We start from the raw sequence: 57,317 nt of genomic DNA on the forward strand, positions 1-57,317 counted from the left end.
GTAAACATAGATCAATCTGCCTTCTGCCGCTCATAACTGCGGCAGCGCAGATCGGTTGCTCGCCCCCAAGGACAGGGGAGGCCGGGTTCAGCTTTTGGCGATCAGCTTCATTTCGAGCTCGTCGACGCGCTTCTTGAGCGCCTCGGTCTCATCACGCGCCTTGACGGCGAGGTCCTTGACGGTCTCGAACTCCTCGCGGCTGACGAAGTCCATTTCGCCCAGCAGTTCCTTGAACCGCTCACGCGCGGAATCGCGAGCCTCGCGGCCGACACCGGCCAGAGTGCCGGCAGCACTGTTCATCAGTTTGACGAAGTCGGCGATGAAGGGGTTTTCGCTTTGCATGTGCCTTAGATGGGCAAATCGGCCCGCCGCTGCAAGAGTTCAGAACTCGATCCGCTCGACCGCGCCGGACGGATGCACGCCATCAAGGTCACGGTTGTCCTGCAGAATCGCGTAGTTGAGGTAGGTCGCGAACAAGATCCAGGCGAGATAAGGCGCCAGCAACCAGGCCGCGCTCGGCCGTATGCGCGCGAACAGCACGATCGTGAGCACAACCGCGGCATCGAGCAGCAGGATGTCGACGAGCGCGCCGGTGATGCGGTGCGCGCCGAAGAACAGCGGCGACCAGGCCAGATTGATGGCGAGCTGCACGGCAAAGACCAGCGCGGCAAGCCCCCGCCCCCTCGCCCCCGCGGCCGAAAGCACAACGGCGAGCGCCAGGCCCATCAGGATATAGAGCACGCTCCAGACCAGCCCGAACGCGGCAGGTGGCGGGTAGCCAATTGGCTTGCGCAGCGCGGCGAACCAGGCCTCATCGGCGCCGCTGCCGGATAGTACGCCCGACAGGATGCCCAGGATCAGCACCACCGGCGCGCAGACCAAAGCCCAGCGGATCACGCCGGCGCGCAACTGCCATGTGGAGGCCAGGAAGTTCATCCGTTCAGCAAACTCTCGAATCGCCCGTTTCGCCGCTGTTGTTGCGGGAACAAGACCATCGCGCAAGAATGCGGTGGACGGTCAGGTGTCCCGCGATGAGTACACCAGGAACTCGACATTGCCCTCAGGGCCGGTGATCGGGCTTTCGACGATGCCGTGAACGGTCCAGCCACTCGCCTCCAGCCAGTCGCGCACCTCGCCGCAGACGCGCGCATGCAGCGCCGGATCGCGCACAACGCCGCCCTTGCCGACCTCGCCGCGCCCGACCTCGAACTGCGGCTTGATCAGGGCGACCAGGGTGCAACGCGCAGCGGCCAGGCGCAGCGGCACCTCCAGCACTTTGGCGAGGCCGATGAAGCTGGCGTCGCAGACGACCCAGTCGCAGGCTGCGTCTATCATCTCGGGCGTCAGGATGCGGGCGCTGGTCTGTTCCAGCACGGTCACGCGCGGGTCCTGGCGCAGCTTCCAGGCGAGTTGGTTGGTGCCGGAGTCGACCGCGAAGACGCGCGCCGCGCCCTTGCTCAGCAGCACGTCGGTAAAGCCGCCGGTCGAGCTGCCGATGTCCATCGCGGTCGCGCCAGCGGGATCGAGGCCGAAGTGCTCGATGGCATGCGCGAGCTTGATGCCACCGCGCGAGACCCAAGGATGATCACGCCCACGTACGTCGAGCACAGCATCGCCGGCGATCTGCTGTCCCGGCTTCGCGATCTTGCTCTCGCCCGAGAACACCAGACCCGCCAGTACGAGCGCCTGCGCCCGCGTGCGGCTTTCCGCCAAGCCGCGGTCGACCAGCAACTGATCGACGCGCACCTTCGCCGCAAGCTTGGGCTTGGCCGCAGGCTTGCGCTTGCCAGCCGGGTCGCTGGATCGAGGCGGAGGAGCGTTGGACATGAGGTGCGCAGGGTTGTGGTGCGGGCCGTCTCATTCCATACCGGCGCGATGAAGGCAAATCTGCTCAGGCCCAGCGCCACCCTCGCCGTGCTTGCGCTCGCCGCTTGCTCGGGCCCGCGCATGATCCCCGAAACGGAATCACGATCGCCTGCCCCTGCTCCTCAGCCGGCACAAGGATCCTCGGCCCTGCCGGCCAGTCCGACGCCGAAGGGCTGGGCCGACTTCCCGGCAACGCCCGGCGACTGGCACTGGAGCAACGAGGGCGGACGATCGACTGCCCGCTTCGCCAACGGCCGCGTCGTGCTGCGCTGCGACCCTGTGCAGCGCACAGTGCGAATCGAACGGAACGAGTCCGGTGTGGCCAGCCGCGCGCCTGCGACCCTGCGCATCGTCACGCAGACGCAGACCCGCGCATTCAACGCCGTGCCGCAAGCCGGAGCATACGCGGTGGACGTGCCGGCGCGCGATCCTCTGCTCGATGCCATGGCCTTCAGCAAGGGACGTTTCGCGATCGAGACCACCGGCCTGCAGACGCTCTATGTGCCAAGCTGGACCGAGGTGAGCCGGGTGATCGAAGACTGTCGCTGAGCCCGCGACCACGCTCCTCGTCAGCCTGGGGAAAACCTGCGCGGAGCCGCAGATTTTGGCGGCAAAAAAAATCTTTGCAAGACTTGTTGTGCGCTGCGCAATGACCCACAAATGGTGCAAGGCAGGATGGTTCGGGCGGCAATAAACCCGCATCTTTCGGCCCCAGCCGCTCAGCAGCGGCGCTTATGGCTCAACAGCGCGAAAGGAGGTGATCCGATGTCTCATGGTTCAGCAGAGAGGTCGGCTTTTTCCGTCGCGAGGCATTATCGCTGAAGTTCATTCAGTAGGCGATAGAGGTTTCGCTGGCGGCACTTCCGGCCGCTGACCATGTGAAGGGCCGTACCGAGGCTTCGGTGCGGCCCTTCTCATTTGCACCGACGTTGCACTCGTCGCCGCGACGCGCAAGTGGTTCAGGCGCAGGCACAAGTTGGCTCCCATTGCCGCACGCCTCGGATTACGCCATCTGCAGAAAATTTCTCTACGCTTGCCTTTCTTGTAATTTTCGTACAAGGCGCGCCGGCACATCACAGCAAGGACCTGAAGCAATGGCGACCCTCGCCGAACCCGCCCTGCAATTCACCACCCGTGATCTCACGTCGCCCGTTAGTGCGCAGGATCGAGCGGCGGTATTGGCCAATCCGGGTTTCGGCACGAAGTTTTCCGAGCATATGGTGACAATCGAATGGTCGGAAGAACGCGGCTGGCACGATGCGGTTGTCGGCCCTCGCCAGCCGATCGCGCTCGATCCGGCCTGCGCGGTGCTCCATTACGCGCAGGAGATCTTCGAGGGGCTCAAGGCCTATCGCCACCCCGATGGCAGCGTGGCGCTGTTTCGGCCCTACGAGAACGCCCGGCGCTTCAATCGTTCCGCCGAGCGGTTGGCCATGCCCGCACTGCCCGAAGACGTCTTCGTGGAGTCGGTCCGCCGCCTGGTGGACGCGGATCGCGATTGGCTGCCGACTGTCGAAGGCGGCTCGCTATACCTTCGACCCTTCATGTTCGCGTCTGAGGTGTTCCTCGGCGTGCGGCCGGCCAAGGAGTACAAGTACGTCGTCATCGCCAGCCCAGCGGGCAACTACTTCAAGTCGGGCGCCCCGGCCGTCTCGATCTGGGTGAGCGAGGACTACACGCGCGCGGCGCCCGGCGGCACCGGCGCGGCCAAGTGCGGCGGCAACTATGCCGCCAGCCTGGTCCCCCAGGCCGAAGCGATCGCCAAGGGCCACGACCAGGTGGTGTTCCTCGACGCGGTCGAGAACAAGTGGGTTGAAGAGCTCGGCGGCATGAACCTGTACTTCGTGTTCGATGACGGGACGCTGCTGACGCCGGCACTCTCCGGCACGATCCTGCCCGGGATCACCCGAGACAGCTTGCTGGCGCTCGCACGCGATGAAGGGCTGAGCGTGCAGGAAGGCCGCTACAGCATCGATCAATGGCGCGAAGATGCGCAGTCCGGCCGCCTGGTCGAGTGCTTCGCCTGCGGCACCGCCGCGGTCGTCACACCGGTGGGCAAGGTCGCCTCGCGCTCGGGCGAGTTCACCATCGGCAGCGGCGGCCCGGGGCAGCTGACTCAGAAGCTGAAGAACCGGCTGGTCGCCATCCAGCGCGGCGAGGCGCCCGATCCGCACGGCTGGGTCATCAAGGTCAACTGAATCCAGCGGCGCCGATTGACTCAGTCGAGCGGCGCCACGTCCACCGAGAAGAACATCGTCTGCTGCGATCCGCCGCGGAAGGTGCCGCCGAGCGGCGACACGTCCGAGTAGTCCCGGCCCATGCCGATGAACACGTGGTCGGTGTCAGCCAACTTGTCGTTGGTCGGATCGAAGCCGATCCAGCCCAGTTCTTCGCCGCACCACAGGTTGACCCAGGCATGCATCGCGTCGGCACCGACCAGCCGCTGCTGCCCCGGCGGGGGCAGCGTGCGCAAGTAACCGCTGACGTAGGCCGCCGGGATGCCATGCGCGCGCGCGGCGATGATCATCACGTGGGTGAAATCCTGGCACACCCCGCGCCGCTGGTTGAACGCCTGGATCGGCGGCGTGTCGGGATACGTCGCGCGCGGATCGAAGGCGAACTGGCTGTGGATCGCGCGCATCAGCGCACGACCTGCCTCCATCACCGGCATGCCCTCATGCAGGAACCCGCTGGCCCACAAGGCGATGTCGCGCTCCGGCTGCGCGATGGGCGAGGCAAAGATGTACGATGCAGGGCCCAGCGCCGACAAGTCGGGCAAGGTCATCGCACGCTCGCGCAGGGCGGCCAGGCCGGGCCCGCCCGCCTGCAGGAGCGCCGGTGCCAGCGGCTCGCGCGTGACGGTGAAGCGGCTGTCCACCTGAAGGCGCGTGATCGGCTCACTCAAGGTGAACTTGCTTTCGTTGACGTGGTAGGCGCCCTCTCCCTCGATCAAGGCGCCGGGCCAGGGGTTCACCGTCAGCGCGAAGTCGGTCACCGACTGCCCCGGCCATTGCGCCGGTCGCAGCCGGACGTTGAAGCTGGCGAGGCGCACCGGTGCGGCATACTGGAGCGTCGTGCTGTGGCTGATCGCATAGCGAATCATTCGAGCAGGCTCGCGCTGCTGCCGTCGTCGGTCGGCTCAAACTGCAGGAAGTAGCGGACCGATATCGCATCCGAGAGCGCCAGCAGCCGGCTCTCGACGTCACCCAGTTTCACGCCCTCCATCTCGGGCGCCGTCGCCGCAGAGAGCGTGCCTAGCAGCGCCTGACTCTCGCGCAAGGGCTGCTCGGGCAAGTTGTCGGCGCGGATGGTCGGCAGCTTGCGCAAGTGCTCGACGATCTCGGCGACCTGGAACATCAGCGAGCGCGGGTTCTCCGGGTCGAGCAGCACGAGATCGAACACCGGGTTGCGCATCGCGCCCGTCAGATAGCGCGATCGGTAGACGATCTGGCTGTCGCACAAGTCGAGCAGCGTTCCCAGTTCGTCCGCGCTCCAGGCACCGCCGCCGTTGTAGATGAAGTGCCGTGCCACTCGGCAGATGCCGAGCGCCCGCTCGATCCGCTTGCCAAGGTCCAGGAACCGCCAGGCATGGCCCTGAACCATGTTCTCCGAGGCGAGGCCCGCCAGCGCGCTGAACCGTTCGATGAGGCCATTCGCCGTTGCCAGCATCGTCTGCGGCCGCTGCGCATCGACAGCTGGAAGCGGCTGGCTGACGATCCGCCACAAGTCGCGCGCAAACCGCTCACGCAGGCCCGCGCCCACTTCGTTGCGCCGCGCGATCAGTGCCGCAACACCCCCGCCGAGGCGCCGCTCGGAAAGGACGGCAGCGCAGATCGTCGGGAAGGACTGGCTCACCACCGGCCCATCGATCGCGGCCCACTTGAACAGCAGGTTGGCGAGCGTGCGACGCACGGCCTCACCGCCGCGATCGCCATCGGCTTCGATCGATCCACCCAGGATCGCGCGCGCGATACGCACCGTCAGCTCGGCGCGTTCGTTGTAGCGGCCGAACCAGAACAGGTTGTCCGCAGCCTGGCTGGCGAGGATGCCGCCGCCTCGCGAGACCGGCGGCTCGGTTGCCAGCACGCCCGGCGCCTGGGCGGCGCTGGATGCCGCATCGACGATCCAGCAGTCGGCGGACAAGTCGCCGTTGCCGATCAGCGAGGTCGGCAACGTCTCATTCGCGGCGATCCGGGCGAAGCCGCCGGGCATGACCGTCCACTCGCCATCTGCCGTGCGGGCGACGAAGGCTCGCAGCGTGAACGGGCGAGGCACCACCTCGCCGTCGATCACCGCCGGCGTGGTCGAAAGCTGCACCACTTCCTGCGCGCAATAGTCCATCGGCCGGCGTTGCAGCGCCTCCAGCAACGCGCTGCGGCGCGCGGGATCGAGGCTCGCGCCTTGGACCGGATTGTTGTCGTCCAATCCAGCGACCGGCTGACCGAACGCAGGCACCAGCGCGAGTTCGTCGAAACGGCGCTGGACGATCGCCGCCTCACGCTTCTGGCCGCACCACCACGTCGCAACGGTGGGCAGGATCGGCGCCTCGCCCAACAGCAGTCGGCACAGGCGTGGCATGAAGGCGTTGAACGCAGGCGATTCCAGCACTTCGACGCCCGGCCAGTTGGCGATCTCCAGGCCGCCCGCGACCCAGGCGTCGAACATGTTGGCGACACCGATCTGCGATTTGGCATCGAACGTCAGCGGATCGAGCGCGTTGGTGTTCACCCAGCGCCAGACCGCATCGACGCGCTTGGGCCCGGCGATGGTGCCCACGAACAGCTTGTCGTCCTGCACCGACAGGTCGCGACCTTCGACCAGCGGCAGGCCGAGGTAGCGTGCCAGGTGCGCCTGCTCGGCATAAGTCTGGTTGAAGCGGCCGGGCGTCAGCAGTGCGATGCGGGGGCGTTCACGCCGGCAGTCGGCCGCGATGCCTTCGCGCAGGCGGGCGAAGAAGTCGGCCAGGCGGCGCACGTGGTTGTCGGCCAGCAGGGCATCGGTGGTGCGCGTCATCGCGAGCCGGTTCTCGAGCGCATACCCGACGCCCGTCGCCAGCCGCACCCGATCGTTGAGCACGCGCCACTGACCCTTGGGCCCGCGGGCGAGATCGGCGGCGTAGACGTGAATGAAGTGGCCGCTGCCGGGGCCGCGGCCGAGCATCTTGCGCGCGAAGTACGGACTGCCGGCAATCACCGCGGCGGGAAGATGGCCTTGCGCCACCAGCGACTGCGAGCCGTAGATGTCCTCGGCCAGCCGCTCGAACAGGGTTGCCCGTTGAATAAGCCCGCGCTCGACACCGGCCCATTCGTCGGCGCCGATGATCAGCGGCAGCGGCGTGACCGGCCAGGCGCGCTCGTCCTCGTCGCCGGCGATGCGGAAGGTGAGGCCGAGGTCGTCGATGTGGCGGGCGGTGGTCTCGGCCAAGCTGGCCGGGTCACCCTGTGCCGACGCGGCGAGCCCGGCGACGGTGGCGTGCCACTTGGCCGCGACTTCGGGCGCGGCGCCGGAGTAGAGGTCGCGCGTGGTGGCATCGACGGGGTAGGTGTCGAGCCAGTTAGATTGTGTCAGCGTCTGTGAAGCCACCTAGCCCTCTCCCCTGAAGGGGAGAGGATCGCGTAGCTTGGCCCGCGAGGGCCTAGCGCAGCTTGGAGAGGGGTTTCCGGCGGTCGAGAGGCCGCGCACCCCTCTCCAACTCCGGCTCGGCAGCGAGCCGCCAAGCCTTCGTATCCTCTCCTCGTGCGGGGAGAGGGCTAGCGGATCAATGCCCACGCAAAGGCCGGCGCAGGTCCAGAGTATAGGGGAACTCGCCCGGTAGTTCCTCGGGCGGCGCGTCCAGCTTCCCCGGCGAGTGACCATGCTCCTGGAAGCGCGCCTTGCGCCGAGCCTCCGCCTCGTAGCCGTTGATCGGCACGTCATCGTAGTTGCGTCCGCCCGGGTGCGCGACGTGGTAGACGCAGCCGCCCAGCGAACGTGCGTTCCAGGTGTCGAAGATGTCGAAGGTCAGCGGCGCATGCGCGGGCATCAGCGGGTGGAGGCACTCGGCCGGGGCCCAGGCCTTGTAGCGTACGCCGCCCACGCCCTGCGCTTTTCCGGTCGAAGTCAGCGGCACGCGGCGGCCGTTGCAGGTAATCACGTGGCGTCCCTCGATCAGCCCGGTCGCCTTGACCTGCAGCCTCTCCGTCGAACTGTCGACGTAGCGCACCGTTCCCCCGATCGCGCCGGTTTCGCCCAGCACGTTCCAGGGTTCGAGGGCGTGGCTGATCTCCAGCGTGACGCCACCGCCAACGACCTCTCCGTGCACCGGGAAGCGGAACATGCGCTGCGCCTCGAACCAGGCCGGGTCGAAGTGATAGCCGGCACGGTCAAGGTCGGCGAGGACATCCAGGAAGTCCTCCCACACGAAATGGCCGAGCATGAAGCGATCGTGCAGCTGCGTGCCCCAGCGCACCAGCGGGCCATCTACCGGCTCCTTCCAGAACCATGCGGTCAGTGCGCGCAGCAGCAGTTGCTGGGCGAGCGACATCTTGGCGTCCGGCGGCATCTCGAAGGCGCGGAACTCGACCAAGCCGAGGCGACCGGTGGGGCCATCGGGCGAGAACATCTTGTCGATGCAGATCTCGGTGCGGTGGGTGTTGCCGGTGAGGTCGGTCAACAGATTGCGGAACAGGCGGTCGACCATCCAGGGCGCGGGCTGCTCCTGGTCTGGGCCGGGCACCTGTGCCAGCGCGATCTCCAGCTCGTAGAGGCTGTCGTGGCGCGCCTCGTCGATGCGTGGGCTCTGGCTGGTGGGGCCGATGAACAGGCCGGAGAACATGTAGCTGAGCGAAGGGTGCCGCTGCCAATATGTAACGAAGCTTTTCAGCAAGTCCGGCCGGCGGATGAACGGGCTTTCCAGCAGGCTCGGGCCACCCAGCACGATGTGGTTGCCACCGCCGGTGCCAATCGAGCGGCCATCGACCATGAACTTGTCGGCAGTCAGACCGATCTCGCGCGCGGCGTCGTAAAGGGTCTCGGTGATCTCCACCGTCTCGCGCCACGTGGCGCTGGGATGGATGTTGACCTCGACCACGCCGGGATCTGGCGTGATCTTCAGCACCTGGATGCGCGGGTCGGGCGGCGGCGGGTAGCCCTCGATCCGCACCGGCACACCGCGCTCCTTGGCGACGACTTCGATCGAGGCGACCAATTCGAGGTAGTCCTCCAATGCCTCCGTCGGCGGAATGAACACCGCGAGGAAGTCCCCGCGCGGCTCGATCGTCACGGCGGTGCGGACAGCGCCTTCGATGTGCTTCTGCTCGACGATCTCCTGGGCGTTGCCCTCAGGGCCCGCGACGCGCTCGGCGCGTTGTTCGGGCACGGCAGCCTCGCGCACCTCCTCGCCGCGCTCCATCACCTGGGTGCGGTAGTCTGCCAGCGGCTCCAGCGGCTGTGCGGTGTCACGCGGGTGGATGTATGGGTAGTCGCTCGGCGGCACGTACGGAAGCGAGCCGAGCGGCAGGCGGTAGCCGATGGCGCTGTCGCCCGGCACCGCGGTCAGCGTGCCCTTGCGGACCTTCCACTGCTCGCTCTTCCAGCGCGGGACTTGGCTCACTTCGGCGTTCCAGCGCTGCACGGGCAGGACGAAGCCCACCGGCTTGTCGAGCCCACGACGATAGGTGCGGCGGAAGCGGCGCGCCAGTTCCTCGTCGGCGATCTTGGGATCGAGCGGAGTGACGTTGACGGGCAAGTCCTCCTCCTTCTCCGCCCATTCCGCGACGTCTTCGAACACCGGCTGCACAAAGTCAGCCTCCAGGCCAAGGTTCTGCGCGGCGGCCTGCAGGATCTCACCGGCGACCTCGATGGGGATCGTCGGCACCGGCTCGGCCTCATCGCCCTTGCCCATCGGCTTCTCACCTGCGAGCAGCGAGGCATCGGTCCAGATCGGCACGCCGTCCTTGCGCCAGTAGATCGAGTAGCCCCAGCGCGGCAGGCTCTCGCCGGGATACCACTTGCCCTGCCCGTGATGGAGCAGCGATCCCGGCGCGAACTTGTCGCGCAACAAGCGGATGAGCTTGTCGGCATAGGCCCCTTTGGTCGGGCCGACGGCCTCGCCGTTCCACTCGGGCGCGTCGAAGTCGGTGGCGGCGATGAAGGTTGGCTCGCCGCCCATGGTCAGGTTGACCTCGCCTGCGGTCAGGTCGGCATCGACCTGGTCGCCCAGCGCCAGCAGCGCGGACCAGCGATCCTCGGTGAAGGGCTTGGTGATGCGCACCGCTTCGGCGATGCGGCTGACGTCCATCTCGAAGTGGAAGTCCACCTCGGCCGGCTCGGCCAGGCCCTCGATCGGGGTGGCGGAGCGGTAGTGTGGCGTCGCGCAGAGCGGAATGTGGCCCTCGCCCGCGAACATGCCCGAGGTGGCATCGAGCGCGATCCAGCCGGCGCCGGGCACGTAAGCCTCGGCCCAAGCGTGCAGGTCGGTGACGTCCTGCTGCACGCCTTGCGGCCCCTCCTTGGGGATCACGTCGGCGACCAGCTGAATCGAATATCCAGAGACGAACCGCGCCGCGAAGCCCAACCGTCGCAGCAACTGCACCAGGAGCCAGCCGGAGTCGCGACACGATCCGATGCCTTCCATCAGCGTCTGCTCGGCGGTCATGATGCCCGCTTCCATGCGGATCACGTAACCGACCCGGCTCTGCAGCGCCCGATTGATCTCGACCAGGAAGTCGACGGTGCCACCGGTGTACGAGGCATGGCTGGCTACCAGCTCGTCGAACAAGGGGCCTTGGTCCTCGACTTCGAAGTAGGCGGACAAGTCCGTCTTCAGCGGCTCGGGATAGGTGAACGGGTATTCCTGCGCGTAGGGCTCGACGAAGAAATCGAACGGGTTGATCACCGCTAGTTCGGCCAGCAAGTCCACCTCGACAGAGAAGTGGTCGACGGGCTCGGGGAAGACCACGCGCGCCAACCAGTTGCCGTGCGGGTCCTGCTGCCAGTTCAGGAAGTGCTCGGGCGGGCTGATCTTCAGGGAGTAGTTGGGCACGTTGGTGCGGCTGTGCGGCGCAGGCCGCAAGCGGATCACCTGAGGGCCTAGACGGACGCGCTTGCTATAGCTGTAGCGGGTCAGGTGATGGAGGGCGGCCTTGATCATTGGCGGCAGCTTGCGCCAATCGATGCTGCACTGCAACCGTAGCGTGCCGGGCAGGTTTAGCCTGAGTTGGACTGTGCGACTGACATTCTCACGCCCGGCTTTGCTTTTTGACAATGCCCGCTAAGCTTTGACCCGGCACCGCAATCTGACGCAAGTACGCCCGAGCCAGAGCCGTCCCGGCGGGCGATACAAGGGAAACCATGCTCGAAGCTCGCGAGACGACGACCACGCAAGTGTCGGATGAAGAGGAAACCCCCGTCGCCACCTCTCCGGCGCGTTTCTTCAATCGGGAGCTCAGCTGGCTGGCCTTCAACGAGCGCGTGCTGGCCGAGGCGGAGAACCCGCACTACCCGCTGCTGGAGCGTCTGCGCTTCCTGTCGATTTCCGGCAGCAACCTCGACGAATTCATGACCGTTCGCGTCGCGGGGATCGCCGGGCAGATCCGCCGCTCTATCGACGAGATCTCGATCGATGGGCTTACGCCGACCCAGCAGCTAGGCGCCGTGCACGAGCAGATCCTGGCGATTGAGGCCAGCCAGCAGCGGATTTGGGCCGACCTCAAGACCCAACTGGCGGACTGCGGCATCCGTGTCGTCGGCGAGCAGCACTCGGGCAGCGAAAGCGATCGCTGGCTGAAGAACTATTTTCTCGAACACATCATGCCGGTGATCACACCGCAGGCGATCGATCCCGCACACCCCTTCCCGTTCGTCGCCAGCACCGGCATCGGCGTGCTGTTCTCGCTCACGCGGGTGGCGGACAATGCGCCGGTCATGGAGATGATCCTGGTCCCGCAAGCCCTGCCCCGCTTCGTGCGGGTGCCGGGGCCGGACGCCATCTACATGTCGATCGAGGACCTGATCTGCCGGCATGCCGACGAGATCTTCCCCGGCTTCAAGCGCAACGGTCACGGTGTCTTTCGCGTCCTGCGCGACAGCGACATCGAGATTGAGGAGGATGCCGAGGATCTGGTGCGCTACTACCGCACCGCGATCCAGCGGCGCCGGCGTGGCACGGTCATCGTGCTGCAGTTGCAGGGCAAGTTCGATCCCGCGGCGGAGGAACTGCTGCGCGCGCAGCTGGCGCTCGACAAGGCACTGATTATCAAGACCGGGGGTATTATCGGCATGGCCGGCCTTTCGGCGCTGGTGGACGAGGATCGGCCCGAGCTGAAATTCGAGCCCTACTCGCCTCGCTATCCCGAGCGGATCCTGGAGCACGACGGCGATTGCTTCGCGGCCATCCGCGAGAAGGGGATCGTCATCCAGCACCCCTACGAGAGCTTCGAGGTGGTGATCGACTTCCTCAAGCAGGCGGCGCGCGATCCCGACGTGATCGCCATCAAGCAGACGCTATATCGCGCCGGCAAGCAATCGGCCGTGGTCAATGCGCTGATCGCCGCGGCCGAAGCCGGCAAGTCGGTCACCGCGGTGGTCGAGCTCAAGGCCCGCTTCGACGAAGAGCAGAACCTGCTCTGGGCGAGCCAGCTGGAGCGCGCCGGAGTCCAGGTGATCTACGGCTTCGTCGACTGGAAGACCCACGCCAAGGTCTCGATGGTAGTGCGCCGCGAGGGCGATGCCTATCGCACCTACTGCCACTTCGGCACCGGCAACTACCACCCGATCACCGCGCGCATCTACACCGACTTGTCCTACTTCACCGCGCAGCCGGCGGCCGGGCGCGACGTTGGCAAGCTGTTCAATTTCATCACTGGGTACATTGAGCCCAAAAAGACCGAGCTGCTGTCGATCTCGCCGATCAGCCTGCGCTCGACGCTCTACGAGTGCATCGATGCCGAGATCGCCAATGCGCAGAAAGGCTGCCCGGCGGCGATTTGGGCCAAGCTCAACTCGCTGACCGACCCCGGCCTGATCGACCGGCTCTACGCCGCGAGCCAGGCCGGCGTCGACATCGTGCTGGTGATCCGCGGCATCTGCTGCCTGCGCCCCGGGATCGTCGGACTCTCGGAGCACATCACCGTCAAGTCAATCATCGGCCGGTTCCTGGAGCATGCCCGCATCTGGGCTTTCGGCAACGGTGCCGAGTTGCCCAGCCGCAAGGCCAAGGTTTTCATCACCTCGGCCGATGGCATGAGCCGCAACCTCGACCGCCGGGTCGAGCTGCTGCTGCCGATCCGCAACAAGACCGTGCACGACCAGGTTCTCGGCCAGGTCATGCTGGCGAACCTGCTGGATACCGAACAAAGCTGGCTGCTGGAGAGCGACGGCAGCTATCACCGGGTTGAACTGGCGGAGGAGAAGAGCGAGAAGCCGTTCAACCTGCACCGCTACTTCATGACCAACCCGTCGCTTTCCGGGCGCGGCGCCTCACTGACCAGTGGACGAAAGGTGCCCAAGCTGTCGCTACGCCGCGGCAACATATGATAGCGGGCGTGGCATGAGAGCAGTCCGGGGGAACCGGACCTGACGGGAAGCGCTAGACAACCATGATCGGCAATGGCCCACAGGGCAGCCCCCTGGGCGAATACGTGGGCGGCAAGCGCGCCATCATCGACATCGGCTCGAACACGGTCCGGCTCGTCGTCTACAACGGGCCGCCGCGTGCGCCGGTGGTGATCCTGAACGAGAAGGTCAGCGCCAAGCTCGGCAAGGACCTGAGCAAGAATGGCCTGTTGTCGGCCAAGTCGATGCACACCGCGCTTGCCGCACTCGCGCGGTTCGCTGCCATGCTCGAGCTGCTGGGCATCGACGACGTCGATTGCGTCGCCACCGCTGCCAGCCGTGATGCGCAGAACGGGCCGGAGTTCCTGGCTTCGGTGCGCCGGCTCGGCCTCTCGCCACGGCTGCTGACGGGCGAGGAGGAGGCGCGGGCGAGCGCTTCGGGCGTCATGGCCGCCTTCCCGGGCGCGAGGGGCATTGTCGGGGACCTGGGCGGCGGCAGCCTGGAACTCGTCGCCATCGATGGCGAGACCTGCAAGGGCGGCATAACCCTGCCCTTCGGCACCTTGCGTCTGCCCGACTTGCGTGCGGGTGGTCCCGTCCGGTTCGCAAGCGCGGTGCGCGACGGTCTGGCGCGCGCTGATTTCTCCTCCGCCGCGGGCCAGCCGCTCTACATCGTGGGCGGTTCGTGGCGAGCCTTGGCGCTTCAGGCGATGCACGACATCGATTGGCCGCTCGACGATCCGCACGACTTCGAACTCGCGCCCGACGTGGCGCTGCGGATGTGCCGCCAGCTGGAGAAGAGCAAGCCCGAGAAGGCCGACCCGCGCATCTCCAGCTCCCGCCTCGCCAGCCTGCCGGACGCTGCCGCCCTGCTGGGGCAATTGGTCGAGCGGCTCTCGCCATCGCGCATTGTGTTCTCCTCGTGGGGCCTGCGCGAAGGGCTGGTGTTCGCTCGGCTCGACGCTGCCACCCGCGCGCAGGACCCCATGCTGGCCGGCGTCGAGGGTTTCGCCCGCTCCGCTTCGGTCGATCCGCAGCATGCCGCCGCCGTGGCGCGCTGGACCGCGGCAATGTGCGACCAGGACCCGCAGGATACAAACCTGCGCCTCGCCTCGACCATGCTGGCGCTCGCCGCGATGCGTACCGAACCCAACTTGCGCGCGCAGGAGGCGATGTCCTGGGCGCTGCGTAAGCGGTGGGTCGGCATCAACGCCCGAGGCCGCGCAATGATGGCGATGTGCGTTTTCGCCAACTCCGGCCTGACCGAAGTGCCCGCCACCTTCGCCCGCCTCGCCTCGCCCGAGGACTTGCGCGCGGCAGTCGGCTGGGGGCTCGGCGTGCGCCTGTGCCGCCGCCTGACCGGTTGTGCCGACAAGGCGCTCGCGCTTACTGCGCTACGCCGCGAGGGCGGGGAACTGGTGCTGGCTTTGGAGGAACCGGTGGCGGCGCTCTACACCAACACTGCCGCCAAGGACCTCAAGCACCTGGCCGAGTGGACCGGCCTGGAGTGCCGCGTGAAGACCAGCGCCGACGCCTGAAGATTTCGACAGACGGCGAGGGCCGCTCGCTGCTCCTCCTCCCTGGAGGGAGGAGGTTGGGAGGCGGGTGTACCCACGCCAACGTGGACGCGCTGCCTGGCGGCAGGCGTTCTCGACCCCGGCCCCTCCCCGGAAAGGGGAAGGCACAGGTAAGATGATCGCACATAAGACGCTTTCGTCAACGCTTCCGGTGATCAACCCACGAGCGAGCGGCTCTCCGCGATCGTAGCGATGCCGCGCTTGCCGCCATGGCGATCCAGCTGGACGACGATGTCGATGACGCTGGCGGCATATTCCAGCGTCTCACTGCGCGTCAGGCCGATGCCCGTCTGCATGCTCATCAGCGCGATCTGCTCAAGCGCACCGCGAGGGCTGTTGGCGTGGACGGTCGAAAACGAACCGGGGTGCCCGGTGTTGATCGCGCGCAGGAAGCTCACCGTCTCGGTGCCGCGCAATTCGCCCAAGACGATGCGATCGGGGCGCAAGCGCAAGGCGGCCTGCAGCAGGTCGTTGGCCGAGACCTTGGCCTCACCCAGCTCGCCCTTGACTGCGATCAGGCCGACACCATTGGCGCCCGGCAGGCGCAGTTCGGCGGTGTCCTCGACCAGCACCACGCGCTCGTGCTCGGGTATCTCGTTCAGCATGGCGTTCAGGAACGTGGTCTTGCCGGTCGACGTGCCGCCCGAGATCAGGATCGTGCGCCGGCGCCGGATCGCATCGCGAAGGAAGGCGATCGGCTCGGCCAAAGGATCGGGCGTCGACGCCTCGGGTGCGACCGTGATCGGACCGCGATCGTAGGCGTCGAGCGGCAGTTCGAGCAGGCGGTGGCGACGGATCGCCATCGCCCAGTTCGCCCGTGTCGCCGGCGGTCCGACCAGCTGGATGCGCGCGCCGCTCTGGCCTGCCAACGCCGGCAAGGTCGCCGAGAGCAGCGGATGCTCGCGGTTGATGCCCTGGTGGCTGATGCGCGCGACCTGCTCGGCCAGACGCTGGAGCAGCTGGTTGTCCATCGCCGGCAATTCGACGCGCGCCATGCCGCCGGCCTCGGCATCCTCGACCCAGATCTCGCCGGGTCGATTGACCAGGATCTCGGTCACCGTTTCGCGCTCCAGCCAGGGGCGCAAGGGGGCGAGGTAGGCGTCGAGGTAGACGCTGCGCGGCGACTCGGGAGCGCTCACAGGCTCCACGCTCGCGCGGCTGCGGAGAGTATGGACATCGGCAACCATGGGATCACGCCGTCTTCGAGAAGTCGAGGTCCTTGGCGGTGAACACCCGGATCGGCTCGCCCTGGCGCACGCGGATCGTCGGGCCGACCTGCCCGCCCTGCTGCACCGCGGTCGAGGCCGCGGAGCTGCCGCCGCCGACCACCACCGACGAATTGTTGCCGATCAGGCTGGGAATGCCGCCCAGCACCGAGAGCAGCATCGCCGAGCCAAAGCGCTCGAAGAAGTGGCCGTTGACCTTGCCGGCGAGGCCCGTCTCACCGCCAAAGGCGATCGCGGGCGAGCCGAGGTCGACCGACACGCCGTCCGGACGGATCAGCCTGGTCCAGATCACGTAGGCGCGCTTCTGCCCGGCCGAGAGCCCGCTCTTGTACTGGCCAATCAGGCGCGAGGAACGCGGGACGAGTACGGTGCGTCCGTCGAAGCTCTTGACGTCGCTGCTGACGATCGCGCGCACGAAGCCGGGAACGTCGGTGTCGATGGCGGTCTCCAGCACAGCGGGGATCAGGGTGCCCTGCGTCACCGTCGTCGCCGGATCGAAGCTGCGCTTGGCGGACGCACTGCCGCCGCCCATGGCGCCGAGACGCGAGGCGAAATCGTCGTTCGGATTGCCGCCGGCCTTGATGTCGCTCTTGCCGGCGAGGTCGGCGGTCGTGGCGGGAGCGCCGGCGGCGTCGAACACCACCGTCGGGCTTGCCGCTGGGTTGCCTTGCGGCGCCAGGATCGTGCCAGGCTGAGCGGACAGCACTGCCTGCGGAGCAGGAGCGGCCAGCGGCGCGACAGGGGCGTTGGGCGAGACGATCGTCGGCGCCTGGACCGGCGTGATCGCCGCCTGCGGAACCACCGGCGCGGTGGCGACGGGATTCACCGCCTGCTTGGTCTCGGGATTGCGCGCCGCATCCATCGACCACAGCGTCAGCCCGCCGAGCAGCGCGACGATTGCGACGCCCGCAGCCAGGCCCAGGCCATCGGCCTTCTTGCGCTGCGTGACGCTCGGCAGGACGTTGCGCGTGGCCAGATCGATGATCTGCGCGCCGCCGCTCTCGCGCGGGTCGCTGCTTTGATCGGAGGTGAAGCGCTCACGAAGGGCGGAGTTGGGAGCCATGATCAGTTATCCCGGACAGGCGAGGCGGTGGTGGAGGCAGCGGCGACGACCGAAGCGGGCGCCATGGTGGGAGCGGGTGCAGCGGGCGGCGCGGTGCCGGCGTTCTGGACGGCGGGTGTCGCCACCGCGGCCGGACGCTGGTTCTCGATCGTGGCCTGCGACTTGCCCGACCGCAGCAGGATCATGCGCGGCACGTCTTCGACGACGATGGTGCGGCCGCGGACCGAATAGTTGACCGGCCCAACCTCGCCCTTCTCGTTCTGCACGAGGATGGCGGGCACTTCGCTCTTCTCGCCCCACAGCAGGTAGGTGGCATTGCCGTCGTCGTACATGCGCGAGGGCAGGATCCTGGCATCGCCCTTCGTGCGGAACGCGAAGTTGAGCGCGGCGGGGTCGACTCCCGCTTCGGCCGGTTCGCCGGTGAGCACGGCCTGCTCGGCCGACGTCAGCGAGGCAAGCGCGGGTCCCGCAGGCGCACCCTTCTTCGGCGCGTCCCTGTAAGTGAAGCGCAGCAGGTAGACCGGCTTGGCCTTGGGCGAGGCGACAAGGTCGAAGAAGTAGGTGTGGCGGTCGGTCACCACCGTCATGTTGGTGCGCGCGCCGCCTTCCAAGGGCTTCACGAACAGCACGTCGGCACGCTTGTTGGGGGTGATCTGCCAAGCGGCGGAGTCACCCACGGCGACGTTCTCGATCGCCTCGCCTTCGCCAAAGGTGATCGTCGCCTGGACGCCGGGACGCCCGTCGATGCGAACGACTTCGTTCTCGGCGTACATGTGCTGGATCAGGCGGTCATCGGCGGCAAGCGCCGGCTGAGCCAGAGCTACCAGACCGGTGGCGGCAAGAAGCAGGCCGCGGATCATCGTATCATCTCCTTGGCTACACGTCCCGAGTGGACGCGGCCGATATCATTGGAAGCACGGAAGCGGCTGCCGATGCCCTTGGCACGCGACTGGCTGACGCCGCCCATAGGCTCGAGCCCGCCGCCGCTCACCTGGGTGACGACGGTGCGGCGCTCGCCCGAGCGGCCGCCCTCGCCTTGGCTGTGCGTGATCTGGACCGGCGCTGCGGCAGCCACGGCCATCGAGGTGCGGCGCGGCGCGCTTTCCATGGCTCCCGCCGACGCCGCGCCCTGCATGGCCGGCGAGGCAAGCACCGCAGCTTGCACGGCAGAGCTGGCGGCACGGTCCTGGCGGTCGGACTTGCCGAGGCCGAACACTTGCCAGCCCGAGACCATCGTGCCGGCCACCTTGAACACCATCGCCATCAGCGCGCAGTGCACCGCGGCGACGAGGAACAGCGCCATCGCCGCGCGCCCATCGATGTCGACGAGGTTGCTGGAGAGCGAGCGGACGATCGGCACCAGCAGTTCCAGCGTGATGCTGCCGCCCAGGACCACGAACAGCGGGGTGATCGCGGTCAGCGCCACACCCCGGATCCACCCGGCGGTCAGGCCCTTGGTGCCGTTGAACAGCGCCATGACGACGAAGATCGGGCCGAGCGCCATCAGCACCGCCAGCGCGATCCGCGCCGTCAGCAGCACGCCGACGGTGCCGAGTAGCAACAGCAGCCCGCCCATCCACATGACGCTTTCGGGCGTGAACATGCCTTGCGCCGAACCGCTGGCAGCGGCGGCGACCGCGCCTTGCGCTGCGGCCTGACCACCGGCAGCGGCGGCTTCGCCCTGCCCGTGGCCGGCACTCTCGGCAATGGCGCCGAAGACGAGGTCGATGCGGTCGCCGAAGATCTGGGTGGCGGAGCCGCTGGTGCCAGTCAGCACCGACGCGATCCAGTCCGGCCCGCCGACCGCGAGGTTCCACATCACGCCCTGGTAGGCGATCCAGCTGGTCGCGAAGGTCAGCACGAGGCCGAGCGTCAGCATCCGCGGCGTCAGCGCCGAGATGCCCAGCGTCGAGCGCCCGGTCAGCAGCGAGATCGCGAAGAAGGCGATGTAGAGCGTCAGCAAGATGGTGAGCACCGGGCCCATCGCCCCGCCCGCGCCGAACAGGCGACCGAAGGCCATCGAGGTCGCTTCACCGGCCAGGCAGTCGACCGCGCGGAGCGCCGGTCCGACGCCCGCCGAGGCGACTTCGGTCAGTTGATCGCAGGCGTTAGCCATCACTCGGCCGCCTCGGTCCAGAGAGCCGGCTCGTCGCCCTCGCCCGGCCATTCCACGCCGGTGAGCAGTGGGTACCAGTTCTCGGGCGCGTCGCCGTAGCGCTCACGCAACGTGTCGAGCTTGCGCACGGTGCTTTCGCGGCCGGAGAGGACGGTCAGCACTTCCGGCATGCCCGACAAGTCGAGCCGCACCACCACCGAGGCGTCCGACTGGCGGATCAGGAAGCAGCGCGAGTGCGCAGGAAGCGTACGGATGACGTCGAGTTCGTGCTCGGACAGGCCGAAGCCCTCGCAGTAGTCCTCGGGTCGAGCGCGGGCGTTGGGCATGAACAGCATCGTCGCGGTCTGCTCGACCAGCGCCGTTGCGATGCGGCTGTCGAGCGCGTCGCGCGCCGACTGGGTGGCGAAGCCGACCAGCGCATTGCGCTTGCGGAGCGTCTTCAACCAATCGCGGATGCGCGCGGCGAAGACCTCGTCGTCGAGCGCTTTCCAGCCCTCGTCGATCAGGATCATGGTCGGCTCGCCGTCGAGGCGTTCCTCGATGCGGTGGAACAGGTACATCATCGTCGGCGTGCGCAGGCGCGGGCTTTCCAGCAGCGCGGTCATGTCGAAGCCGAGCTTGCGCGCGGAGAGGTCGAGCTTGTCAGCCGCGTTGTCGAACAGCCAGCCATGCTCCCCGCCGACCAGCCAGGCATCCAGGCGCGAGGCGAGATCGCCGGGCTCGGGACGGCGCGAGCCTGCCAGCAGTTCGCGGAAATGCGAGAGGCGGCGCAGCGAGGGATCGTTGTGGTACGCCGCGTCGACCGCGCCGGCGATGGTGCTGAGTTCCTCAGGCCCGCGCGCTTCGAGCAGCACGCCCAGCCAGTCGCGCAGGAAGGCGCGGTTGGTGGCGGTGTCGGGCAGCGACAGCGGGTTGAAGCCGGTCGGGTGGCCCGAGGCGATGCGGCTGTAGGTGCCCCCGATGCCGCGGATGAACACTTCGGCGCCGCGGTCCTTGTCAAACAGGATCGTGCGCGGATCGTACTTCTGCGCCTGCGCGGCGAGGAAGTTCATTACCACCGTCTTGCCCGAGCCCGAGGGCCCGATCACGGTGAAGTTGCCCAAGTCACCCTGGTGGAAATTGAAGAAGAACGGCGTCTGGCTGGTGGTGGCGAGCAGCGTCACCGCCTCGCCCCAGTGGTTGCCGCTGGCCTGGCCCATGGCGAAACCGTGCAGCGAGCCGAAGCACGCCATGTTGGCGCTGGAGATCAGCGCACGGCGCACCAGGAAGCCTTCGTTGCCCGGCATCTGGCCCCAGAACGCCGGCTCCAGGTTGACGTCCTCGCGCACGGCGACCGCACCGGCATCGGCGAGCGCGGCGGCGCAGACCGCGGTGGCTTCGTCGAGCACGTCAAGGTTGGGCGCGCGCACCAGCACCGCGAGGTGGTGATCGCCGAAGCCGACCGCGCCGGTGCCCAGCGCATCGCGCGCGCTCGACATCTCGCGGCGCTCGGCCATGGCCTCCTCGTCGGCGGACTTGAGGCGGCGAATGGCAAGGTCGATGCGCTCGCGGGCGATCTGGCGATCCGACGGCGCGTAAGTCTCGGTCAGCACCAGCTCGCACGGCAGGCGCAGCAGCGGATCGGTGAGGCCGGGAGCGGTCGAGTCCGGATAGTCCTTCAGGCTGACGAGCGAGCCGAAGGTCACGCCATTGGCGCCGCGCAGTTCCAGCGCATCCATCCCGAAGTTGACGCGGCGGTAGGGCAGCATGTGGCCGACGTCCGCCTCATCGGCGGGGCGGCGTACCGGGCGCATCTCGCCGTTGTAAAGCGCGCTTAGCAGCTCCAGCACTTCGGAACAGCGGCCGGCATTGCTCTCGTAATCACCCAGCAGGCGGGCGCCATAAGCGCCGAGCGAGGCGGTCATCGCGCTGGCGGCGGCCCGCAGCGCGCGCACGTCGGCGATGTCGGCCTCGACCGGGCCCGCACCTTTCCGCTTCATCATGCGCGACATCTTGTCGGCCCAGCCGGCTTTGCCGCGCGCGGGGCGGCGTACCAGAGTGACGAACTGGTCGTTGACGAACAGAGCGCCCGAGCTGGTGCGCTGGCGCCAGCGCGCGTCGATGTGCGCGGTGAGCGGATCGGAGAACTGGCTTTCCAGCTCGATCTCCACGCGGCGGCGGATCACGTGGTGATAGAGCACGAAACGGGCGTCGAGCGAGCTGCGCAGCAGCACTTCGCGCGTGGCGGCGTGGGCGTTCAGCTCGTCGGTGTCGGCGGTCTCGAAGGCGAAGCCGGGCACCATCAGCGAGAGCATGACCGAGCCGTCGCGCAGCAGCACCACATTCTCGTCCACCAGCGCCAGGTACGGCAGCCGGTCGCCGACCATGGCTTCCTTCTTGCCCCATCCGGTGATCTGCGGAAGTTTCGGCTTAGCCATTACGAAGTCCTCACCGCGCTCAGGGCGCGTAGCTGTTGCAGCCCCAGCGCGACCAGTTCGGCACGCGCGGGCACTTGCTGACTTTGGCGATCCAAAGATCGAACACCCGCGGCTCGCGCAGGCAGGCGATGTAGCCGACGCCGTGCATCGCCAGCGCCGCGGGCAGCGCCCAGAAGCTCTTGGTGATCAGGAACACCTCGGTCGTCACGGCGGCGTTGATGATGAAATAGCTGTAGGTCACGCCCGCGAACATCTGCGGCCGGGTCAGTGCGCGATGCACGGTGTAGCGGGCGAGTGCCATCTCAGCCTACCGCCGCGCTCTGGATGCCCGACACGATCGCACCAGCGCCGAACAGCACGAAGCAGCCCACGATCACGGTCGCTCCGAATCGCCAGTTCATCCGGCCGGTCAGCATCATGAACCCCACCGCGGCCACAGCCATCACGGCCACTGCCGTCGCGACGTTACCAAGAAGCGTGCCTTGCAACCAGCCCAGCGCCGCAACGATCGGACCGCTTCCAGCGGGATCAGCCACCGTCACGCCCTGCGCGTGCGCCGTCGCCGGAACGAACAGCGCTGCAGCCGATGCAACGTGCTTGAGGGTCTGGAGTAACTTGGAGCTGTGCATCTTTCCCATCCGAATCATGCGGTAAAGCCAATATGCCGAATCATGGTGTCACATGCGTCACCCCCATACCTAGGGGCCTCATGCGCCCGTGCTTATTCGGTCCGCTATGCGTCAGGCGTATGACGATCCTGCGAACCCCAGATGCGTCGATGATGTGACCAGTTTGACACATCTTTGCGACTGACACGGAACTGTCATGGGAACGCCCATAAACTGTCATGCAGCACTCCTAGAGGCCGCGCACCAACGGACGAAACGGTCCGTCAGGCTCACGTTTCTCGAAGGGTACTCGAATGATCCGCTCCACAACATTGCGTTCGTGGCTCATGGCCGGAGGCGCCTCGCTGGCGTTCGCCGTCACTCCCGCACTGGCAGCCGAGAACGCCGCCGAGAACGCTGCTGACAGCGCCGATGCAGCCGCTGCGGAAGTGACCGGCAGCACCCAGGATTCGACCGGCCTGACCGACATCGTCGTCACCGCCACCAAGCGCGAGACCAACCTGCAGTCGACGCCGATCGCGATCTCGGTGATCAACCAGGAAGACTTCAAGAAGCGCCACGTCCAGAGCCTCTACGACCTAGCCGACGGCGGGATCCCCTCGCTTCGCATCGCTACCTTCGAGGCACGTCAGTCCGCGCTCACCATTGGTATCCGTGGCATTGTGCCGCTCGACGCCAACCAGCCCGCGCGCGAACAGGGCGTCGGCATCTATGTCGATGGCGTGTACCTCGGCCGTCAGCACGGTCTGAACGCCGCGCTGTTCGACGTGGCTCGCATTGAAGTGCTCAAGGGCCCGCAAGGCACCCTGTTCGGCCGCAACACCGAAGGCGGCGCGCTTTCGATCGTGTCGGCAACGCCCACCGGCGAGTTCGGCGGGCGCATCAGCGGCGGCATCGGCAACTACGATGCGAACACCATCGACGCCCACTTGAACCTGCCCGAGTTCCACGGCCTGAGCATCAAGATCGACGGCGTGCGCCAGAAGCAGGGCCCGACCACGAAGAACCCGCTGAAGGGCGAAGCCGGCTTCAACCAGTACGATCGCCAGGGCCTGCGCATCTCCACGCGCTGGAAAATCACGCCCGACATCACCAACGATTTCTCGTACGATGTCGCCAAGGACGAGAACACGCCGTTCTACAGCCAGTTGCTGAACTACAATCCCAACAACTGCGTCAACGGCCCGATCGCCAACTCGCCCAACTGCGTGCTGCCGGGCGCGCCCTACACCAACCTGACCGGCGGTCCGGTCAAGCCGCTGCTGCCCGGCGTCGTCGTCAATGGCGACAGCCGCCAGAAGGTCGCCGACATCGGCGTGCCGCAGCAGCCCAGCGTCGACAAGACTCATGGTTTCACCAACAACCTGCGCTGGACGATCTCGCCGGAGATCGAGCTGCGCTCGATCACCGCATGGCGCGGCGTCGACGTCGACCAGTGGGACAACTCGGGCGGCGCTCATCGCGTGCCGGTGGTCAACCTGACCGCTTCTTGCACCCAGGCCGCGCCCTGCGCCTTCAGCCGCTACAGCTTGGCCGGTCTGCGCCAGCGCCAGTTCAGCCAGGAGCTGCAGGCGGTTGGCACCGTCGGTTCGGTCGATTACGTCGCCGGCCTGTTCTACTTCAACGAGCACGTCAGCGATGACGCCGCGACGCCGAACTCGAACGGCATTTACCTGAACGCCGCCGGCCAGCCGGTCTACACCATCCTCGACCCTTATCGCGGTTCGGGTGGCTTCGGCTCGGTCCCGGGCTTCCGCTCGATCGATCGCGCTTCGGAGGTGAAGTCCAAGAGCTACGCCGCCTATGGCCAGGCCACTTGGAACGCCACCGATGCGCTGCACCTGACCGTCGGCGCGCGCTACACCGAGGACAAGAAGCGCGGCGAGCTGCTGTTCTTCCGCAACGTCGACTACACCCTCGCCAGCAACGCCGCGATCGTGGCGGGCAACGGCTACACCCCGCTCGACAAGAAGTGGCACCGCTTCAACCCGATGGCGACGATCGCCTACGACGTGAGCAGCGATGTGCACGTCTACGCCAAGTACGCCACGGGCTACCGCGCCGGCGGCGCCAGCTCGCGCACCGCAAACTACCAGGCGTTCAACCCCGAGGACGTGAAGTCCTACGAAGTGGGCTTCAAGGCGGACTTCTGGGATCGCCGCGCACGCCTGAACCTGGCTGGCTACATCATGGACCGCAAGGACAGCCAGATCGACATCAGCTACATCCAGCCGGCCGGCGGCACCAACGTCAACGTGCTGCGCACCATCAATGCCGAGGGCACGACCAAGATCCGCGGCATCGAAGCGGACCTGACCGTGCGTCCGGTCGAGGGCCTGACGATCGGCGCCTCGTACGCCTACACTTACACCAAGGTGCCGCTGGTGCCGATCTCGTTCACTGTAGGCAACACCACCTCGGCGCCGGTGCTGCAGCAGTTCTACATCCCCTTCACCCCGCGCAATGCGGCGAGCGGCTCGATCGACTACGAACTGCCGCTGGGCTTCAACGATGCCTCGCTCAAGTTCCACGTCGACGCGAACTACAGCCAAGCGACCCAGGCCTTCGACCAGTTCCCCGACAAGGCGGATGCCTCGTTCCTGGTCAACGCCCGCCTCTCGCTCGCGGATATCCGCATGGGCAGCGGCGACCAGACCGTCACCGTCTCGGCCTGGGCGCGCAACCTGTTCAACGAGCAGTACATCTTCCGCCGCGACCCCTCGAACAGCCTGCCCGGCACGCCGACGACCAGCCTCAGCAACGGTTCGATCGCGAACGTCCTGGGTGACTACGGCAACTTCAACGCGCCGCGCACGTACGGCCTGGAAGCGACCGTGCGGTTCTGATCCAACCACCCTCCCGCCGCGTACCCTGCGCCGCGGCAGGACCTTCGGACCCGTCCGCAGCGATGCGGGCGGGTCTTTCTTTTTCGAAGCACGGGACATTCGCTGCAGCGCTGGCTGTCCTCCCCGGTTCGGGGAGGGGGACCACCGCAGGTGGTGGTGGGGAGTCGCGGCACACCCCCTAGACCGAGGGCGGGCTCCTCCAGGATCAGTGTGAGGGGGCGAGTCCCCACCACCACCAGCTACGCTGGCGGTCCCCCTCCCCGCTCCGGGGAGGACAAGCCGCCATCACCCCGCAACGCGCAACATCACTGATCGTCGAACACATACCCAAGCGAGCGCACGGTGCGCAGCGGGTTGCCCGCGCCCACCGCCTTCAGCGCCCGCCGCAAGCGCCCGATCCACACGTCGACCGTGCGCTCGTCGATCGAGGGTTCCTGCTTTCCGAGCGCGCTGATCAGCTGGACGCGGGTGAAGACGCGTCCCGGATGCTCGACAAAGTACCGCAGCAGGCGGAACTCGTTGGGCATCAAGGCGATCGCCTTGCCCTGCCAGCGTGCCTGGAAGGCGGGGATGTCGATGGTGAGATCGCCCAACGAGACCTTGCGCCCATTCGACTCGCCATGCTCGACGACATGGCCGGACAGCACGCGATCGAGCAGCGCTGTGCGGGTCAATGGGCCGACCATGTAGTCGTCCGCCCCGGTGCGCAGTGCGCGCTTGCGGTCCTCAGCGTCATCCTCCTCCAGCACCACAGTGATGTGCGCGGTGGTAGTGACGGGATCGCAGCGCAGGCGGCGGCAAAGCTCCAAGCCCGACATGTCGGGCAGCACCCAGTCGACGAAGGCCCACAACGAGCCCTCGATCAGCGGCAGTTGCGCGGGGTTCGACCAGCGATGCAGCACCAATTCGAGGTCGGCGTGGCGGAACGGCGCGAAGCCACCCACGAGGTCGCCCGTCAACAGGATGTCGATGCGCTGCATGGTCCCCTCGTCTCGGTAATCTCCCCGCGAGCCCCCGCAGGTCGGTTGCCGCTTCTGACGCGGCAATGTGACGGACGGGTGACATATCGGCGACGATTGGGTGAAAGCTGGACGGCGTGCAGCGTGTCATCGAACTGACCGGGAAGCGTCACGCGCGCGCCACCCGATACAAGTAACAGCGAAAGGCAGCAGCAAAGGAGCACGATCGTGCAGACCAGCCAAGACAGCCTGCTCGCCCGCTTCGCCCCTGCAGCCATCGCCGGCGGCAAGATACCCAGCTGGCTCGACCTGCCCGACGCCAAGGGCTTCCGGCCCAAGCGCAAGTATCGCACCGTCTGGATCTCCGACGTCCACCTCGGCACGCGCGGCTGCAATGCCGAGATGCTGGTCGACTTCCTGCGCTCGTTCGAATGCCAGACGCTCTACCTGGTCGGCGACATCGTCGACGGCTGGCGCCTGCGCAAGGGTTGGTACTGGCCCGACGCGCACAACGAAGTGGTTCGCCGCGTGCTCAAGATGGCGCACCGCGGCACCCGCGTTGTGCTGATCGCCGGCAACCACGACGAGATGCTGCGCGACTATGCGGGCATGAGCTTCGGCGGCGTCGAGCTTTCGCTGGAGGCGGTTCACGAGACGGCAGACGGGCGCAAGCTGCTGGTAACGCACGGCGACGCCTTCGACGGCGTGGTGCTTTACGCCCGCTGGCTCGCCTTCCTGGGCGACCAGGCCTACGGCCTTTTGCTGCGCGCCAACATCGTGTTCAACGCCGTGCGCCGCCGGCTGAAGATGCCCTACTGGTCGCTGTCGGCCTACATGAAGAAGAAGGTCAAGAACGCGGTGGCCTTCGTCTCCAGCTATGAGGAGGCGGTGGCGCAGGAGGCGATTGCGCGCGGGATGGACGGCGTGGTCTGCGGCCACATCCACTGCGCCGAGATCCGCCAGTTCGGCGGGATCACCTACTACAACGACGGCGATTGGGTGGAGAGCTGCACCGCGCTGGTCGAGGATGCGCAAGGTGCGATGTCGATCGTCGACTGGGCCAGTGAAAAGGCTTCCGAAGCGGCGAACCGCCTGGAAGCGCAGGCTGGCGCCGAGGCAGGGGCCGCTACGTGAACCTTGCCATCGCGACCGATGCCTGGTTCCCGCAAGTCAACGGCGTCGTCCGCTCACTCTCGACCACGCTCGGGCTGCTGCGCGCGCGTGGCCACAACGTCGAGGTGATCGCGCCCGACCGGTTCCTGACGATGCCGATGCCGGGATATTCCTCGATCCGGCTGGCGATGGCGCCGCGCTTCGGGGTGCGCCGCATGCTCGACACAATGCGCCCGGAGCTGGTGCACATCGCCACCGAGGGGCCGATCGGCTGGGCCGCGCGCGGCTGGTGCCTGGCGCGCGCGGTGCCGTTCACCTCCGCCTTCCACACCCGCTTCCCCGAATACGCCGCGGTGCGCACGGGCATCAGCGCCGAGAGGTTCTGGCCGATCATGCGCCGCTTCCATGCGCCGAGCAGTGCGGTGCTGGTCTCCACCCGCAGCCTGGCCGACGAACTCGCCGGCCGCGGCATCGGGCCGACGATGCCGTGGAGCCGCGGCATCGACGACACCCTGTTCCATCCCGAAGGTCCCCGGCACTCGGCGATGACTGCCCTACCCGGCCCAGTGCTCCTGAACGTCGGACGCGTCGCGGCGGAGAAGAACCTCGAGGCTTTCCTCGATCTCGACGTGCCCGGCAGCAAGGTCGTGGTGGGCGATGGGCCTGCGTTGGCCGCATTGCGCCGCAAGTACCCGCAGGTCCTGTTCCTGGGCCCGCTCTCGGGCGAAGTGCTGGCTAGCGCCTATCGCGCGGCGGACTGCTTCGTCTTCCCCAGCCGTACCGACACGTTCGGGCTGGTGGTGATCGAAGCACTGGCCTGCGGTGTGCCGGTGGCGGGCTACCCGGTGACCGGCCCGATCGACATCCTGGGCGCTGACGGCCGCGGGGCCGAAGAACCGCTCCCGCAAGCGGCGGGCGTGCTCGACGAGCGGCTGGCCTATGCGGTGGACGGCGCCCTCTCGCTCGATCGCGGTGCGGCGGCGAGCCTGGGCATGCGCTACTCGTGGGATCGTGCGACCGATCAGTTCGAGCACGCGATCTCCTTCGCGCTCGCCCGCCAGCAGGACCGCCTCGCCGCCTGATCGTTTCGGCTTTTACCACACCCGCGATGTGCTAGCTCGGGGTCGATGGTGGACGAGAGCTTGCACTTCGCGACCGGCGACACGAACGGGGTGCGCATGCCCGCCTGCCCACGCGGGCTTCGGCAGGACCCGCAGACATTCCTGACCCAGGCGTTCCGAGCTTATGGCGTGCTCCCGGCAACGGGCGAGGTGCTCGCAGTGGAGCACATCCACGATGTAACGGGCGGCAACTCGGGCCAGAAACTGCAGTTCGACGTCATCTATCGGGATGCACCCGAAGGCCTGCCAACACGACTCTTCGCCAAGTTCTCGCGCGACTTCGACGATGCTTTTCGCGATCGCCGCCGCGACGAGCTCGATGGCGAGATCCGGCTCGCCGCGCTGTCGCGCCTGCCCGCTTTCCCGGTCGCGGTGCCGCGACCGGTGTTCGGCGACTTCGAGCGCGCTAGCGGCACCGGCCTGCTCATCACCGAGCGCATCGCCTTTGGTGAAGGCGCGATCGAGCCGCTGTGGCCCAAGTGCTTGGACCACCTGATGCCCGATCCGCTGGCGCACTACCGCGCCCTGGTTTCTGCGCAGGCCCGGCTGGCGGCGTCCTACCACGCCGGCGAGTTGTCGCCGCAAGTGGAGGCGCTGTTCCCCTTCGATCTGGCCCAAGCGCAGGCGGACCTGCCGGTCAGCTACGATGCCGCCGCCCTCCAAGCGAAAGTCGCTGCCTGGCTCGACTTCATCGCCGTGCACCCGCAGCTCTTTCCCGAAGCGCTGCAGGCGGCCGAATGGCGCGAACGCTTCGTGAGCGAGGCCATGGCGATCCACGCCGCGCAAGCGCAGATCCGCCGCTTCCTCTACGCCGACCCACGTCTGGTGGCGCTGTGCCACTGGAATGCGAATGTCGACAACGCCTGGTTCTGGCGCGAGGCGGATCGTAGCCTCGCCTGCGGACTGCTCGACTGGGGCATGGTGCGGCCGATGAACGTTGCCGTCGGGCTGTGGGGTGGCCTCTCAGCAGGCACGACGCAGTTCGTGACCCGCGAGCTGGACGGCCTGCTCGCGCACTACTGCAACGAATTGGCAAGCCACGGTGGCCCGCGGGTGACAGTCGAGGAGCTCGGCCTGCACTTCGACCTGGCGCTGGCGCTGGTTGGGCTGTCGCTGATGATGGACTTGCCCGAGATGGCGGCTGCACGCCTGCCGCAGATCGGCAATGCCAGGGGGCCACTCGACCCCCTGATCGCCGCCGACAAGGTGGTGCAAGGCTTCCTGCTGGTCTCGACCAACTTCCTCAGCCTGTGGGAGCAGCGCCGGTTCGGTCGCAACCTGGCGCTCGCCGGCTGAGCGTCAGCGAAAGCCCAGGCTGCGCGAGATCGCCGCGGCCTCATCCTGAACCAAGCGGGCGAGTTCGACGAGCCGGCCCTGCGCCCGCGCACTCGGCGCCGCGATGACCAGCGCACCCACCACAGCGCCTGCGGCATCGCGGATCACTGCCGCAGTGCCGGTCACGCCTTCGGCCGCCTGGTCGACGGTCTGCGCGAAACCGGCTTGGCGCGCGGCCTCGATTTCGCTGGTCAGCTCGCGCAAGCCGGTGGCCGTGTTCGCGGTCAGACGCTCGGGCCGCACCCGCTTGAGGTAGTTTGCCACCGCTTCGGGCGAGCAGGTTGCCAGCAGCGCCCTGCCCCCAGCGGTGGCGTAGAGCGGCCGGCGATCGCCCGCAGCCACGGCGTAGCGCACGGCGTGGCGGCTTTCGACCAGGTCCACGTACGTCAGCTGGTCGCCATCGCTGTCACCCACGGCGAGCAGCACCGTCTCGGACGCGCGCGCGGCCAGGCGGCGCATGCCGTCGCGGATCAGGTCCGATGATTGCAGCCGCCGTCGCGCCTCGCTGATCGCGCTCGCGAGGCCGAAGGCGCCGGAGCCGAGCCGCCAGGCGCCATCCGCCGGCACCACGAACTCCTCCTCCGCCAACCCGCGCAGCAAGGCGGCCAGGCTGCTCTTGGGCGTGTCGAGCCGTCGGCTGAGATCGGCGAGCGACAGCGGCGCCGCACTGGCGCACAACACTTCGAGCAGGCGGATGACCCGCGTCACCGACTGCGGCGAGGCGGCGCGGCGATCTTCGGGGGGCGAGGCCAAGTCTTCGGTCACGCACCGCGCATAGGCGAGGACGGCGCTTGTCGGAAGGTCTGTTGGAATTGCGTCAAGCGCGAGCGCAACTGGCGAGCTTCGACAGGCTCAGCCCTTGCGGTGTTGTGCTCGGCGCGGTGTCAAGCCCAGCTCAGCTCATGTCCATCGCATAGCCCGCCGCGCGGACGGTACGGATCGGGTCGACGTCCTGCGCGCGGTTGATCGCCTTGCGCAGGCGGCGGATGTGCACGTCCACCGTGCGCTCGTCGATGTCGGAGTCCATGCCCCATACCCCGTCGAGGATCTGCTGGCGCGAGAGCACGCGGTTGGGTCGCTCCATGAAGTAACGCAGCATCTTGAACTCGGTGGGGCCAAGATGCAGCGCCTCGCCGTCACGCCGCACGCGGTGCGAGGTGGGGTCGAGCTCGATATCGCCAAACACCAGGCTGTCGCCGGCCAGCGAAGGCCGCGCGCGGCGCAGCAGCGCTTCCACCCGCGCCATCAGCTCGCGCGGGGAGAACGGCTTGGTGACGTAGTCGTCCGCACCGGTCTTGAGGCCGCGGATGCGGTCCTCTTCTTCACCGCGCGCGGTCAGCATGACGATGGGGATCTTCGCCGTCTCGCGATCCTTGCGCAGCTGGCGGCAGACCTCGATGCCGGGCACCTGCTCGATCATCCAGTCGAGGATGATGGCGTCGGGCATCTGCTCGCGCACCATCAGCAGCGCTTCCTCGCCATCGCCGGTGGAGCGCACGTCGTAGCCCTCGGCCGAGAGATTCCAGCTGAGCAGTTCGCACAGCGCGCGGTCGTCTTCGACGACGAGGACGGACGGGTTCATGCGTTTTCACCCTTGGTGTCGCGCTCGGAGCAGTATTCGCCCGTCGCCGCGTAGTAGACCATCTCGGCGACGTTGGTCGCATGATCGCCGATGCGTTCCAGATTGCGCGCCACGAACAGCAGCTGCGCGGCGCTGGTGATCGTCGCCGGGTTTTCCATCATGTGCGTCAGCAGCGAGCGGAACAGCGTGTTGTAGAACTGGTCCAGCTTCTCGTCGCGGCGGATCACCTCGACCGCCAGGATCGCATCGCGCGAGCCGTAGGCGTTGAGCACGTCGCGCACCATGCCCTGCGCGATGTCGGCCATGGCGGGCACCAACGTCAGCGGCTCGACCTTGCTGCGCCCTTCCATGTCGTCGATGCGCTTGGCGATGTTCTTGGCATAGTCGCCGATGCGCTCGAGCACGCCCGAGATCTTCAGCGCGGCGATGACGTCGCGCAAATCGTCGGCCATCGGCGCGCGCAAGGCGATCGTGCGCACGGCCAGACGATCGACCTCGGCCTCCAGAGCGTCCAACCGCGCGTCGGCGGTGACGACTTGGCGGGCGAGATCCTCGTCATGGCGGACGAGGGCATCGATGGAGTCACGGATCGCCACTTCGGCGAGTCCGCCCATTTCGGCGATGAGGCCGCGCAGCTGGCTGATCTCGCTGTCGAAGCTTTTGACGGTATGGTCGACCATGGCAGTTCCCCTCAGCCGTACCGGCCGGTGATGTAGTCTTTGGTCCGCTCCTCGCGCGGATTGGTGAAGATCTGGTCGGTGTCCCCGTACTCGACCATCTTGCCGAGATGGAAGAAGGCCGTCTTCTGCGAGACGCGCGCCGCCTGCTGCATCGAGTGGGTGACGATGACGATCGCGTACCGATCCTTCAGGTCCTCGATCAGTTCCTCGATCCGCGCAGTGGCGATCGGGTCGAGCGCGGAGCACGGCTCGTCCATCAGGATCACTTCGGGGCTGACGGCGATGGCGCGGGCGATGCACAGGCGCTGCTGCTGGCCGCCCGAAAGCGCGGTGCCGGCGTCCGTCAGCCGATCCTTGACCTCGTTCCACAGGCCTGCGCGGGTCAGCGCCTTCTCGACAATGCCGTCCATGTCGGCCTTGGCTTGCGCCAGGCCGTGGATGCGCGGACCGTAGGCGACATTCTCGTAGATCGACTTGGGGAATGGATTGGGCTTCTGGAAGACCATGCCGACCCGCGCGCGCAGGGCGACGGGGTCCATGTAACGGTCGTAGATGTTCTCGCCGTCGAGCAGGATTTCGCCTTCGACGCGCGCGCCGGCGATGGTGTCGTTCATGCGGTTCAGGGTGCGCAGGAAGGTCGATTTGCCGCAGCCCGAGGGGCCGATGAAGGCGGTGACGACGCCGTTGCCGATGTCGATCGAGACATCGTCGATCGCCTTCTTCTCGCCGTAGAAGACGTCGACGTTCCGAGCGGTGAGTTTGGGTTCAGTCATATCCTACCAGCGGACTTCGAACTTGTTGCGGAGGTAAATGGCGAGGCCATTCATGGCGAGCAGGAACACCAGCAGCACGATGATCGCCGCGCTGGTGTTCTGGACGAAGCCCTTGTCGATCTCGTCGGACCACAGGAAGATCTGCATCGGCAGCACGCTGGAGGGATCGTTGATTCCGCTGGCCGGCGTGGCGACGAAGGCGCGCATGCCGATCATCAGCAGCGGCGCGGTCTCGCCCAGCGCACGCGCCATGCCGATAATCGTGCCGGTGAGGATGCCCGGCAGCGCCAGAGGCAGGACATGGTGGAACACCACCTGCACCGGTGACGCGCCCACGCCCATCGCCGCGGTGCGGATCGACGGCGGCACCGCCTTGATCGCATTGCGGCCGGAGATGACGATCACCGGCATCGTCATCAGCGCCAGCGTCAGCCCGCCCACCAATGGCGAGGAGCGCGGCATGCCCAGCGTGTTGATGAACACCGCCAGGCCGAGCAGGCCGAAGATGATCGAGGGCACCGCGGCCAGGTTGTTGATCGAGACTTCGACCCAGTCGACCCAGCGATTGCGCGGCGCGAACTCCTCCAGGTAGATCGCCGCCAGCACGCCCATCGGGAACGAGAGGACGAGCGTCACCACCATAGTCAGGAACGAGCCCTTGGCCGCGCCCCATACGCCGGCCGAGGCAGCGTCGGTCGCGTCCGAGCCGGACAGGAACGCCCAGTCGAGGCCGCCCAGCCCATTCTTGAGCATAATGAACAGCAGCACCGCCAGGAACAGCAGAGAGAGGACGATGGCGCCCAGGCCCAGCGCCTTGAACCGGCGTTCGGCGGCGTTGCGGCGCGCGATACGGCGCGCCATGTCGGGGTTCTTCCAGGTGTTACTCATAAGCCTCCCGGAAGCGCTTCACCACCCGCAGGGCGATGATGTTGAGGATCAGCGTGACGACGAATAGCACCAGCCCGAGTGCGAACGCGGAAAGCGTCTTGGGGCTGTTGAATTCCTGGTCGCCCGTAAGGAGCTGGACGATCTGGTAGGTCACCGTCGTCATGGACTCGAGCGGGTTGAGCGACAGCCGCGCCGCGGCACCTGCGGCCATGACCACGATCATGGTCTCGCCGATCGCGCGGCTGACCGCCAGCATCACGCCCGCGACGATGCCGGGCAGCGCGGCGGGGAGCAGCACTTTCTTGATCGTCTCGGACTTGGTCGCGCCCATCGCCAAGGAGCCATCGGCCATGGCGCGCGGCACGGCGGCGATCGCGTCGTCGGCCATGGAGGAGACGAAGGGAATGATCATCACGCCCATGACGAGCCCTGCGGCGAGCGCGCTTTCGGTCGAGGGGTTCTGCGCGCCGAGCGAGGCTGCCAAGTCGCGGATGAACGGCGCCACGGTCAGGGCGGCGAAGTAGCCGTAGACCACCGTGGGGATGCCCGCGAGGATCTCGAGCACGGGTTTGAGCACCTTGCGGGCGCGCGCGTCGGCGTATTGCGTCAGGTAGACCGCGCTCATCAGGCCGAGCGGAATGGCGACGATCATGGCGATGATCGCGCCGATGAAGATCGTGCCCCAGAACAGCGGCACCGCGCCGAAGTTGGCGTTAAGATCGTCGCCCACCGCGTTGGCGGGCGCCCAGTGCAGGCCGGTCAGGAAGGCGATCGGCGAGACGTCGCGGAAGAACAGTCCAGCCTCGAACACCAGCGAGCCAACGATGCCCAGCGTCGTCAGGATCGCCAACAGCGAGGCGGCGAGCAGCGCCAGCATGACCACGCGCTCGACGCGCGTCCTTGCCGGGAAGCCGCCGCGCACGCGGGTCCAAGCGTAGCCGCCGCCCGCCAGTGCGGCGAGCACCATCAGCACCGTGCCGATCAGCCCGAAGCGAGCCTGCGCCGCGCGCATCGGCGCGGCAATCGTCGGCGACTGGTCGTAGAAGCCGATGAACGCGGGGTCGGCGGCGATGCCGCGTGCCTCGGAGAGAATGGCGGCGCGCTGCACCGGGTCGCTCGGGATATGTGCAGCGGCGGGCGAGCCCAACACCACGCCGTCGACGAAGTGTGGCGAGATCGCCGACCACAGGCCCCAGACCAGCAGCGCCGGCAGCACGATCCACAACGCTACGTGCCAGCCATGGTAGACCGGCATCGAGTGCATGGACTCGCGGCCCGTGTACAGCAGCCGGGCCCGCGCCCGCGCCGTGAACCAGCCGATCAGGCCCAGCGCAAACGCGGCAAGGAGCACCGCGCCGGTCACTTGAGGTCCGCCGGGTTCAGAAGAGTCATGTTGGCGACGATCTCGGCGCTCTTACGGCGCACGTCTTCGGGCGCGATGACCATGCCCTTCTTCTTGAGGATGCCGTCGGGTCCCCAGGTCTTGGGCCACTCGGCGATATAGGCCGCCATGCCCTTGATCGGACGCAGGTGCGCCTTCTTGGCGTATATGTAGAGCGGGCGGGCGCCGGGATAGGAAAAGTCGGAGATCGTCTGGTAGGTCGGCGCGATGCCGGACATCGGGATGCCCTTCAGGCTGTCGGGGTTCTCCTCGATGAAGGAATAACCGAACACGCCGATCGCGCGCGGGTTCTGGCTGATCTTCTGGACGATCAGGTTGTCGTTCTCGCCCGCATCGACATAGCCCCCGTCCTCGCGCACCTGGGTGCAGATCGCCTTGTACTTCTTCTCGTCGGTGTCCTTCAGCGCCTTCATCGTCGGGTCGGTCTTGCAGCCAGCTTCAAGGATCAGCTCGGCCAGCGCATCGCGCGTGCCCGAGGTCGAGGGCGGGCCGTAGACCAGGATCGGCATGTCGGGCAGCGCCGGATTGACCTGCCGCCACGAGCTGTACCCGTTAGGCTTGCCGAAGGGCTTGGCGGCGATCGCCTTGTAGACATCCAGCGGGGTCAGCTTCATGCCCGGCCCGCGGACGGACTCGCCAAAGGCGATGCCGTCAATTCCGACCTGGACCTCGATGATGTCCTTTACGCCGTTCTTGGCGCAAGTCTCGTACTCAGACTTCTTAATCCGGCGCGAGGCGTTCTCGATGTCGGGGTGCGCGTAGCCAAGCCCTGCGCAGAACAGCTTCATGCCCGCGCCGGTGCCGGTCGATTCGATCACGGGCGACTTGAAGCCGCTGCGCGCGAACTGCTCGGCGACAGCGGTCGCAAAGGGGTAAACGGTCGAAGAACCCACGGCGCGGATGTAATCGCGCGAGCCCGCAGCGCCGCCCGAGCCGCAACCCGCGAGGGCCAGCGCGCCCGCGGTGAAAGCGGCGACTCTGAGCATGCGAAACATCGTTGACCCCTTGAGCGACCGCTCTGGCGTGCTCCTATGCTTTGCACATTACACTTTCGTGACGATGGTGTGACCAGGGGTTTGTGCAGGCCTCTCAGGCGTCACCCAAGCCAGCCCTCCACCGTCATGCTGAACTTGTTTCAGCATCCATTTGGCAGTCGTACGTTGCCGTATGACTTTCGCGCCAAGTGCCGGCCCCACTACTACGCAAAAAGGGCTGCGGCGACTCAGTGCACTGGTCTTGCGGCAAGATGGACCCTGAAACGAGTTCAGGGTGACGAGGCGCTGTGGCTAGGAGCCCAGGCCGCGAACCCACGTCAATCCTGCCGCAACGGCAGCATCATCGAGGCCGTCGTGCCCGACCCCGGCCGGCTGGCGATGTCGAAGCGTCCGCGATGCCGCTCGACGATATGCTTGACGATCGACAGTCCCAGCCCGGTACCGCCGGCCGCGCGGCTGCGGCTCGTGTCGGCGCGGTAGAAGCGCTCGGTCAGGCGCGGCAGGTGTTCGGGCGAGATGCCGTCGCCATCGTCGTGCACCGCGACCAGCAGCCAACCGGTCGGCGTCGCCTCCAGCGAGACCCGGACCGGGCTCTCCTTGCGCCCGTACTTCAGCGCATTGTCGATCAGGTTGCGCACCACTTGCGCCAGTTGCCCGCGATCACCCGAGACCACCGCCGCTTCGCAGTTGGCGCTCACCGCCACGCTGCCACCCGCGCGAAACTCGCCCGCGACCTCACGGGCCAACGCGACCATGTCGATCCGCTCGCCCGGCACTTCATGCTTCACCGCCTCGATCCGCGACAGCGACATGAGGTCTGACACCAGCGCCTGCATGCGCAGCGCCTCATGCCGGATGGTGTTGAGGAACCGCTCGCGCGTCGTCTCGTCGCCGCCAGCCTTCGGGTTCATCAGCGTCTCGACATATCCGAGCACCGTCGCCAGCGGCGTGCGCAGTTCGTGGCTGGCGTTGGCGACGAAGTCGGCGTGCGCGCGCGCGGTGCTGACCTGGACCGACAGGTCGTACAGCGTCACCAGCCGTTCGGCCGGGCCGACCACCTTGCAGTCGATCTCCCAGACGCTGCCACCGACCGAGAGCCCGCCGATCTTGGCATTGCCGCCGCCCTCGCCCAGGATCACTGCCACCGCGCGCGGATCGCGGATGGCGATGCGCACGTCCTGGTTGACGATGTGCGCGCCCAGCAAGGTCTTCGCCGCAGTGTTGGCGAACGAGACCTGCCCCCGTGCGACGACGATCGCCGGGGTCTGGATATGCTCGAGCAGGTGAACGCCTTCGACGGCCATGCGGGAACCCATTAGCGCGGCGTTGCACGCGTGCAAGACAATGGAATGACTGGCCGCGTTTCGCTGGTGCCGCTGGGCCCAGGCTCGATCCGCGCCGGGCTTGTCTCACGCTGTCTCACACCTATAACCGGACACTCTAGGGCGGCCCGGCGAGTGGCTGCATCCGCACCGACCAAGGAGCATCTCCCCCGCATGACCGGTTTCACCGCGGACCGCCTTTTGCTGTTCGGCGCCACAGGCGATCTGTCGAAGCGCATGCTGCTTCCCTCGCTCTGCGCGTTGGATGCCGAGGGCCTGCTCGATCCGCGCATCCGCATCATCGGCACCGCTCGCCACGAGTACGACGACCAGGGCTTCCGCAATTTCGCGCGCGAGGCGCTGGAGCAGTTCCTCCCCGCCGATCGGCGCGGCGGCATGGCGACGTTCCTCAACCGCCTCAGCTACCAGCCGCTCGACGCCTCCAAGACCGACGGCTTCGACGCACTGGCGGCCAAGGTCGGCGAACCGGCTGAGGGCCTGGCGATCTTTCTTTCGACCGCACCCAGCCTGTTCGAGCCCACGATCCGCGGGCTTCAGGCCAGCGGCCTTGCCGGCGAGAATGTGCGCATCGGCCTGGAGAAGCCGCTCGGCACCGATCTCGCCTCCAGCCGCGTGATCAACGATGCGGTGGCGAGCGCCTTTCCAGAGGAGCGAATTTTCCGCATCGACCATTACCTCGGCAAGGAGACGGTGCAGAACTTGCTGGCGCTGCGCTTCGCCAACGCGCTGTTCGAACCGCTGTGGAATGCGGCGCACATCGACCACGTGCAGATCACCGTCGCCGAGACGGTCGGGCTGGAATCGCGCGTCGCCTACTACGACGACAGTGGCGCACTGCGCGACATGGTGCAGAACCACATGCTGCAGCTCCTCGCGCTGGTCGCGATGGAGCCGCCGGTGCGCTACGAAGCCACCGAGGTGCGCGACGAGAAGGTGAAGGTCCTGCGCTCACTGCGGCCAGTGGCGCAAGACGACGTGGTCACCGGCCAGTACCGCTCGGGCGCGATCGCCGGCAAGGCGGTGCCCGGCTACGACGAGGAACTGGGGAAGGACTCCGCCACCGAAACCTTCGTTGCGGCCAAGGCCCACATCGACAACTGGCGCTGGAAGGGCGTGCCCTTCTACCTTCGGACGGGCAAGCGCCTGCCGCGCCGCACCACCGAGATCATCGTCCAGTTCAAGCCGATCCCGCACTCGATCTTCTCGGGCCGCGGCGCGAAGACGGTGGCCAACCGCCTTGTCATCGGCATCCAGCCCAGCGAGGATATCCAGCTCACTTTGATGGCCAAGGTCCCGGGCCTCGACCGCGACGGGCTGCGGCTGCGCCCTGTGCCGCTCGACATCGCCATGGCCGGCGCCTTCTCCGGCCCGCAGCGGCGGATCGCCTACGAACGCCTGCTGCTCGACCTCATCGAAGGCGACCAGACGCTGTTCGTCCGGCGCGACGAAGTGGAGGCTCAGTGGGACTGGATCGACAAGATCCGCAGCTTGTGGGGGGAACAGGGACAGGAGCCCAGGACTTATACCGCCGGAAGCTGGGGCCCCTCGGCCGCGATCGCGCTCGCCGAGCGCAACGGGGTCACGTGGCACGAGTGATGCGCGCTAAGGGGCGCAGGGTTGAGGATGCCGCTGGGCCGAGCACATTTTTCGAGAACTCGGAACACGAGCGAGAACCATGACTGATCTATCCCCCGCCGTCGCCCGTGTGACCGAGCGCATCGTGGCTCGATCGCGGGCAAGCCGCGCCCGCTACCTTGATCTCGTCACGCGCGAAGGCGAGCAGTTTTCCGATCGCGGGTTCCTGTCCTGCTCGAACCTGGCGCATGGCTTCGCCGCCGCGGGCGAGGACAAGGCGAGCATCATGACGCAGCGCGGGCCGAACATCGGCATCGTCACGGCCTACAACGACATGCTTTCGGCGCATCAGCCCTATGGCCGCTATCCCGAACAGATGAAGCTGTTCGCGCGCGAAGTCGGCGCCACCGCGCAAGTCGCGGGCGGCGTGCCGGCGATGTGCGACGGGGTGACGCAAGGGTTCGCGGGCATGGAGCTGTCGCTGTTCAGCCGCGACGCCATCGCGCTCGGCACGGCGGTGGCGCTCAGCCATGCGATGTTCGACGGCATGGCCTTGCTCGGCATATGCGACAAGATCGTGCCTGGTCTGGTCATCGGCGCCTTGCGCTTCGGGCACTTGCCGGCGGTGTTCGTGCCGGCCGGCCCGATGCCCAGCGGCATCAGCAACAAGGAAAAGCAGAAGACCCGCCAGCTCTACGCCGAGGGCAAGGTCGGCCGGCCCGAGCTGCTCGCAAGCGAAAGCGGCAGCTACCACTCGCCGGGCACCTGCACTTTCTTCGGCACTGCGAACTCCAACCAAATGATGATGGAGATGATGGGTCTGCACGTGCCGGGCGCCGCTTTCATCAACCCCGGCACACCGCTGCGCCAGGCGCTGACGCGTGCGGCCGTCCACCGCCTCGCCGCGATCGACCGCAAGAGCAACAATTTCCGCCCCCTGGCGCGCGTTGTCGACGAGAAGGCGATCGTCAACGCCTGCGTCGGGCTGCTGGCGACCGGCGGCTCGACCAACCACGCGATCCACTTGCCGGCAATGGCGCGCGCGGCGGGCATCCTGCTCGACTGGGAGGACCTAGACGAGCTCTCGGCCGCGGTGCCGCTGATCGCCCGGGTCTATCCCAACGGCTCGGGCGACGTGAACCACTTCCAGGCAGCCGGCGGCATGGCCTATGTCATCCGCGAACTGCTCGGCGCTGGCCTCGCCCATGCCGACGTGCTGACCATCGCTGAGGGTGGCATGGCCGATTACGCCCGCGAGCCGCAGCTTGAGGACGAGGCGCTGGTCTGGCGCGATATACCAGCCGAGAGCCGTGACGAGACCATGCTGCGCCCGGTCGCCAACCCGTTCCTGCCCGACGGCGGCATGCGCCTCGTCCAGGGCAACCTGGGCCGCGCGACCTTCAAGACCAGCGCCGTCGATGCCGCGCGTTGGACGATCGAAGCGCCCTGCCGCGTGTTCGACACACAGGAGGCGGTGGCGCATGCCTTCGCCGCCGGCGAGCTAGACCGCGATGTGGTGGTGGTGGTCCGCTACCAAGGCCCGCGCGCTAACGGCATGCCCGAGCTGCACAAGCTGACGCCGCCGCTTGGCGTGCTGCAGGACCGCGGCTACAAGGTGGCGCTGGTCACCGACGGGCGCATGTCGGGCGCGAGCGGCAAAGTGCCTGCCGCCATCCACGTGACCCCCGAGGCTCTGGCCAAGGACGGCGTCTGGGGTGCCCTCGCCTACTTGCGCGACGGCGACATGGTGCGGCTCTGCGGCCATAGCGGCACGCTGAGCACAACCGCCGACTTCACCGACCGCGAACCTGCGCCGCCGCCACCGCCCGAGATCGGCATGGGCCGCGAACTCTTCGCCATGTTCCGCGCCGGTGCCAGCGGCGCCGAGCAAGGGGCTTCGGCCATGCTGGAGTTTGCGGGGCTTTGACGATCAAACATCCGTCCGTGTGGAGCGTGCTTCGGAGAGCCAAATGACTGACATCGTCTCCGTTGACATCGGCGGCACCCATGCCCGCTTCGCCATTGCCTCGGTCGCTCCGAACGGCGCGATCACGCTGGGCGAGCCCGACACGCTGCACACCAAGGACTATGCCAGCTTCCAAACCGCGTGGGAGGCGTTCCGCGACCAGCACGGCGGCACCCTGCCCCGCGCGATCGCGATGTCGATCGCCGGGCCGGTCGGCGGCGAGGTGATCCGCTTCACCAACAACCCCTGGATCATCCGCCCTGCGCTGGTGCCCGAGAAGCTGCACGTCGACCGCTTCACCATCGTCAACGACTTCGCCGCCGTCGCCCACGCCGTCGCCCGCGCAGACGAGGCTCATCTGGAGCACCTCGCCGGGCCGGTCGCGCCGCTGCCGCAGACCGGCGCCCTCACTGTGGTCGGGCCGGGGACAGGTCTGGGCGTCGCCATCCTGCTGCGCGAGAGCGACCGCTATATGGTCCAGGCAACCGAGGGCGGCCACATCGACTTTGCGCCCAAGGACACGATCGAGGACGCGATCCTAGCGCACTTGCGCCAACAGCACCCGCGCGTGTCCGTCGAGCGCGTCGTCTCCGGCCCTGCCATCGTCGACATCTACCGCGCGCTGGCCGCAATGGAGCGTCGCGCCGTCACCGAACACAGCGATGTCGAGCTTTGGACTGCCGGCACCGATGGATCGGACAGCCTCGCCGCCGCCGCGGTCGACCGCTTCTGCATGGCGCTGGGGAGCGCCGCGGGCGATTACGCGCTCGCCCATGGCGCGGTCGGCGTCGTGGTGGCCGGTGGGCTTGGCTATCGCATCCGCGACACGCTGGTCGCCTCCGCCTTTGCCGAGCGGTTCGCCGCCAAGGGCCGCTTCGCGCACCTGATGGCGAGCCTGCCCGTCAAGCTCATCACCCACCCCCAGCCGGGCCTGTTCGGCGCCGCTGCCGCCTTCGCCAGGGAGCACCTGTCTTGACCGACAACACCGCCACTGCCAGCCCGGTCGCCAGCCAAGTCGAACGCGTCATGACGCTCGCGCCCGTCATCCCCGTGCTGGTGATCGAAGACATCGACCACGCGCTGCCGATCGCCGAGGCGCTGGTCGCGGGCGGACTGCCGGCGCTGGAAGTGACCCTGCGCACGCCCTGCGCGATCGACGCGATCAAGGCGATGAAGCAAGTGCCCGGCGCAGTGGTCGGCGCCGGCACCGTCCTGACGCCCGACGACCTGCATCGCTCGCTGGACGCCGGGGCGGAGTTCATCGTCTCGCCCGGGCTCACGCCCAAGCTCGGCGAGGCTGCGGTAAGAAGCGGCGTGCCGTTTCTGCCCGGCACAGCCAACAGCGGCGACATCATGCTCGCGCTCGAGTTTGGGCTCTCACGACTGAAGTTCTTCCCCGCCGCTGCATCGGGCGGCACTTCGGCGCTCAAGGCGATCGCGGGCCCCTTCGCCCAGGTCCGCTTCTGCCCCACCGGCGGGATCACGCAGGAAACCGCGCCCGAGTGGCTCGCACTGCCCAGCGTCCTGTGCGTCGGCGGCAGCTGGATGGTGCCCAAAGGAGCGCCCGAACAGGCGGAGATCGAGCGTCGCGCTCGCGCCGCGGCGGGGCTCGCTCGCTGATGGTCGCGCTCACCGTCGCCGATCTGGACGCCCGCCTTGCCGACCTGCACAAGCAGACTGCGGAAAACCCGCAGTTCAACCCGGTCTTCCAGCTCTCACTCGAACTGTCTCGCCAGCTGGAAAGTGGCGCGCTGAACCTCGATCAGGTCGACGCGCTCGTCTCGGAACTCGAATGCGAAGGCCTGCGCGTGCGCGCTGCGCGGCTCGACCGCATTGCCGGCCCCATCGCGCTCGACGCCAACGATGCGGCGATCGACCGGCTCGCGGGCGAGGATGATTTTACTGCGTTCGCCGCTCACTGGTCCCGCCCGGCCGCGCATGTGGTATTCACCGCACACCCGACCTTTCTGCTGAGCCGGGATCAGTCGGAGGCGGTGCGCACCAGCGCTTCCAACGGTGATTTCAGCGAAGCCAGCGTCTGCGTCGCTGCGCCCACCCGCGACACGATCACCCTCGACTACGAGCACGAGGAGGCGATGGCCGCGCTCACCCGCGGCCAGGCCGCGCGCGATCGGATCAACGCGCGCCTCTTCGCCACCGCGGCCCAACGCTGGCCCAAGAAGTGGCGCAGCCTGCAGCCGCTGCCGTTCCGCTTCGCCACCTGGGTCGGCTACGACATGGACGGGCGAACCGACATCTCGTGGTCGACCTCGATCCGCTATCGCCTGCAGGAAAAGGCGCTGCGCCTGGCGAGTTACGCCGCATCGCTGAAGCAGGCCCTGCCCTCGCTCGCCGAGCGGCTGGAGCGGGCTCGGACGCATACCGAGGCCATGTCGGAGCGCTTCGCCGCCGACTTGTCCGAGCCGGACGACCTATCCGAAGCCGCGAACGCGCTCACCGCCGATCACGCTGACAAGCTGATCTCGCTCGCGCCGATCATCGCCGAGCTGGAGGAAGAGGCGCGGCACGCCGAAACCGATGTCGCACGCGAGCTGCTGGTCGTTGCCGCGGCCATGCGCGCGGACGGCCTCGGCATGGGCTGGATCCACTTTCGCGTGAACAGCAGCCAGCTGCAGAACGCGATCCGCCAGCGCATCGACCCCGAAGGCACCCTGAACCTGGCCAGCCAGGCCGCGCTGGTGCGGATGCGCGAGCTGCTAGCCGAGGTGAAACCGCTCAAGTCCAACTTCGCGGCGCTGGCGATCGAGAACAGCACTGCGGTCCGCCAGTTCCTGGCGATGGCGCAGATCCTGGGCCACATCGATGCGGACTCGCCAATCCGCATGCTCGTTGCCGAGTGCGAGCAGCCGACCACGGTTCTGGCGGCGCTCTACTATGCTGAGATGTTCGGGGTGGCCGACAAAGTCGACGTCTCGCCCCTGTTCGAGACCGAGACCGCGCTGGAGCATGGCGGCCGCTTCCTCGACGCGGTGCTCGCCGAACCCGCTTACCGTGCCTATGCGCGCAAGCGCGGGCGGGTGGCGGTGCAGACCGGCTTCTCCGACGCCGGCCGCTTCGTGGGCCAGATTCCCGCCGCTCTCGCCATCGAGCGACTGCAGGGCCGCCTGGCCGAGGCGATGGTCGCCAATGGGCTGACCGACGTCTCGGCGCTGGTGTTCAACACCGGCGGCGAATCGATGGGCCGCGGCTGTCATCCCAGCAGCATGGAGGACCGGCTCCACTGGCAGATGTCGCCCTGGGCGCGCCGGCGGTTCCTGCGCGCGAACATCCGGCTTGAACCCGAAGTCAGCTTCCAGGGCGGCGACGGCTACTTGTGGTTCGGCTCTGAGGAGCTGGCCTTTGCCACCCTCACCCGCCTGACCGAGCAGCCCTTGTGGCAAGCCGACGTGAGCCAGCCGGCCGACCCGTTCTACCGCCGCACCGACCTCAGCCTCGACTTCTACCGCGCCATCCGCGACACCCAGCACGCGCACCTAGAGAGCCGCACCTACAGCCGCGCGATCACCGCCTTCGGACTCGGCCTGCTGAACGATACGGGCAGCCGCAAGGCGCGCCGCCAGTCCGACCTCGCCGCCGACCGCACCATGAGCTTGCGGCAGATCCGCGCGATCCCGCACAACGCGATCCTCCAGCAGCTCGGCTACCCAGTGAATGTGATCGCCGGCGTCGGCAGCGCGGCGGAGGGCAACGGCGAAGAGATCGCCGCCTTGCTGCGTGACAGCGAGCGCGGCCGGGCGCTGATCCGGCTGGTGCGCGCGGCCAATGCGCTTGCCTCAATCAAGACGGTGGCCGCGTTCGGCGAGCTGTTCAACTCCGCCTATTGGTCGACGCGGCCTTACCGCGGCGACGAGCAGCATATCGCCGATGGTTGCTTACGTATCGCCGAGTACCTCACCAAGGATGACCGCGCCGGTGTCTATCGCCGCCTCGCTTCGCGGCTGCGCGTGGATGCGGTGAAGCTCTACCGCCTGGTGGCGATGATCCCCGACGATGCCCCCCGACCGGAACGCGAGACCACCCGGCGCAACATCGGCGCGCTGCAGGCGCTGCGCCTGGCGCTGTTCCAGCACATGTTCCTGCGCACGGTCATGGTCCCGCAGTTCAGCCGCGCGAACGACATCAGCCACGAGGACGTGCTGGAGATGTTCTTCACCCTGCGCGTCGAGGATGGCCTCGCTCAGTTGCGCCGCGCCTTTCCCGTGCGCCTCGCCTCGATCGAGAACTTCACGGTCGACGAGCCCAGCGAATACCCGGACGAAAGCGCCACCGGCTACGCCCAAATCCACCGTGACTTCATCGAGCCGATTGCCCGCTCCTACGCACTGTCGCTGAGGATCGGCACTGCCATCGCCAATGAGTTCGGCGCCCACGGCTGAGCTCCTTACTCGTCATTCCCGCGAAGGCGGGGGTGACGAAGATAATTGTGCAACGGAGAAACGCATGCTGACCGTCCACCATCTGCAGCAATCGCAGTCCGAACGCATTGTCTGGCTCTGCGAGGAGCTGGAGCTCGACTATGCGCTGAAGCTCTACCAGCGGCGCGCCGACAACCGCCTGGCGCCTGACGAATACAAGGCCCTGCACCCGATGGGCATCGCGCCGGTCATCACCGACGGCGACCTGGTGCTGGGCGAGAGCGGGGCGATCTGCGACTACATCGTCGCGCGCCATGGCAACGGCAAGCTGGCCCCCGCACCCGATCACCCCGACTTCGCCGACCACTTGTTCTGGTTCCATTGGGCCAATGGCACCTTCATGGCGACGGGCATGATGCAGCTGGTGCTCGCGATCACCGGCGGCAGCGGCAAGGTCGCCTTCGCCGATGACCGCGACCGTCGCGGCTGGGAGATGATCGAGGCGCGACTGGGCGAAGCGCCATTCTTCGGAGGGTCGGAATTGACGACGGCCGACATCATGATGGGCTATGCCCTGACCACCGGGCGCGCCATGCGGCAAACCCCGATCGACGGGCTGCCGAACTTGCAAGCCTACCTGCAGCGCATCGGCGAGCGGCCGGCGTACCAGCGGGCCATGGCGAAGGCCGAGCCTGGCGTCACGCCGAACCTGGCTTGAGATCGCGCGCCGCCATCTCGAATTGACGTGATAAGACTTCAGCACTTCTTCACCGATTCGAGTGGATAGAAGGCTCGTGAACGGACGTATCCTCATCGCCCTCGCCGTGACGGGCCTGTTTGCCATTACCGGCGTGCTGTGGCTGGCGACAAGCGGCCTGCGCTCCTCCGCGCCGATCGGCCGGCCGCTTGCAACCGCGAGTGCCTCGGCCAGTCCCGCGGCCGGGCCGCCCGCCAGGCTCGCCGACGCTGCGGCTGCTGCCAAGCCCTCACCCGCTCCCTCGCAAGCCGTCGACCAGACCTTCGTGATCAAGCGCATCCTGCCGATCAGGGGCGCGATCAAGTACGGCGAGTGGCATTGGGACGAAAGCGGTGTGCCGGCCGGCCCCATCGTCATCACCGTCGACCTCGACGCCCGCGTGCTGTCGATCTTCCGCAGCGGCTACGAGATCGGCGCCGCCGCGGTGCTGCTCGGGACCGAGGACAAGCCCACTCCGCTCGGCGTCTTCCCGATCACCGAGAAGGACCGCAGCCACATTTCCAACCTCTATGACGCACCGATGCCCTACATGATGCGCCTCACCAACGACGGCATCACCCTGCACGGCTCCAAGGTCGAATGGGGCTACGCCAGCCACGGCTGCGTCGGCATGCCCGAAGCCTTCGCGGCGAAGGTCTTCGCGGCGAGCAAGGTGGGAGACCGGGTGTTCATCACGCGGGGCAAGACGGTGGGCATGGGGGATTCGCTGGTCTCGTCTTGAGCCTTGCCTGCGCCTGGCCCCTCGAAGTGACGCGATAATTTTGATACTGGCACTTGCCGCCGCTGCGCCTCAATACCGCATGCCGCCTACACCTCCGGCTCCTGCGAGCCGGGGTGCGGCTCTCGAGCGTGAACTCGAAAGCCTTGCAAAGCGTCTGCGCATGCAGTGCTTGTCGGAAAAGGCGGTCTCCATGCTCGTCGACGACGCGCGTCACACCCGCACAACTGTCGACCCGTCCATGGCTATAAACCAGGCCACTCGCCAGGAGGTAGCTGATGCGGCCTACAGTACGAACTTCGATATCGGTCGGATGGTCGCGGCACTTCGAGCCAAGGCGCAGTATCAGGCTGATGCCGCCCTTCGTAGTTCAGAGAGCAGCATCGCTAGATTGAAGCGTTTGCCGAAGGCAGACCAAGTCCGCTACGCGCGCTACATTTCTGGCGTGGAACCGACGTATCCGCCCGAACCCTGCAAAGATTGACGCCTTCCGCCTAACCCCTCTTCGGCACCGCTTTGCGCATCGGCGCCTTGGCGAAGCTCCAGCCGCCGGCGTTTGGGCGGACGACCAAGGCGCCGATAGAGGCTGGCTCCCCCACCACCAGCGCGTCGAACAGGCGGGCCACGGCGCTGCCTCTTGCCGGCGTGTCCAATTCCTCGACGATGCGAGCCACCACGCGCAGGGCAATCGCGCGCGGGGCCATCGGGCGGTAGGTCAGGCCGAACGGGTCGCGCTTGACGCGAGCATTGTACTCCAACTCGGCGGACCAGCTGAGCGCGGCATCGGCGTCGGCGAGATGCGCGGCGCTTTGCGCTACGGCCGCGACGTCGAGCCAGTCGGCGCCGGCCATCGCCTTGCGCAGTCGGGCGCGGTCGAAGCGATCGTCGGCGTTGCTGGGGTCGTCGGCGGAGGTGACGCCGGCCTCAGTGACCACGCTCGCAAGTTCCACGCGGCGCCAGCCGAGCAGTGGGCGCACCAGCCCGATCGGCATGTCGAGCAGCCGTCCGCGTGGTCTCACCCCAGCTAAGCCTGCCACGCCGCTCGCGCGGTTGAGGCGCATGATCAGCGTCTCGGCCTGGTCGTCGGCGTGGTGCGCGGTGGCGACGGCGATAAGGCCGAGCTCCTGCGCCCAGGTACCCAGCGCGGCATAACGCGCTTGGCGGGCCGCGCCCTGCACGTTGCCCGCCTCGACGGTGACCGGCAGCGTCGCGTGCGGCACCTCGAGGCGAGCGCACAAGGCGGCCACGTCAGCGGCCTCCTGCGCATTCTCGGCTCTCAGGCCATGGTCGACGGTCGCCGCTTCGATCCGCCCCGGCAGCACCGAGGCCGCTAGCAGGAGCAGCGCCGTGCTGTCCGGACCGCCTGAGACTGCCAGCCCCAGACGCGGAGCCGACACGTCATCGAGCTCAGGCCAGACCGCGCGCAGAGCCGCCTCGAAGCGCGCCGACAAGTCCGTCGGCACGCTCAGGCGATCAGCTGCACTTGAGACCATTGCGCGTGGTATCGTAGACGCTCTTCAACCGGCCGGCGGCTTCGGCAGCATAAGTCGTGCCGAATTCCGACAGCGCGATGCAGGCGCGCTTGGTGTCCTGCAGCTGCTTCATCGATACCGCCAGATAGAGCAGGCTGTCAGGTGCCCGTTCGCCGCGCTTGTCGGCCTGGTAGTTCTGCACGAACCACTTGGCGGCTTCGAGCGGGTTGCCATCGTCCAGGAACGAGCGGCCAAGCAGGTTGCGGCCCCAGCTGGCGCGCGGGCTCTTGGGGTACTTCTCCAGGTAGAGCTTCAGCTGCTGCTGCGCCTCGGGGTAGAACTTGGCTTCCCATAGACGATAGCCGTAGCTGTACTCGTCCTCCGCGGCATCGCCGGTGCTCGGCTTGGCGATCGCGCTGACGGCCTGGACCCGTGCCGAGGTCGGCGGCGTTGCGGGCTTGGCAGCGGCGAGTTGCGAGGGCGCGGGCGTCGGCGTCGGACGCGGGTTCGAGGCGCCGCCGGTCATCGCACCCAGGTTGGCCTGCGCGGCGGGCACCGGCACGCCGGCATCGTTGGTGGCAAGCGGCTGCGTGCCCGCCGGCAGCGCGGCCATGCGCGCTTCGAGCTGGGTGATGCGGTTGCTGTTCTGCTCGACCTGGCCGGTCAGCCGCGCCACTTGCGCCTCCAGCGAGTCCATGCGCGTCAGCACGTCGGACAGCGCGCTGGTCGAGGGAAGCGGGTTGGCGCTGGGCGTGGGTGTCGGCGCGGAGATCTCGGGCGTGAAGTACTTGTCGCCACTGCCCGGGAAGACCTTGCGCTGGAGCGCGCGCACTTCGCTCTCCACCTTGTTCAGGCGCAGCTCGGTGTTGTTGCTCTGCGCTAGCGCCGGAACGACGCCACCGGCCATGACGAGCGCGAGTGCGGCTCCGGTGACGTACCGCAAGCGCGCGGACCGCAAAGGCGAAGGTACCATGGCCGAAAAGTCTCCCTTACCCGATCGCCCCGAACGATCGCACAACCCGCCCGCAAAGGCGGCACACGGCGGCCGCGGCTTTGCACTGCGTGCTGCCTTGGGCCACCCCCATCAGATGATTTGCCTCAAGAGGTTGCGCCTGTCGAGCGGCCCTCAGAGCTGCGTGGTGGATACCGGATTGTCCTGAGCCCGGCCGGCCGGGGCCTCGATGCCGTTCAGCAGGTCATCCATCTTCGGCACCGGCGGCACGTCGCTGCGCCTGCCGTTCGCCTGCGGTGCGCCCGGCGCCAACGATGGCGGGGTCGAGGGCGCAGCGCCCGTAGCTGGCCTGCCGGAGGGCGAACCGACGCGCTGCAGCAGGGCAGCAGGTGTCAGGACAATGCCGCTGATCACTTCGGGCTTGTCGCCCAACCGCGCAAGCTGGCGCCCGCCTACGGTGATCTGCAACTGGTCCGGACGCGCAGTGCGCAGCTGGGGCGCCTGTGCCTCGGCCGGCACGGTGTAGCTTTCGCCCTGCGCCATTTCCTTCTGGAACAGCTGGTTGCCGGCCGGGTCGGTCACCTTGATCCACACCCTCGGGGCAGTGGCGGTCAGGACCACCGGACCACCGGGCGCGCCTTGGGGAGGCGCCGCTTGTGCGGCACGCGTCGGCGACGGCGCTGCCTGTGTCGCATCGGCCCTCAGTTCGGGCAGCTGGCCTTCGGGGGAGAGGAAATCGTTCCAGAACACCAGCAGCGCGCCAACTACGACGACCGCCAGCAGACCCGCCAGCCAGGCGATGCGAGATGGCGGCACGCGTGCCGGGTCGCCCGGCTCGAAGCTGGGCAGCGTGGGGCCCCGCGTTACAGGCTGCGCATCGATCTGCCGACGCACCCGCGAGGCGATCTCGCGCTCGTCCAGCCCGACCGCGCGGGCATAGGAGCGCGAAAAGCCCACCGCATACGTCGGCGCGGCAAGTTCAGCGAAGCGGCTCTCCTCGATCAGGATGAGTTGGCGTTCGGCCACACGCGTCTGCGCCGCGATGTCGCCGAGGCTGAGCCCCTGCGCCTCGCGGGCGGCACGCAATTGGTCACCGACGCTGGTGGGCGGCGACGGGGTGCTCGGCGTATCGATGTGGTCTGCCATTCCGCTCGCAAAGGGAAGTGGGTGATTGGGGCGCTCCACGGCGAGACAACGCGGTCCGGACGGCGAAGTCAACCGGGTCTAGTGCATGATGCCGCGCTTTTTGATCGATGAAGGTGAACGGGAGATGATCGGAGCGGCCGAGGGTCCGGTTGGTGCAGATTGTCTCGGTGCAGGCGGGCCGTACGATGGCAGAGAGTGGGAAGCTCTGTCACTCAACACGGTCATCCTGGACTCGTTTCAGGATTCATTATGCCTGGTCCCTGACGTGACTGGCGTAAGCCGATCATGCGCTTCGCCGATCTAAGCGCTGAAATGCCCGCGAAATGGACCCTGAAACAAGTTCAGGGTAACGACTGGTATGGGTGGTTAGCTGCCGTTGCCGCTGAGCGTCCTCTCGACCAGCCAGAGGTAAAAAATCTGAGCCGCGACAAACACACCGCCGAGCATGAGGGCGGACGGCAGCAGCATGCCTTCCTCGCCGGCTTTCGGCGTTAGTGTCATCGCGCCAACCGAGACAAGCACCAGCACACAGATGGCAATGCTCGGAATGAAAGCGAGTGCGAAGACGCGGGGGGCAGACCGGGTAACTATTTTGGATAGTGGCGCCGACCGCATCATCATCCATTGCATGGGCAGTCTCTGCTCCTGCCGAAATCGAGCATTCGCGCGGATAGACAATCCCGCCAATATCAGCGCGAACATGGCAGATAAGATTACTACTACTACGGCCACAAGCGTTACCTTCCACCGTCAGGGTAGCACATCGGTTTAGGTCCGCTAGTGGGCGAAATCAGGCATCGCGCAACGTAACTTCTAATCCAAAGCAATCCCCCGCTCCGTCGCCCAATCGATCAGGACCTGGCGCAGGTTTTCGGGCGGCGCGGCGAGCCAGCCGTCCATTGCGGCGCGGATGGCCGAGACGTCGCATTGGCCGATCATGGCCTTGAGCGGGCCGACCGAGGCCGGGGTGATCGACAGGCGCTCGATGCCAATGCCGATCAGCGCCAGCGCCTCCAGCTGTCGTCCGCCCATCTCGCCGCACACGGTGATGTCCACCGATTGCCCGTCGAGGTCACGCACGATGCGGCGGATGAAGCGCAGGATGGCGGGGCTCAGCCAATCGTACCGCTCGGCCAGCTTCGGGTTCGCGCGGTCGGCTGCGAAGAGGAACTGCGTGAGATCGTTGGTGCCGATCGAAAGGAACTGGATCTTGGGCGCGAGCACGTCGAGCTGTTCGGCCAGCGCGGGCACTTCCAGCATAACGCCATAGCGGATCGCTTCGGGAACGCGCTTCTTGCGGCTGCGCAGGAACTCGACCTGACTGTCGAAGACGGCGCGCGCCGCATCGAACTCCCACGGCTCGCTGACCATCGGGAACATGACGTTGAGCGTGCGCCCAGCGGCGGCTTCCAGCAGAGCGCGCGCCTGGACCTTGAGCAGCCCCTCGCGTTCCAGCGCCACGCGCAGCGCGCGCCAGCCCATCGCCGGATTCTCCTCCGCCTCGCCGTCGTCATGGCGCAAGTAGGGAAGCGTCTTGTCGCCGCCGATATCGACGGTGCGGAACATGACCGGCCGCGGCCCCGCGGCTTCCATGACCTCGCGATAGAGGCGCGTCTGCCGCTCGCGCGAGGGAAGCGTGGCGGAAACCAGGAACTGGAACTCGGTGCGAAACAGGCCGATGCCGTCCGCGCCCGTGAGACCGAGGTTGGCGACATCGTCGCGGAGGCCGGCGTTGATCATCACCGTGATCCGCTGGCCATCGGCGCTGACGGGCACCACGTCGCGCAATGCGGCGTAGGCGGCCTGGCGCTCGCGACTGCGTCCCAGTCGCGTGTCGAACGCATCGACCATACCGGTCGAGGCGCGCACGGTCACCGTCGCCTGGTCGGCATCGAGCAGCAGCGGATCGCCCTCGCGCACTTTGCCACGCAGGCCCCGGACACGGCCGAGCACCGGAACGCCCATCGCCCGCGCGACGATGACGACATGGCTGGTCAGCGAGCCTTCCTCCAGGATCACGCCCTTCAGGCGGCGGCGGTCATACTCCAGCAGTTCGGCCGGGCCCAGGTTGCGCGCGATCAGGATGGCGTCGCTGCGCAGGCCCATGGTGGCGGCAGTGCCGAGCTGGCCCGAGACGATCCGGAGCAGGCGGTTCGACAGGTCCTCCAGGTCGTGCATGCGATCGGCGAGCAGCGGATCGTCGATTTGGCGCATACGCATGCGGGTGCGCTGCTGCACGCGCTCGATCGCGGCCTCGGCGGTTAGACCTGAGTCGATCGCTTCGTTGATGCGGCGGGTCCAGCCTTCGTCGTAGGCGAACATTTTGTAGGTCGCGAGGACCTCCTCATGCTCGCCGCCGACGCCGAACTCGGCCTGGCTGGCCATGCGCTCGACCTGTTCGCGCATCTTGTCGAAGGCCAGGATCACGCGCTGGCGCTCGGCTTCGGTGTCGTCGGCAACGACGTGCTCGATCGTTATGCGCGGCTGGTGGTAGACGGCGACGCCGCTGGCCAGGCCCTTGACCAACGTCAACCCGCGCAATGTCTCGGGACCTGTCTGACCACTGCCGCCGGCCGAATAATCGACCTCGTCAATCAGGTCGGCGTTGGTGATGAGTTCTGCCAGCACCATGGCGACGGTCTGAAGCGCCTCCACCTCGACGTCCTCGTAGCGACGCGGCTCGACATGCTGGACCGAGAGCACGCCCACTGCGCGCTCACGTCGCACGATCGGCACGCCGGCAAAGGAGTGGAACTTGTCCTCCCCGGTTTCGGGCCGGTACATGAAGTCCGGATGCGCGGTCGCCTCGGCAAGGTTGAGCGGTTCGATGTCGTCCGCGATGGTGCCGACCAGCCCCTCGCCCACCGCCATGCGGGTGACGTGGACGGCTTCCTGCGCCAGACCGCGGGTGGCGAACAACTCCAGCATGCCTTCGCGGAGGAGGTAGATCGAGCAGACTTCGCTATCGAGGCACTCGCCGATCACCTCGACCACGTTGTTCAGCTTGGCCTGCGCATTGCTGCGCGACGCCATCACCTCGTGCAGGCGCGTAAGGATGTTCCGGGCGGCTTCGACGGCTCCGATGCTCATGATTCATCGCGTACCGGAAAGCTTTCGGTTTGAAAACGCAGGGGTGCTTGGCTGCGCGCGACTAAATCGTTTGCCGCTTGCGGCTTGCATAGATCGGGAGGTTGGCTAATGGCTCCCGACAAGCTCAGGCTGTGTCGGAGTCATGCCGCGCGGTTGGACCGCTCTGGCATGCACCCTTGCGCCGGTCGCGCGCGGTTATCCGATCACGAGATCAAAGATCCCGCGCGCGAACCGGCCGGCGATGTAATTCTGTGAGGCGGAAGAAGCCCAGATCAGTGCCGGGCGATCTCTTCCTTGATGCGCAGCTTGCGCTTCTTAAGCGCCTGGATTGCCACGGCGTCGGGCATCGGGCGGCTCATTTCCTGCTGGATCTGACGGTCGATCCCAGCATGCTTGGTCTGCAGGGCGCTGACGTGCGAAGTCTCCATGAATGATCCTCCTTTATCAAGAGCACCGGATCCGTGTCTGCCGACTCGGCATCATGCGGATGCGGCACAATTGTCATCGAACCATAATAGGGCGGGCTTGCGAAGGGCGTTGATGGCCCATATCGGTGAGCCGCCGTCCGGATGCGTCGAGCCGGACCGGCGCCTTTTTGGTTGTCTCGACCTTGGGGAAGCACCCGCGTGACCGAAGAGGAGATGCGCAAGCGTCTGGAAATCCTGCGTATCGAGCACCGCGATCTTGATGCTGCGATTGATGCGCTCGGCGCTGCCGGATCGAACGATCAGTTGCAGATCGCCCGGCTTAAAAAACGCAAGCTGCGGCTGAAGGACCAGATCGCCATCATCGAGGACTACCTGATCCCCGATATCATCGCCTGAAGGCTGCCACGGCGCTGTCAATACGGCCCTGTCAATCCGGATGGATGCTGAGGGGCCGATCCGACTCGCAGAAAATCGCAGCTTCGTACCCTTTCTGGACATACCCCCAGCCGACGCGGAAAAGTTGCGGGCACCCGGTTGCGGCGCACGAGCATTCGTTCATATCAGCGGTGCATGGGGCAACCAATCACCATAAATCCGAGGATCGTCGAAGGCTTGTATTGCGAAGCGCTGGTGCTCTCCGACGAGGTGCGCCACATGTTCGCCCTTAGCAGTCGGATCGAGGACGGGCGCGCGGGAATGGAAGACCTCGCACGCGTCGCGATGTCGAGCGAGGGCCTGCGCACGACCACCCGGATGATGCACGCGGTGGCGTGGCTGCTGAACCATCGCGCCTACTTCATGGGCGAGCTCTCCGAATTCCAGCTGCGGCGCCACGGCCGGCTCTCGCCCGACATGCGCGAGTCGGAGCCCGAGCAGTTCGCCTTGCTCACGACGCCGGTGCAGGACCTGGTGAACGCCACGCTGCGCTTCTACGATCGGCTGCTGCGGCTGGATCGCAGCTGGCGCCAGATCGATGAGCCAACGCCCGGCGCGATCGTGCGCTTGCGCGAACGGCTGGAGCGCCGACTGGCGGGTTAGCGGCACCCCCAAGCCCCGCGCTCTTGCGATCGAAGCGCCGGCCGCTCGACAGCCTCACCCGCAGCGCCCATATCGGGGCCATGGACGCCGCCACCGATCTTCGCCCTTACGCCCATGCCGAGCGAGTCGATCCGCTCGTCCGCCGCGTGCTAGCGCGCAATCCGTCGCCATTCACGTACACGGGGACGCAAAGCTACATCGTCGGGGCCGGCAATGAGGTCGCGGTGATCGACCCTGGTCCGGACGAACCGGAGCACCTCGACGCCCTTATGGCGGCGATCGGCGATGCCAGGGTCGTGGCGATCTGCTGCACTCACACCCATCGCGATCACTCGCCCGCAGCGGCCCCGCTCGCCGCTATGACCGGTGCGCCGGTGATCGGCTGTGCCGCGCTGACGCTCGACGATGATGGCCCGCGCTCCGACGCGGCCTTCGACGCCGATTACCGCCCCGACCGCGTACTCGCCGACGGCGAGAGCGTGAGCGGCCAGGGTTGGACGCTCGTCGCCGTGGAGACGCCGGGGCACACCTCGAACCACGTCTGCTTCGCGCTGCCGGAGAGCGGCGTCCTGTTCACCGGCGACCACGTGATGGGCTGGTCGACCAGCGTCGTCTCCCCGCCCGATGGCGACATGACCGCCTACATGGCCAGCCTCGCGAAGCTGCACGGGCGCGAGGATCGTATCTACTTTCCGGCGCACGGCCCGGCGGTCGACAAGCCGCGCCAGCTGGTGCGCGGCATGATCGGCCATCGCCGCAGCCGCGAGAAGCAGATCCTGAAGCAGATCGGTGAAGGCCGCACGCGCATCGGCGAAATGGTGCCGATGATGTACAAGGGCGTGGACGAGCGGCTTTGGCCGGCGGCCGGCCGCTCGGTGCACGCACACCTGATCGACCTGGCCCGCCGCGACCTCGTGGCTGAGGCGGGCGATCGGTGGACGCTGGTGGCTCCTCCAGCCTGACCTTAGGGCATGAGTACGGCGATCGCAGCCAGCGCGGCGACAGCCAGGGCGATGAAGACTGCGGCTCGGGCATAATCACCGCCGCTAATGCGGTCGTAGTGGTCGGCACGATAGGCGCGGTACTGCGGCGCGATCACAGGGTCGCTCGCCAGCAGCCCCAGATCGAGCGCGCTGGCGCCGCGGCGGAACCAGGCATGAACCTGTTCGAGGTCGCCGGAGGGCATTTCGGGATAGCTGGCTAGCAGCGCGGCGACACGCGCGCGCTCTTCGGCGCGATCGGCGCCGGCATCGATGGATGACATGGTGTTCTCGTCCTGAACTTGGCTGCACTCGGCGCGTGGGCGCCGGCGGAAAGCAAAGTCAGGCGAGCGGCGGGCCGCGCAGGTCGGGCAGGCGTTCAGGACGCTTGCGTGGCGGCGGTCCGCGCGCGGGTTGCAGCACGTGCGCTGGCGTCGCAAGCCGCGCGACCGTGGGCGCAAGTGGCTGCGGTGATAGCGGCTCGGGCAGAGCGGTGTTCGGCAGCGCGGGCGGCTTGGCGGCTTCGCTGCGCCGGCTGGACGCGAGCGCGACGTCCGCCGTCGCCGCGCTGAAGGCAGAACCGGTGACCCGCTGCAGCGGTGCAACGACCGGTTCCACCGCCTGCAAGCTGATAGTGAAGAGCAGAAGCGCGGCCCACAGGCGGAACAGGACAAGGGCGCGGCGGGACGTCATCGCACGTCAACTTAGTGCGTCTTCGCGCGCGTTTGAACCCAGCGCGTGCCTCCTCCCCTCCGGGCAGCCGCGCCGGGCGGCACCGATTGCACATCCCGATCGTTCATGAAGACATGACGCCAGCTTCCCTGCCCGAACGCGTGAAATCCTCTATCCGCCGCCGCGTCGTCGGGCTGTTCAACGATGTCGAGCGCGGCCAGACACCTGTCATGCGCAGCCCTGATGCACTGTTCGCGCCCGGTTCGGTGGTGTGGCGCGTGCACGGGGACGTCGGCTCGATGATGGTCGGCGGTGTCGCCAGCCTGCTCCTGCAGATGCTCCACCCCTCTGTGCTCGCGGGCGTGTGGGATCACTCGAACTTCCGCAAGGACATGCACGGCCGCCTGCGCCGCACTGCGCGCTTTATCGCCATGACCACTTATGGCGAGCGAACATCCGCCGAAACCGCCATCGCCACCGTGCGCCGCGTGCATGACCGTGTCGCCGGCACCTTGCCCGACGGCACGCCATACAGCGCGAACGATCCGGCGCTGCTCGCCTGGGTGCACGTGACCGAAACCAGCAGCTTCCTCGACGCCTGGATCCGCTATGGCGAGCCGCTGATGCCCACGTCCGAGCAGGACCGCTACTTCGCGCAAATGGCCCAGGTGGGCGAGATGCTGG

Annotated in this window: 51 protein-coding genes (2 of these 51 running past the window's edge); 20 read left to right on the forward strand and 31 right to left on the reverse strand. The window is 67.3% G+C overall.

Annotation, left to right across the window (positions count from 1 at the left end; all coding sequences use genetic code 11):
* From GV044_RS12565 to GV044_RS12580, 4 genes are all read right to left on the reverse strand, one after another.
* On the reverse strand, positions 1-8 hold the 5' portion of the coding sequence (locus GV044_RS12565) for a hypothetical protein (RefSeq protein WP_159870218.1). 262 nt of this gene lie to the left of the window's left edge; 8 of the gene's 270 nt are visible here — the first part of the coding sequence; it begins with the start codon at positions 6-8; the stop codon falls past the left edge of the window.
* A gap of 79 nt (positions 9-87) precedes the next feature.
* The gene (locus tag GV044_RS12570) at positions 88-342 is read right to left on the reverse strand and encodes an accessory factor UbiK family protein (RefSeq protein ID WP_159870221.1); all 255 of its coding nucleotides are present in this window, start codon (positions 340-342) and stop codon (positions 88-90) included.
* 39 nt (positions 343-381) lie between these two features.
* Positions 382-936: a TspO/MBR family protein gene (locus tag GV044_RS12575; RefSeq protein WP_159871470.1), complete on the reverse strand. Its 555-nt coding sequence runs from the start codon at positions 934-936 to the stop codon at positions 382-384.
* Between the two features lie 81 nt (positions 937-1,017).
* A complete protein-coding gene (locus GV044_RS12580; RefSeq protein WP_159870224.1) occupies positions 1,018-1,827 on the reverse strand; it encodes a TlyA family RNA methyltransferase in 810 nt (269 codons plus the stop codon).
* 48 nt (positions 1,828-1,875) lie between these two features.
* Here GV044_RS12580 and GV044_RS12585 point away from each other — a divergent pair, with 48 nt between their 5' ends.
* Positions 1,876-2,415, forward strand: coding sequence for a hypothetical protein (locus tag GV044_RS12585; RefSeq protein ID WP_159870227.1), 540 nt, complete (start codon positions 1,876-1,878; stop codon positions 2,413-2,415).
* 545 nt (positions 2,416-2,960) lie between these two features.
* Positions 2,961-4,064, forward strand: a complete 1,104-nt coding sequence (locus GV044_RS12590) for a branched-chain amino acid aminotransferase (protein WP_159870230.1) — start codon at positions 2,961-2,963, stop codon at positions 4,062-4,064.
* A gap of 20 nt (positions 4,065-4,084) precedes the next feature.
* Here the strand turns inward: GV044_RS12590 and GV044_RS12595 are convergent, their stop codons facing one another.
* The 3 genes from GV044_RS12595 to GV044_RS12605 form a co-directional block, all read right to left on the reverse strand.
* Complete coding sequence (locus GV044_RS12595; protein ID WP_236554903.1) at positions 4,085-4,969, reverse strand: transglutaminase family protein; 885 nt, start codon at positions 4,967-4,969, stop codon at positions 4,085-4,087.
* Complete coding sequence (locus GV044_RS12600; protein WP_201299060.1) at positions 4,966-7,449, reverse strand: circularly permuted type 2 ATP-grasp protein; 2,484 nt, start codon at positions 7,447-7,449, stop codon at positions 4,966-4,968. Before GV044_RS12600 ends, GV044_RS12595 begins: the two co-directional genes overlap by 4 nt.
* Before the next feature lie 175 nt (positions 7,450-7,624).
* On the reverse strand, positions 7,625-10,996 hold the full coding sequence (locus GV044_RS12605; protein ID WP_159870233.1) for a DUF2126 domain-containing protein: 3,372 nt from the start codon (positions 10,994-10,996) through the stop codon (positions 7,625-7,627).
* A gap of 200 nt (positions 10,997-11,196) precedes the next feature.
* Between GV044_RS12605 and GV044_RS12610 the strand changes: the two genes are divergently transcribed.
* Together GV044_RS12610 and GV044_RS12615 are read left to right on the forward strand one after the other, a co-directional pair.
* Positions 11,197-13,380 carry an RNA degradosome polyphosphate kinase gene (locus GV044_RS12610; RefSeq protein ID WP_159870236.1) on the forward strand — a complete coding sequence of 728 codons (2,184 nt, stop codon included), beginning with the start codon at positions 11,197-11,199 and terminating at the stop codon, positions 13,378-13,380.
* 62 nt (positions 13,381-13,442) lie between these two features.
* Entirely contained in the window at positions 13,443-14,936 is a 1,494-nt protein-coding gene (locus GV044_RS12615) for a Ppx/GppA family phosphatase (protein WP_159870239.1), read from the forward strand.
* A 194-nt stretch (positions 14,937-15,130) separates the two neighbouring features.
* Here the strand turns inward: GV044_RS12615 and virB11 are convergent, their stop codons facing one another.
* Genes virB11 through GV044_RS12650 form a run of 7 tightly spaced genes read right to left on the reverse strand, consistent with a single transcriptional unit; the run spans position 15,131 to position 22,435 of the window.
* Entirely contained in the window at positions 15,131-16,162 is a 1,032-nt protein-coding gene (gene virB11 / locus GV044_RS12620; RefSeq protein ID WP_159870242.1) for a P-type DNA transfer ATPase VirB11, read from the reverse strand.
* A gap of 4 nt (positions 16,163-16,166) precedes the next feature.
* Positions 16,167-17,264: a TrbI/VirB10 family protein gene (locus GV044_RS12625; protein ID WP_159870245.1), complete on the reverse strand. Its 1,098-nt coding sequence runs from the start codon at positions 17,262-17,264 to the stop codon at positions 16,167-16,169.
* 2 nt (positions 17,265-17,266) lie between these two features.
* A complete protein-coding gene (locus tag GV044_RS12630; protein WP_159870248.1) occupies positions 17,267-18,124 on the reverse strand; it encodes a TrbG/VirB9 family P-type conjugative transfer protein in 858 nt (285 codons plus the stop codon).
* Entirely contained in the window at positions 18,121-19,380 is a 1,260-nt protein-coding gene (locus GV044_RS12635; RefSeq protein ID WP_159870251.1) for a type IV secretion system protein, read from the reverse strand. The genes GV044_RS12630 and GV044_RS12635 overlap by 4 nt, the downstream gene beginning before the upstream one ends.
* Positions 19,380-21,797 carry a VirB4 family type IV secretion/conjugal transfer ATPase gene (locus GV044_RS12640; RefSeq protein WP_159870254.1) on the reverse strand — a complete coding sequence of 806 codons (2,418 nt, stop codon included), beginning with the start codon at positions 21,795-21,797 and terminating at the stop codon, positions 19,380-19,382. The genes GV044_RS12635 and GV044_RS12640 overlap by 1 nt, the downstream gene beginning before the upstream one ends.
* A 19-nt stretch (positions 21,798-21,816) precedes the next feature.
* A complete protein-coding gene (locus GV044_RS12645; protein WP_159870257.1) occupies positions 21,817-22,098 on the reverse strand; it encodes a type IV secretion system protein VirB3 in 282 nt (93 codons plus the stop codon).
* 1 nt (position 22,099) lies between these two features.
* The gene (locus GV044_RS12650) at positions 22,100-22,435 is read right to left on the reverse strand and encodes a TrbC/VirB2 family protein (RefSeq protein WP_371741616.1); all 336 of its coding nucleotides are present in this window, start codon (positions 22,433-22,435) and stop codon (positions 22,100-22,102) included.
* A 284-nt stretch (positions 22,436-22,719) separates the two neighbouring features.
* Between GV044_RS12650 and GV044_RS12655 the strand changes: the two genes are divergently transcribed.
* Positions 22,720-25,272, forward strand: coding sequence for a TonB-dependent receptor (locus GV044_RS12655; RefSeq protein WP_159870263.1), 2,553 nt, complete (start codon positions 22,720-22,722; stop codon positions 25,270-25,272).
* Positions 25,273-25,577: 305 nt separating this feature from the next.
* Here GV044_RS12655 and GV044_RS12660 read toward each other — a convergent pair whose 3' ends face one another.
* Positions 25,578-26,252 carry a response regulator transcription factor gene (locus tag GV044_RS12660; protein ID WP_159870266.1) on the reverse strand — a complete coding sequence of 225 codons (675 nt, stop codon included), beginning with the start codon at positions 26,250-26,252 and terminating at the stop codon, positions 25,578-25,580.
* Between the two features lie 207 nt (positions 26,253-26,459).
* Here GV044_RS12660 and GV044_RS12665 point away from each other — a divergent pair, with 207 nt between their 5' ends.
* From GV044_RS12665 to GV044_RS12675, 3 genes are read left to right on the forward strand one after another with little or no spacing between them, the layout of a single operon-like run.
* On the forward strand, positions 26,460-27,365 hold the full coding sequence (locus GV044_RS12665) for a UDP-2,3-diacylglucosamine diphosphatase (RefSeq protein ID WP_371741604.1): 906 nt from the start codon (positions 26,460-26,462) through the stop codon (positions 27,363-27,365).
* The gene (locus tag GV044_RS12670; protein WP_159870269.1) at positions 27,362-28,426 is read left to right on the forward strand and encodes a glycosyltransferase family 1 protein; all 1,065 of its coding nucleotides are present in this window, start codon (positions 27,362-27,364) and stop codon (positions 28,424-28,426) included. Before GV044_RS12665 ends, GV044_RS12670 begins: the two co-directional genes overlap by 4 nt.
* A gap of 45 nt (positions 28,427-28,471) precedes the next feature.
* Entirely contained in the window at positions 28,472-29,761 is a 1,290-nt protein-coding gene (locus tag GV044_RS12675) for a hypothetical protein (RefSeq protein WP_236554905.1), read from the forward strand.
* A gap of 3 nt (positions 29,762-29,764) precedes the next feature.
* Here the strand turns inward: GV044_RS12675 and GV044_RS12680 are convergent, their stop codons facing one another.
* From GV044_RS12680 to GV044_RS12715, 8 genes are all read right to left on the reverse strand, one after another.
* Positions 29,765-30,565, reverse strand: coding sequence for an IclR family transcriptional regulator (locus GV044_RS12680; protein WP_236554906.1), 801 nt, complete (start codon positions 30,563-30,565; stop codon positions 29,765-29,767).
* Between the two features lie 130 nt (positions 30,566-30,695).
* On the reverse strand, positions 30,696-31,382 hold the full coding sequence (gene phoB, locus GV044_RS12685) for a phosphate regulon transcriptional regulator PhoB (RefSeq protein ID WP_159870275.1): 687 nt from the start codon (positions 31,380-31,382) through the stop codon (positions 30,696-30,698).
* Complete coding sequence (gene phoU / locus GV044_RS12690) at positions 31,379-32,062, reverse strand: phosphate signaling complex protein PhoU (protein ID WP_159870278.1); 684 nt, start codon at positions 32,060-32,062, stop codon at positions 31,379-31,381. The genes phoB and phoU overlap by 4 nt, the downstream gene beginning before the upstream one ends.
* 11 nt (positions 32,063-32,073) lie before the next feature.
* Positions 32,074-32,835, reverse strand: coding sequence for a phosphate ABC transporter ATP-binding protein PstB (gene pstB, locus GV044_RS12695; protein WP_159870281.1), 762 nt, complete (start codon positions 32,833-32,835; stop codon positions 32,074-32,076).
* A gap of 3 nt (positions 32,836-32,838) precedes the next feature.
* Positions 32,839-33,723, reverse strand: coding sequence for a phosphate ABC transporter permease PstA (pstA, locus tag GV044_RS12700; RefSeq protein WP_159870284.1), 885 nt, complete (start codon positions 33,721-33,723; stop codon positions 32,839-32,841).
* A complete protein-coding gene (pstC, locus tag GV044_RS12705; protein ID WP_159870287.1) occupies positions 33,716-35,086 on the reverse strand; it encodes a phosphate ABC transporter permease subunit PstC in 1,371 nt (456 codons plus the stop codon). Before pstC ends, pstA begins: the two co-directional genes overlap by 8 nt.
* Positions 35,083-36,111: a substrate-binding domain-containing protein gene (locus GV044_RS12710; protein ID WP_201299094.1), complete on the reverse strand. Its 1,029-nt coding sequence runs from the start codon at positions 36,109-36,111 to the stop codon at positions 35,083-35,085. Before GV044_RS12710 ends, pstC begins: the two co-directional genes overlap by 4 nt.
* Before the next feature lie 326 nt (positions 36,112-36,437).
* On the reverse strand, positions 36,438-37,424 hold the full coding sequence (locus GV044_RS12715) for a cell wall metabolism sensor histidine kinase WalK (protein WP_159870293.1): 987 nt from the start codon (positions 37,422-37,424) through the stop codon (positions 36,438-36,440).
* Positions 37,425-37,616: 192 nt separating this feature from the next.
* Here GV044_RS12715 and zwf point away from each other — a divergent pair, with 192 nt between their 5' ends.
* The 8 genes from zwf to GV044_RS12755 all read left to right on the forward strand — a co-directional run bounded on the left by zwf (position 37,617) and on the right by GV044_RS12755 (position 47,339).
* Positions 37,617-39,059, forward strand: a complete 1,443-nt coding sequence (zwf, locus tag GV044_RS12720; protein WP_159870296.1) for a glucose-6-phosphate dehydrogenase — start codon at positions 37,617-37,619, stop codon at positions 39,057-39,059.
* A 79-nt stretch (positions 39,060-39,138) separates the two neighbouring features.
* Entirely contained in the window at positions 39,139-40,965 is a 1,827-nt protein-coding gene (gene edd, locus GV044_RS12725; RefSeq protein ID WP_159870299.1) for a phosphogluconate dehydratase, read from the forward strand.
* A gap of 43 nt (positions 40,966-41,008) precedes the next feature.
* Positions 41,009-41,980, forward strand: a complete 972-nt coding sequence (glk, locus tag GV044_RS12730) for a glucokinase (protein WP_159870302.1) — start codon at positions 41,009-41,011, stop codon at positions 41,978-41,980.
* Positions 41,977-42,624 carry a bifunctional 4-hydroxy-2-oxoglutarate aldolase/2-dehydro-3-deoxy-phosphogluconate aldolase gene (gene eda, locus GV044_RS12735; RefSeq protein ID WP_256377259.1) on the forward strand — a complete coding sequence of 216 codons (648 nt, stop codon included), beginning with the start codon at positions 41,977-41,979 and terminating at the stop codon, positions 42,622-42,624. The genes glk and eda overlap by 4 nt, the downstream gene beginning before the upstream one ends.
* Entirely contained in the window at positions 42,624-45,401 is a 2,778-nt protein-coding gene (locus GV044_RS12740) for a phosphoenolpyruvate carboxylase (protein WP_159870305.1), read from the forward strand. Before eda ends, GV044_RS12740 begins: the two co-directional genes overlap by 1 nt.
* A 64-nt stretch (positions 45,402-45,465) precedes the next feature.
* Positions 45,466-46,098: a glutathione S-transferase family protein gene (locus tag GV044_RS12745; RefSeq protein WP_159870308.1), complete on the forward strand. Its 633-nt coding sequence runs from the start codon at positions 45,466-45,468 to the stop codon at positions 46,096-46,098.
* A 76-nt stretch (positions 46,099-46,174) separates the two neighbouring features.
* The gene (locus GV044_RS12750) at positions 46,175-46,858 is read left to right on the forward strand and encodes a L,D-transpeptidase family protein (RefSeq protein WP_236554907.1); all 684 of its coding nucleotides are present in this window, start codon (positions 46,175-46,177) and stop codon (positions 46,856-46,858) included.
* Between the two features lie 190 nt (positions 46,859-47,048).
* Positions 47,049-47,339: a hypothetical protein gene (locus GV044_RS12755; RefSeq protein WP_159870311.1), complete on the forward strand. Its 291-nt coding sequence runs from the start codon at positions 47,049-47,051 to the stop codon at positions 47,337-47,339.
* A gap of 10 nt (positions 47,340-47,349) precedes the next feature.
* Here the strand turns inward: GV044_RS12755 and tilS are convergent, their stop codons facing one another.
* The 6 genes from tilS to GV044_RS12785 form a co-directional block, all read right to left on the reverse strand.
* Positions 47,350-48,318: a tRNA lysidine(34) synthetase TilS gene (gene tilS, locus GV044_RS12760; protein ID WP_236554908.1), complete on the reverse strand. Its 969-nt coding sequence runs from the start codon at positions 48,316-48,318 to the stop codon at positions 47,350-47,352.
* Between the two features lie 10 nt (positions 48,319-48,328).
* Complete coding sequence (locus GV044_RS12765; protein WP_159870337.1) at positions 48,329-49,300, reverse strand: hypothetical protein; 972 nt, start codon at positions 49,298-49,300, stop codon at positions 48,329-48,331.
* A gap of 153 nt (positions 49,301-49,453) precedes the next feature.
* The gene (locus tag GV044_RS12770; protein WP_159870340.1) at positions 49,454-50,425 is read right to left on the reverse strand and encodes a helix-turn-helix domain-containing protein; all 972 of its coding nucleotides are present in this window, start codon (positions 50,423-50,425) and stop codon (positions 49,454-49,456) included.
* A gap of 366 nt (positions 50,426-50,791) precedes the next feature.
* A complete protein-coding gene (locus GV044_RS12775) occupies positions 50,792-51,127 on the reverse strand; it encodes a hypothetical protein (RefSeq protein WP_159870343.1) in 336 nt (111 codons plus the stop codon).
* A gap of 111 nt (positions 51,128-51,238) precedes the next feature.
* A complete protein-coding gene (ptsP, locus tag GV044_RS12780; protein ID WP_159870346.1) occupies positions 51,239-53,515 on the reverse strand; it encodes a phosphoenolpyruvate--protein phosphotransferase in 2,277 nt (758 codons plus the stop codon).
* 272 nt (positions 53,516-53,787) lie between these two features.
* Complete coding sequence (locus tag GV044_RS12785) at positions 53,788-53,943, reverse strand: YdcH family protein (protein ID WP_159870349.1); 156 nt, start codon at positions 53,941-53,943, stop codon at positions 53,788-53,790.
* A gap of 198 nt (positions 53,944-54,141) precedes the next feature.
* On the opposite strand from GV044_RS12785, the gene GV044_RS12790 reads away from it, so the two are divergent.
* The 3 genes from GV044_RS12790 (at position 54,142) to GV044_RS12800 (ending at position 55,943) form a co-directional block, all read left to right on the forward strand.
* Positions 54,142-54,339 carry a YdcH family protein gene (locus tag GV044_RS12790; RefSeq protein WP_159870352.1) on the forward strand — a complete coding sequence of 66 codons (198 nt, stop codon included), beginning with the start codon at positions 54,142-54,144 and terminating at the stop codon, positions 54,337-54,339.
* 174 nt (positions 54,340-54,513) lie between these two features.
* Complete coding sequence (locus tag GV044_RS12795) at positions 54,514-54,981, forward strand: DUF1465 family protein (RefSeq protein WP_159870355.1); 468 nt, start codon at positions 54,514-54,516, stop codon at positions 54,979-54,981.
* A gap of 80 nt (positions 54,982-55,061) precedes the next feature.
* Positions 55,062-55,943: an MBL fold metallo-hydrolase gene (locus GV044_RS12800; RefSeq protein WP_159870358.1), complete on the forward strand. Its 882-nt coding sequence runs from the start codon at positions 55,062-55,064 to the stop codon at positions 55,941-55,943.
* Between the two features lie 2 nt (positions 55,944-55,945).
* Here the strand turns inward: GV044_RS12800 and GV044_RS12805 are convergent, their stop codons facing one another.
* Together GV044_RS12805 and GV044_RS12810 are read right to left on the reverse strand one after the other, a co-directional pair.
* Positions 55,946-56,245: a hypothetical protein gene (locus GV044_RS12805; RefSeq protein ID WP_159870361.1), complete on the reverse strand. Its 300-nt coding sequence runs from the start codon at positions 56,243-56,245 to the stop codon at positions 55,946-55,948.
* A 58-nt stretch (positions 56,246-56,303) separates the two neighbouring features.
* Positions 56,304-56,654, reverse strand: a complete 351-nt coding sequence (locus GV044_RS12810) for a hypothetical protein (protein WP_159870364.1) — start codon at positions 56,652-56,654, stop codon at positions 56,304-56,306.
* 113 nt (positions 56,655-56,767) lie between these two features.
* On the opposite strand from GV044_RS12810, the gene GV044_RS12815 reads away from it, so the two are divergent.
* Positions 56,768-57,317 carry the 5' portion of an oxygenase MpaB family protein gene (locus tag GV044_RS12815; protein WP_159870367.1) on the forward strand. It continues 293 nt past the right edge of the window, so the window shows 550 of its 843 coding nt (coding positions 1-550); the start codon lies at positions 56,768-56,770; the stop codon falls past the right edge of the window.

The sequence above is a fragment of the Novosphingobium sp. 9U genome, assembly GCF_902506425.1.
Classification (GTDB): Bacteria; Pseudomonadota; Alphaproteobacteria; order Sphingomonadales; family Sphingomonadaceae; genus Novosphingobium.

Excerpts from the sequence above, each read along its gene's own strand:
- GV044_RS12795 (WP_159870355.1), top strand. The coding sequence starts at position 54,514 with ATGGGGCAACCAATCACCATAAATCCGAGGATCGTCGAAGGCTTGTAT.
- GV044_RS12585 (WP_159870227.1), top strand. The coding sequence starts at position 1,876 with ATGAAGGCAAATCTGCTCAGGCCCAGCGCCACCCTCGCCGTGCTTGCG.
- GV044_RS12625 (WP_159870245.1), bottom strand. The coding sequence starts at position 17,264 with ATGGCTCCCAACTCCGCCCTTCGTGAGCGCTTCACCTCCGATCAAAGC.
- GV044_RS12785 (WP_159870349.1), bottom strand. The coding sequence starts at position 53,943 with ATGGAGACTTCGCACGTCAGCGCCCTGCAGACCAAGCATGCTGGGATC.
- zwf (WP_159870296.1), top strand. The coding sequence starts at position 37,617 with ATGACCGGTTTCACCGCGGACCGCCTTTTGCTGTTCGGCGCCACAGGC.
- edd (WP_159870299.1), top strand. The coding sequence starts at position 39,139 with ATGACTGATCTATCCCCCGCCGTCGCCCGTGTGACCGAGCGCATCGTG.
- GV044_RS12740 (WP_159870305.1), top strand. The coding sequence starts at position 42,624 with ATGGTCGCGCTCACCGTCGCCGATCTGGACGCCCGCCTTGCCGACCTG.
- GV044_RS12710 (WP_201299094.1), bottom strand. The coding sequence starts at position 36,111 with ATGCTCAGAGTCGCCGCTTTCACCGCGGGCGCGCTGGCCCTCGCGGGT.
- GV044_RS12570 (WP_159870221.1), bottom strand. The coding sequence starts at position 342 with ATGCAAAGCGAAAACCCCTTCATCGCCGACTTCGTCAAACTGATGAAC.
- pstB (WP_159870281.1), bottom strand. The coding sequence starts at position 32,835 with ATGACTGAACCCAAACTCACCGCTCGGAACGTCGACGTCTTCTACGGC.
- GV044_RS12770 (WP_159870340.1), bottom strand. The coding sequence starts at position 50,425 with ATGGCAGACCACATCGATACGCCGAGCACCCCGTCGCCGCCCACCAGC.
- GV044_RS12580 (WP_159870224.1), bottom strand. The coding sequence starts at position 1,827 with ATGTCCAACGCTCCTCCGCCTCGATCCAGCGACCCGGCTGGCAAGCGC.
- GV044_RS12645 (WP_159870257.1), bottom strand. The coding sequence starts at position 22,098 with ATGGCACTCGCCCGCTACACCGTGCATCGCGCACTGACCCGGCCGCAG.
- GV044_RS12805 (WP_159870361.1), bottom strand. The coding sequence starts at position 56,245 with ATGTCATCCATCGATGCCGGCGCCGATCGCGCCGAAGAGCGCGCGCGT.
- GV044_RS12660 (WP_159870266.1), bottom strand. The coding sequence starts at position 26,252 with ATGCAGCGCATCGACATCCTGTTGACGGGCGACCTCGTGGGTGGCTTC.
- GV044_RS12615 (WP_159870239.1), top strand. The coding sequence starts at position 13,443 with ATGATCGGCAATGGCCCACAGGGCAGCCCCCTGGGCGAATACGTGGGC.
- virB11 (WP_159870242.1), bottom strand. The coding sequence starts at position 16,162 with ATGGTTGCCGATGTCCATACTCTCCGCAGCCGCGCGAGCGTGGAGCCT.
- GV044_RS12810 (WP_159870364.1), bottom strand. The coding sequence starts at position 56,654 with ATGACGTCCCGCCGCGCCCTTGTCCTGTTCCGCCTGTGGGCCGCGCTT.
- GV044_RS12765 (WP_159870337.1), bottom strand. The coding sequence starts at position 49,300 with ATGGTACCTTCGCCTTTGCGGTCCGCGCGCTTGCGGTACGTCACCGGA.
- GV044_RS12650 (WP_371741616.1), bottom strand. The coding sequence starts at position 22,435 with ATGGGAAAGATGCACAGCTCCAAGTTACTCCAGACCCTCAAGCACGTT.
- GV044_RS12610 (WP_159870236.1), top strand. The coding sequence starts at position 11,197 with ATGCTCGAAGCTCGCGAGACGACGACCACGCAAGTGTCGGATGAAGAG.
- GV044_RS12590 (WP_159870230.1), top strand. The coding sequence starts at position 2,961 with ATGGCGACCCTCGCCGAACCCGCCCTGCAATTCACCACCCGTGATCTC.
- ptsP (WP_159870346.1), bottom strand. The coding sequence starts at position 53,515 with ATGAGCATCGGAGCCGTCGAAGCCGCCCGGAACATCCTTACGCGCCTG.
- GV044_RS12655 (WP_159870263.1), top strand. The coding sequence starts at position 22,720 with ATGATCCGCTCCACAACATTGCGTTCGTGGCTCATGGCCGGAGGCGCC.
- GV044_RS12640 (WP_159870254.1), bottom strand. The coding sequence starts at position 21,797 with ATGGCTAAGCCGAAACTTCCGCAGATCACCGGATGGGGCAAGAAGGAA.
- GV044_RS12605 (WP_159870233.1), bottom strand. The coding sequence starts at position 10,996 with ATGATCAAGGCCGCCCTCCATCACCTGACCCGCTACAGCTATAGCAAG.
- GV044_RS12755 (WP_159870311.1), top strand. The coding sequence starts at position 47,049 with ATGCTCGTCGACGACGCGCGTCACACCCGCACAACTGTCGACCCGTCC.
- GV044_RS12745 (WP_159870308.1), top strand. The coding sequence starts at position 45,466 with ATGCTGACCGTCCACCATCTGCAGCAATCGCAGTCCGAACGCATTGTC.
- glk (WP_159870302.1), top strand. The coding sequence starts at position 41,009 with ATGACTGACATCGTCTCCGTTGACATCGGCGGCACCCATGCCCGCTTC.
- pstA (WP_159870284.1), bottom strand. The coding sequence starts at position 33,723 with ATGAGTAACACCTGGAAGAACCCCGACATGGCGCGCCGTATCGCGCGC.
- phoB (WP_159870275.1), bottom strand. The coding sequence starts at position 31,382 with ATGAACCCGTCCGTCCTCGTCGTCGAAGACGACCGCGCGCTGTGCGAA.
- GV044_RS12635 (WP_159870251.1), bottom strand. The coding sequence starts at position 19,380 with ATGGCTAACGCCTGCGATCAACTGACCGAAGTCGCCTCGGCGGGCGTC.
- phoU (WP_159870278.1), bottom strand. The coding sequence starts at position 32,062 with ATGGTCGACCATACCGTCAAAAGCTTCGACAGCGAGATCAGCCAGCTG.
- GV044_RS12575 (WP_159871470.1), bottom strand. The coding sequence starts at position 936 with ATGAACTTCCTGGCCTCCACATGGCAGTTGCGCGCCGGCGTGATCCGC.
- GV044_RS12715 (WP_159870293.1), bottom strand. The coding sequence starts at position 37,424 with ATGGCCGTCGAAGGCGTTCACCTGCTCGAGCATATCCAGACCCCGGCG.
- GV044_RS12800 (WP_159870358.1), top strand. The coding sequence starts at position 55,062 with ATGGACGCCGCCACCGATCTTCGCCCTTACGCCCATGCCGAGCGAGTC.
- GV044_RS12775 (WP_159870343.1), bottom strand. The coding sequence starts at position 51,127 with ATGTTCGCGCTGATATTGGCGGGATTGTCTATCCGCGCGAATGCTCGA.
- GV044_RS12595 (WP_236554903.1), bottom strand. The coding sequence starts at position 4,969 with ATGATTCGCTATGCGATCAGCCACAGCACGACGCTCCAGTATGCCGCA.
- GV044_RS12630 (WP_159870248.1), bottom strand. The coding sequence starts at position 18,124 with ATGATCCGCGGCCTGCTTCTTGCCGCCACCGGTCTGGTAGCTCTGGCT.
- GV044_RS12675 (WP_236554905.1), top strand. The coding sequence starts at position 28,472 with ATGGTGGACGAGAGCTTGCACTTCGCGACCGGCGACACGAACGGGGTG.